The organism is Bradyrhizobium sp. 142 (assembly GCF_023074015.1).
GTDB lineage: Bacteria > Pseudomonadota > Alphaproteobacteria > Rhizobiales > Xanthobacteraceae > Bradyrhizobium.
The window spans coordinates 1-44721 of the sequence record NZ_JADPKQ010000216.1 but is presented as its reverse complement, the minus strand read 5'-3'; the positions used below and the strand labels follow the sequence as shown (position 1 = coordinate 44721).

Annotated in this window: 35 protein-coding genes and 9 pseudogenes; 20 read left to right on the top strand and 24 right to left on the bottom strand. The window is 60.5% G+C overall.

The window, feature by feature from the left end:
• Window positions 1-169: 169 nt before the first annotated feature.
• The 3 genes and pseudogenes from IVA82_RS19965 to IVA82_RS19955 all read right to left on the bottom strand — a co-directional run.
• Complete coding sequence (locus IVA82_RS19965) at window positions 170-454, bottom strand: conjugal transfer protein TrbD (protein WP_247493479.1); 285 nt, start codon at window positions 452-454, stop codon at window positions 170-172.
• A pseudogene (locus IVA82_RS19960) lies at window positions 447-807 on the bottom strand (TrbC/VirB2 family protein). Before IVA82_RS19960 ends, IVA82_RS19965 begins: the two are co-directional and overlap by 8 nt.
• 7 nt (window positions 808-814) lie before the next feature.
• Window positions 815-1463: pseudogene (locus IVA82_RS19955) on the bottom strand (ATPase, T2SS/T4P/T4SS family); the annotation flags it as partial.
• An 87-nt stretch (window positions 1464-1550) separates the two neighbouring features.
• On the opposite strand from IVA82_RS19955, the gene IVA82_RS19950 reads away from it, so the two are divergent.
• From IVA82_RS19950 to IVA82_RS19915, 8 genes are all read left to right on the top strand, one after another.
• Window positions 1551-2492 (top strand): DUF1403 family protein, encoded by a 942-nt coding sequence (locus IVA82_RS19950; protein ID WP_247493478.1) that lies wholly within the window; start codon window positions 1551-1553, stop codon window positions 2490-2492.
• Window position 2493: 1 nt separating this feature from the next.
• Window positions 2494-3195, top strand: coding sequence for an SMC-Scp complex subunit ScpB (locus IVA82_RS19945; RefSeq protein ID WP_247493477.1), 702 nt, complete (start codon window positions 2494-2496; stop codon window positions 3193-3195).
• Entirely contained in the window at window positions 3149-4087 is a 939-nt protein-coding gene (locus IVA82_RS19940; RefSeq protein WP_247493476.1) for a hypothetical protein, read from the top strand. The genes IVA82_RS19945 and IVA82_RS19940 overlap by 47 nt, the downstream gene beginning before the upstream one ends.
• A 206-nt stretch (window positions 4088-4293) precedes the next feature.
• Complete coding sequence (locus tag IVA82_RS19935; RefSeq protein WP_247493475.1) at window positions 4294-4884, top strand: DUF6088 family protein; 591 nt, start codon at window positions 4294-4296, stop codon at window positions 4882-4884.
• Window positions 4877-5929: a nucleotidyl transferase AbiEii/AbiGii toxin family protein gene (locus tag IVA82_RS19930; protein ID WP_247493474.1), complete on the top strand. Its 1053-nt coding sequence runs from the start codon at window positions 4877-4879 to the stop codon at window positions 5927-5929. The genes IVA82_RS19935 and IVA82_RS19930 overlap by 8 nt, the downstream gene beginning before the upstream one ends.
• 168 nt (window positions 5930-6097) lie before the next feature.
• On the top strand, window positions 6098-10045 hold the full coding sequence (locus tag IVA82_RS19925; RefSeq protein ID WP_247493473.1) for an AAA family ATPase: 3948 nt from the start codon (window positions 6098-6100) through the stop codon (window positions 10043-10045).
• A gap of 122 nt (window positions 10046-10167) precedes the next feature.
• The gene (locus tag IVA82_RS19920) at window positions 10168-11400 is read left to right on the top strand and encodes an exonuclease SbcCD subunit D (RefSeq protein ID WP_247493483.1); all 1233 of its coding nucleotides are present in this window, start codon (window positions 10168-10170) and stop codon (window positions 11398-11400) included.
• A 3-nt stretch (window positions 11401-11403) separates the two neighbouring features.
• On the top strand, window positions 11404-15189 hold the full coding sequence (locus IVA82_RS19915) for an AAA family ATPase (protein WP_247493472.1): 3786 nt from the start codon (window positions 11404-11406) through the stop codon (window positions 15187-15189).
• 90 nt (window positions 15190-15279) lie between these two features.
• Here the strand turns inward: IVA82_RS19915 and IVA82_RS19910 are convergent.
• The 4 genes and pseudogenes from IVA82_RS19910 to IVA82_RS19895 all read right to left on the bottom strand — a co-directional run.
• A pseudogene (locus tag IVA82_RS19910) lies at window positions 15280-15390 on the bottom strand (aminodeoxychorismate/anthranilate synthase component II); the annotation flags it as partial.
• Complete coding sequence (gene pabB, locus IVA82_RS19905) at window positions 15387-16775, bottom strand: aminodeoxychorismate synthase component I (RefSeq protein WP_247493471.1); 1389 nt, start codon at window positions 16773-16775, stop codon at window positions 15387-15389. The gene pabB and the pseudogene IVA82_RS19910, both read right to left, overlap by 4 nt.
• Window positions 16776-16890: 115 nt before the next feature.
• Window positions 16891-17250, bottom strand: coding sequence for a Dabb family protein (locus tag IVA82_RS19900; protein ID WP_247493470.1), 360 nt, complete (start codon window positions 17248-17250; stop codon window positions 16891-16893).
• A gap of 155 nt (window positions 17251-17405) precedes the next feature.
• Window positions 17406-18041: a GntR family transcriptional regulator gene (locus IVA82_RS19895; RefSeq protein WP_247493469.1), complete on the bottom strand. Its 636-nt coding sequence runs from the start codon at window positions 18039-18041 to the stop codon at window positions 17406-17408.
• A 125-nt stretch (window positions 18042-18166) separates the two neighbouring features.
• Here IVA82_RS19895 and bioB point away from each other — a divergent pair, with 125 nt between their 5' ends.
• From bioB to IVA82_RS19870, 5 genes are all read left to right on the top strand, one after another.
• Window positions 18167-19162, top strand: a complete 996-nt coding sequence (gene bioB / locus IVA82_RS19890) for a biotin synthase BioB (RefSeq protein WP_247493468.1) — start codon at window positions 18167-18169, stop codon at window positions 19160-19162.
• A gap of 52 nt (window positions 19163-19214) precedes the next feature.
• On the top strand, window positions 19215-19568 hold the full coding sequence (gene panD / locus IVA82_RS19885; RefSeq protein WP_247493467.1) for an aspartate 1-decarboxylase: 354 nt from the start codon (window positions 19215-19217) through the stop codon (window positions 19566-19568).
• 88 nt (window positions 19569-19656) lie between these two features.
• The gene (locus IVA82_RS19880) at window positions 19657-20817 is read left to right on the top strand and encodes an 8-amino-7-oxononanoate synthase (RefSeq protein ID WP_247493466.1); all 1161 of its coding nucleotides are present in this window, start codon (window positions 19657-19659) and stop codon (window positions 20815-20817) included.
• Window positions 20810-21442, top strand: a complete 633-nt coding sequence (bioD, locus tag IVA82_RS19875; protein ID WP_247493465.1) for a dethiobiotin synthase — start codon at window positions 20810-20812, stop codon at window positions 21440-21442. The genes IVA82_RS19880 and bioD overlap by 8 nt, the downstream gene beginning before the upstream one ends.
• A complete protein-coding gene (locus IVA82_RS19870) occupies window positions 21439-22704 on the top strand; it encodes an adenosylmethionine--8-amino-7-oxononanoate transaminase (RefSeq protein WP_247493482.1) in 1266 nt (421 codons plus the stop codon). Before bioD ends, IVA82_RS19870 begins: the two co-directional genes overlap by 4 nt.
• Window positions 22705-23652: 948 nt before the next feature.
• Here IVA82_RS19870 and IVA82_RS19865 read toward each other — a convergent pair.
• On the bottom strand, window positions 23653-25413 hold the full coding sequence (locus IVA82_RS19865; protein WP_247493464.1) for an MFS transporter: 1761 nt from the start codon (window positions 25411-25413) through the stop codon (window positions 23653-23655).
• A 1632-nt stretch (window positions 25414-27045) separates the two neighbouring features.
• Between IVA82_RS19865 and IVA82_RS19860 the strand changes: the two genes are divergently transcribed.
• A complete protein-coding gene (locus IVA82_RS19860) occupies window positions 27046-28305 on the top strand; it encodes a Glu/Leu/Phe/Val dehydrogenase (RefSeq protein WP_247493463.1) in 1260 nt (419 codons plus the stop codon).
• Window positions 28306-28641: 336 nt separating this feature from the next.
• On the opposite strand, the gene IVA82_RS19855 is transcribed toward IVA82_RS19860, so the two are convergent.
• Window positions 28642-28941 carry a hypothetical protein gene (locus tag IVA82_RS19855; RefSeq protein WP_247493462.1) on the bottom strand — a complete coding sequence of 100 codons (300 nt, stop codon included), beginning with the start codon at window positions 28939-28941 and terminating at the stop codon, window positions 28642-28644.
• 97 nt (window positions 28942-29038) lie between these two features.
• Between IVA82_RS19855 and IVA82_RS19850 the strand changes: the two are divergent.
• Window positions 29039-29257 (top strand): annotated as a pseudogene (locus tag IVA82_RS19850) (hypothetical protein); the annotation flags it as partial.
• A 38-nt stretch (window positions 29258-29295) separates the two neighbouring features.
• Here IVA82_RS19850 and IVA82_RS19845 read toward each other — a convergent pair.
• Window positions 29296-29577: pseudogene (locus IVA82_RS19845) on the bottom strand (transposase); the annotation flags it as partial.
• 156 nt (window positions 29578-29733) lie between these two features.
• Here IVA82_RS19845 and IVA82_RS19840 point away from each other — a divergent pair.
• Window positions 29734-29916: a hypothetical protein gene (locus tag IVA82_RS19840; protein WP_247493461.1), complete on the top strand. Its 183-nt coding sequence runs from the start codon at window positions 29734-29736 to the stop codon at window positions 29914-29916.
• Between the two features lie 82 nt (window positions 29917-29998).
• On the opposite strand, the gene IVA82_RS19835 is transcribed toward IVA82_RS19840, so the two are convergent.
• From IVA82_RS19835 to IVA82_RS19825, 3 genes and pseudogenes are all read right to left on the bottom strand, one after another.
• Complete coding sequence (locus IVA82_RS19835; RefSeq protein ID WP_247493460.1) at window positions 29999-30394, bottom strand: helix-turn-helix transcriptional regulator; 396 nt, start codon at window positions 30392-30394, stop codon at window positions 29999-30001.
• Between the two features lie 347 nt (window positions 30395-30741).
• A pseudogene (locus IVA82_RS19830) lies at window positions 30742-30933 on the bottom strand (DegT/DnrJ/EryC1/StrS family aminotransferase); the annotation flags it as partial.
• A gap of 133 nt (window positions 30934-31066) precedes the next feature.
• Window positions 31067-31543, bottom strand: a complete 477-nt coding sequence (locus IVA82_RS19825; protein ID WP_247493481.1) for an Lrp/AsnC family transcriptional regulator — start codon at window positions 31541-31543, stop codon at window positions 31067-31069.
• Here IVA82_RS19825 and IVA82_RS19820 point away from each other — a divergent pair.
• Window positions 31499-31921, top strand: a complete 423-nt coding sequence (locus tag IVA82_RS19820; RefSeq protein WP_247493484.1) for a CotH kinase family protein — start codon at window positions 31499-31501, stop codon at window positions 31919-31921. The two genes, IVA82_RS19825 and IVA82_RS19820, sit on opposite strands and share 45 nt — an antisense overlap.
• Here IVA82_RS19820 and IVA82_RS19815 read toward each other — a convergent pair.
• Window positions 31867-33180 (bottom strand): IS701 family transposase, encoded by a 1314-nt coding sequence (locus IVA82_RS19815; protein ID WP_247493459.1) that lies wholly within the window; start codon window positions 33178-33180, stop codon window positions 31867-31869. The two genes, IVA82_RS19820 and IVA82_RS19815, sit on opposite strands and share 55 nt — an antisense overlap.
• A gap of 1023 nt (window positions 33181-34203) precedes the next feature.
• Here IVA82_RS19815 and IVA82_RS19810 point away from each other — a divergent pair.
• Window positions 34204-34623, top strand: a complete 420-nt coding sequence (locus IVA82_RS19810) for a hypothetical protein (protein WP_247493458.1) — start codon at window positions 34204-34206, stop codon at window positions 34621-34623.
• Window positions 34624-35154: 531 nt separating this feature from the next.
• Here the strand turns inward: IVA82_RS19810 and IVA82_RS19805 are convergent.
• The 9 genes and pseudogenes from IVA82_RS19805 to IVA82_RS19765 form a co-directional block, all read right to left on the bottom strand.
• Window positions 35155-36255 carry a hypothetical protein gene (locus IVA82_RS19805; RefSeq protein WP_247493457.1) on the bottom strand — a complete coding sequence of 367 codons (1101 nt, stop codon included), beginning with the start codon at window positions 36253-36255 and terminating at the stop codon, window positions 35155-35157.
• A gap of 60 nt (window positions 36256-36315) precedes the next feature.
• Window positions 36316-37415: pseudogene (locus tag IVA82_RS19800) on the bottom strand (nucleotidyl transferase AbiEii/AbiGii toxin family protein).
• Window positions 37396-38139 (bottom strand): DUF6088 family protein, encoded by a 744-nt coding sequence (locus tag IVA82_RS19795; protein WP_247493456.1) that lies wholly within the window; start codon window positions 38137-38139, stop codon window positions 37396-37398. The pseudogene IVA82_RS19800 and the gene IVA82_RS19795 overlap by 20 nt, the downstream one beginning before the upstream one ends.
• Window positions 38140-38465: 326 nt before the next feature.
• Window positions 38466-38891, bottom strand: coding sequence for a hypothetical protein (locus IVA82_RS19790; RefSeq protein ID WP_247493455.1), 426 nt, complete (start codon window positions 38889-38891; stop codon window positions 38466-38468).
• Window positions 38870-39517 (bottom strand): hypothetical protein, encoded by a 648-nt coding sequence (locus IVA82_RS19785; protein WP_247493454.1) that lies wholly within the window; start codon window positions 39515-39517, stop codon window positions 38870-38872. Before IVA82_RS19785 ends, IVA82_RS19790 begins: the two co-directional genes overlap by 22 nt.
• 254 nt (window positions 39518-39771) lie before the next feature.
• On the bottom strand, window positions 39772-39999 hold the full coding sequence (locus IVA82_RS49005) for an aminoglycoside adenylyltransferase domain-containing protein (protein ID WP_346659677.1): 228 nt from the start codon (window positions 39997-39999) through the stop codon (window positions 39772-39774).
• A gap of 370 nt (window positions 40000-40369) precedes the next feature.
• A pseudogene (locus IVA82_RS49000) lies at window positions 40370-40540 on the bottom strand (nucleotidyltransferase domain-containing protein); the annotation flags it as partial.
• A gap of 112 nt (window positions 40541-40652) precedes the next feature.
• Complete coding sequence (locus tag IVA82_RS48565) at window positions 40653-40937, bottom strand: LysR family transcriptional regulator (RefSeq protein WP_276578787.1); 285 nt, start codon at window positions 40935-40937, stop codon at window positions 40653-40655.
• 84 nt (window positions 40938-41021) lie between these two features.
• Window positions 41022-41750, bottom strand: coding sequence for a class I SAM-dependent methyltransferase (locus IVA82_RS19765; protein WP_247493453.1), 729 nt, complete (start codon window positions 41748-41750; stop codon window positions 41022-41024).
• Window positions 41751-42681: 931 nt separating this feature from the next.
• On the opposite strand from IVA82_RS19765, the gene IVA82_RS19760 reads away from it, so the two are divergent.
• Window positions 42682-43485, top strand: a complete 804-nt coding sequence (locus IVA82_RS19760; RefSeq protein WP_247493452.1) for a polysaccharide deacetylase family protein — start codon at window positions 42682-42684, stop codon at window positions 43483-43485.
• 575 nt (window positions 43486-44060) lie between these two features.
• The gene (locus IVA82_RS19755) at window positions 44061-44180 is read left to right on the top strand and encodes a DUF2235 domain-containing protein (protein ID WP_247493451.1); all 120 of its coding nucleotides are present in this window, start codon (window positions 44061-44063) and stop codon (window positions 44178-44180) included.
• On the opposite strand, the pseudogene IVA82_RS19750 reads toward IVA82_RS19755, so the two are convergent.
• A pseudogene (locus IVA82_RS19750) lies at window positions 44156-44398 on the bottom strand (IS256 family transposase); the annotation flags it as partial. The gene IVA82_RS19755 and the pseudogene IVA82_RS19750 sit on opposite strands and share 25 nt — an antisense overlap.
• Window positions 44399-44721 lie beyond the last annotated feature (323 nt).

Sequence of the window (44721 nt, the reverse complement as noted above, 5' to 3'; positions counted from 1 at the left end):
TCGCCGGTATCCTGCAAGCCGATTGCTACAACGGCTTCGAGCCGCTGTTCGACCCGCAAAAGAAAGCGATGCCGATCACACCGGCGTTTTGCCTGGCCCCATACGGCACGAGATCGGCGAAGGATGGGCCAGAGTGACGGAAGGAGCGCAGCGCGATCATGAGCGGACCTCAGTGACGGCGCCAGGGCGTCGAGGTCGCCCGGTAGAGAGGCCGATAGGAGATGTGACGCGCATAGACCCGCCGCATCATCGGGTCAGCCTTCGCCACCATCCGCAGAGCTGAGATCAGCGCGCCGAGGATCCCCGCGTACCAGGTAAGCACGACCAAGATCAGGATGACGGCGGCAAGCCCCGTTAGCAGCACGAGCTCGCGATCTGCGCCGAAGAGAAGGTTCGGCCGCGACAGCGCGCGACGGATCCGGTTGCGTCGAAGATTGGTGCCGACCTCAGTCATGGCCGAGGTCCCCTGCCCTTCCGGCGATCGGCATCGTGCTCGTGACATCGCCGATTGACGCGCCGCTTGCACCGAACAGTGCGACCATCTGCGTGGCGCCCAGGAGATTACCTGGGACGAGTACGACATACATGAGGCGCCGCGCGAAATCGTTGAACTCGCCACCGGGGATCAGCATGCCGCCTGCAACCGCCACAGCCGCAAGCGCGATGAAGCCGGCGAGGGGACCGGTGATGGATTTGGATCTGCCGAAGCGGACTCTCCCAGGGAAGATTGCCGCCGCCGCTGGTCGACGCAAAAACTGGATCCAACACCACGAGTGCGAGCAGCAGGCCGCCGGCACCCACCATCATCATGCGCTTAAGCGACATGGCGCTCCTCCTTCGGGGTATAGGATTGGGTTCGGTATTGGCCCGCCGAGAAGCTCTCGATATGGAGCACGTCGCGGGCCTGGCGGCCGCGATGCGTTCGTTCGATCGAGACGATGAGAGCGACCGCCTCGCCGATGACCTCGCGCAGGGGCTGTTGACTGGCTTCGGCTGTGAGCTGTTCCAGACGGCGCAACGCCGACATGGCGCTATTGGCGTGAATGGTGGCGATGCCGCCCGGATGGCTGGTATTCCACGCCTTGAGCAGCGTGAGCGGGGCGCCGTCGCGCACCTCTCCCACAATGATGCGGTCAGGGCGCAGACGCATCGTGCTCTTGAGCAGGCGCGCCATATCGACCGTGTCGCTGGTGTGAAGCGAGACGGCGTTTTCGGCCGCGCACTGGATCTCGGCGGTGTCTTCGAGAATGACCAGACGGTGTTCTGGCGCGTGCGCGACGATCGCCGCGATCGCGGCATTGGCGCGTGCCGCCCGACACCACGATGTTCAGGCGCGATGCGATGGCCTTGCGGATGACCGCGAGGTGGTCGGCCGTCATCACGCCCTGCGTCATGTAATCCTCGAGATCGAAGAGACGCGAAGCCCGCTTTCGAATTGTGAATGTGGGGGCGCCGACGACGGGGTCATCGATCGTTGTTATTTGGGGACAAGTGCGGCGGTTTGGTGCGCCCTACATGGCACAAAGCGCCGCCGCGTGGCACACTGCGGCATGGCCTCGCGTGCGCGCATGATCCCCGAGACCCCGCCGACCTTCCCGCCGTTTCCAGGATGGGCACGACAGGTCGTGTCAGCGGAAGTAGCTGACGATGCGATGTTTTTCGCCGGCGCGGCGCTCGCCGCCATCCATCCGATCGCCCGCAGCGAGCACCGGCTCGGCCTGCTCTGGCGGCATCGATTATCGCTGGCCAATGCCGCCGTCCTCGCCCGGACCGGCGGGCGCACCGAAGGCGAGGCGGCGCTGCGCGACGCCTGGTATCTGCGCCGCGCCGGTGACGATCCCGGGCCCGGCGGGCGCATCCTCAGGGCTTGGCGGTCTCTCGGCGAGCGGGCCGCGATGGCGCCGGAGGACTGGCTGATCACGCTGCCCGTGCTATTTGAGCTGCGCTGCGATGACGCGCTCGTGGACGTCGTCACTGCCGCGGCGAAGCTGGCGGCAGGACAGGGAAGCGCCGTCGCGGCCGCCGCCGAGGTCGCGGCGATGAGCATGCGCTTCGTGCCCGCTTGCGAGCCCTTTGCCCTGTGGCTGGCGGACATCGTGCTCGCACATCGCCTGAAATGGCCGATGGCCGTGCCGCTGATCGCCGGCCAGGTTCGACGCGGTGATCTGCGTGCCGCTGGCAAGGCGGGCGGCCCGGACGAATCCTGGTTGATGGCTTGTGCGCTGGCCTATGCACGCGCCGCGGCAGCAGCGTCGGATCTCTATGCCGACCTCGTGCGCCGGGCCAATCGGCTGCTCGCCGCCGCACCGAAGCTGCGCGGCAAGGACGCCGGCATGATGGTTACGATCCTCCTAATGGAAGATGCCCAGCCCGCCGGGGCCGGCAAGACGGCGAGCGATCGCAGCACGCGTCGGCTGTTCGAGCGGCTGGTGTCGCTCGGGGCGGTGCGCGAGCTCACCGGCCGGCCGACCTTCCGATTGTACGGGCTCTGAGATGGGGCGGCGCGCGCGACCGAAAGCGAATCTCGACACTGAACTGGCCGACCTGCCGCCGGAGCTGCGCTGGCGCGAGTGGATGGGCCGGGTCGAAGCGGTGATTTTTGCCTCATCCGAGCCGGTGCCGCGTGAGGTGCTTGCCAAGGTGGTCGGGCGCGACTGCAACCTCGATCTGCTCATCGACGCGATTCGCGACGAGCTGCGCGGCCGGCCTTACGATCTGGTGTCGGTTGCCGGCGGCCTTCAACATCGCACCAGAACGGGTTTTGCCGATGCGATCCGCGCCGCCACCGGGCTCGGCGCCACCGCGCCAAAACCGCTGTCGCAGTCCGAGGCGCTCGTCCTGATGTGCATCGCCTATTTCCAGCCGATCACCCGAGGCGAGCTCGGCCGGGTGTTCGGCAAGGAGATCAGTCGGGATGTGATCGGTCACCTTCGCGGGCTCGGCTTCATCGCGGCCGGGCCGCGCTGCCCAACCCCTGGCGCGCCGTATACCAACGTGACCACGAAAACCTTCCTGTCGCACTTCGGCTTCGAATCCTTGCGCGATCTGCCTGACATCGACCTGCTCGAGGACGCCGGGCTGCTCAGCAAGGACATACTGTTGGCGGACGGCTTTCCCGTCGGCTTGGGCGCCGACGCGACCGCCGTCGATGGTGATGATGAGCCTTTCGAGCGCGACGAACCGCTGGCCGGCTGATGGCCAATCCGGCCCCTCGTTTGACGCTCGAGGGAGAAGCTCCCGCTACCCGGCCCGATGTGTACATGCAGCTGGAGGGGCGAGGACCACGACGATGGCGAAGAAATTGCAGATAGGGCAGAGACAGGCTAACCGAATTTGTCAGATGTCGGCGGCCGATCGGCTCGCCTTCATCGCCGAGGGGCTGCCGATCATCCATGCTAGCGCGAAAGGGTTTTGGTCGGCGTCACTTGAACTGAACGCGATGCCGCGGGAAGCCGAAGTGCTCGAGGGTTTCGCCAAGGAGGAGGCGGCGAAAATTCTCATCCTCTTGGATGTGGTGCGCTGCCCCGAGAAACACGTAGCCGGCAAGCTCAGCACGCTGATCGAGCGCTTCTACGGTCACCTGGAGCGGTTGATTTACGCCCAGCTTGCCGAGTGGTGGAGCGAGGACATCGCGCGCTTGCGGAAAGTGGTCGAGCCCTTGCGAACCACCCACGATCTCGAGGGGAGTATGGGCGAGTTCATTGTGCCGAATTCGACGCTCTATCGGCGGGAGAGCAAGCTCTATGCGGACGTTGAAGCTTATGAGGACGGCACGCCGCTCTGGAATGCACCCGCCGGCCATCAAAACCCCTTTGGACGGAGGATGCCCGCGGTCGTGGCGGTGATCAAGGCGATGGCTGCATGCGGCATGTTCACGCTCGCAGGGCTGCAGGCGAGCTCCCAAGTTTGGGGGGAACTGGAATTCAAGGAGCGCGAGACGCTGTGGGATGCCGAGCGACTGACGCGCGAACTCCTCGAGCGCCTGATTGCCGAGGGCCTGCCGCAGGAATCGGCGACGCAAGACCATGTCGACACGCTGTACCGGCATTGGCCGCTGCCAATGTTGACCTCAGCCCTGTCCCCGTGACCTCGATGCGCTCAAGGCCGAGCAGGATCGTCTTTGTTGGGCCGAGGTGGGCGACCCTTAACGAACGCCGGCCGGGGCTCTGGCACACGCCTTTACTGTCTGCGAGGCATCCGAAGGGAAGGCCCGAACGAGGCCTTGAATGTCAGAAAAAGATATATTATTTTCTGACAATGAAAACCCCCGTCGCATCAGTTCCGGACCGGATCATGAAGCGCGCCCGCGCCGGCGGGCGCGGCGGCGTCTTCACGCCCAGCGATTTCCTGGACGTGGCCGGCCGCGCGGCCGTTGACCAGGCGCTGTCCCGGCTGGTCAGGGGTGGCAAGTTGCGACGTCTGGCGCGCGGCCTCTACGACTTCCCTAAGCTTCATCCGAAGCTCGGCCTGCTCTCGCCGGCGCCCGATGACGTCGCGCAGGCGCTCGCCCGGGAGACCGGCTCGCAGGTGCAGATCGCCGGCGCCCGCGCCGCGAACGCGCTCGGCCTGTCCACCCAGGTTCCGGCCAAGAACAGCTACCTGACCGATGGTCCCTCCCGCCGTGTCGTGCTTGGCAAGCGGGTCGTTGATCTGCGTCACGCCTCGCCAAAACACCTGATCGCTCCGGGCAGCTTCGCCGGCACCGTCGTTCAGGCTCTGCGGCATCTCGGCCCTGTGCGGGCGACCGATGTCGCACGCGTCGCCGGGCGCCGGCTGTCGGCAAGCGACAAGAAGACGCTCGCGACGGGCGCCGTCCGGGCGCCGGCATGGATGCGACCGACACTCGTCTCCATCGCCGCCATCTCCGGTGGGGCCGATGGATAAGGTCGCCCGTATCGACGGCGCCGAGCGCGCGGCTCTGTTCGGTGAGACGGGCGCGGCGCGTGGCGTCGCCAACACCATCATCGAGAAGGACTTCTGGGTCTGCTGGACCTTGAAACGCCTCTTCGAGCTGCAGAAAGAAGACGCGCCGACCCTGGTCTTCAAGGGTGGGACGTCCTTGTCCAAGGCCTTCGGCGCGATCCGCCGCTTTTCCGAGGACATCGACCTGTCGTTCGACCGCGCCGATCTTGGCTACACCGGCGACCGCGATCCGGGAAGGGATGGGATCAGCAAAAAGCAGGCGGGCAAGCTGATCGAGGATCTTGTCGGTGACGTCGAAAAGCACATTGCCGAGAAGCTGCTGCCCGCCTTGCGCGCGGCGATCGCCAAGCAGCTCGGCGAGCCGACAAACGGCCAATGGTCCTTGGAGATCGATCCGAGCGATCCGCAGAGCGTGAACTTCCACTACCCGACCGCGCTGCCCAAGGAGGCGTATGAAGGCATGGCCTACATCACGCCGAGGGTGAAGCTGGAATTCGGCGCGCGCGGCGATCCATGGCCGACCGAAGAGAAGAGCATCCGCCCGTATGCAGCGGATGAGTTTCCCGGCTTCTTCGAGGAAGCGGATTGCACCGTGACTGTGCTGTCGGTGCGGCGCACCTTCTGGGAAAAGGCCACGGCGCTGCACGCGGAGGCGCACCGTCCGAAGGACGCCCCGACGCCGCAATATTTCTCCCGACACTATTACGACATCGCGATGCTGCTCGACACTGAAGACGGAAAGGCGGCCGCCGCCGACTTCGCGCTGCTCGAGCAGGTCGCCAACCACAAGGCGGTGTTTTTCCGCTCCGCCTGGGCGAGCTACGACACCGCGCGGCCAGGCACGTTGCAGCTTGTGCCGTTGGAGACGCGGCTTAAGGATCTGCGCGCTGATTATCGCGATATGGCGCCGATGATGTTCGATGAGAAACCGCTATCGTTCGACGAGATCATTGCTCGCATCCAGAAACTACAGGACACCATCAATGCTTCGCCGGCTTCGCAGTAATCACGTCTGGCTGCGGTGTTTCTACGGACGAGAGCTGCGCATCTTGGCCGAAGTCTGCAGTAAACCTGCGTCGTGCCGCACAAAAGATCTGGGCGCCCGCTTCTTCGTTTCCGCCGCTGATATGAAAGTAGCGCCAGTTGTGATCAAAGAATAATTTTAGGAGTGGAGATGGAACATAATATTGCAGACATGACCCTCGATGAAGTCGTATCTCACCTCATCGCGGGAGAGGTTCTGCACGTTGCTAGCGGAGAGACATTTTCCCTGCCGTTGAGTGATAGCCGCGCTGTTCTCGCGTTCTACAATCAAGACCGTCGAGCGTACTGGAATCCGGATAAAGACACTGCCATTCAGGATGGGGAGGTGGATCGCGTCCTCGCCGCGCTTGACAATGTACCTAAAGCCTTGTCCGCACCGGCTAAGGCGCCGCCGGAATTTCAGAAATGGCAACTCAGCAAGATCGAGGCGCATCGCTTCCGGGGGCTGCATCGTCATTGCGCCGAGGGAGGTTCAGACCCCAAGCCGTTCGAGCTTGAGCTCGCGGCACCGGCCACACTGTTTCGGGGGTTCAACGGGGCGGGCAAGACCTCGCTGGTCAGCGCCGTTTGCTGGTGCCTGACGGGGTATGGATACCGTTCGCAGGGGCTGCCGGCACCGTTGCATGAGTGCATTTCGGTGCAAGTCGCCAGCGCTGAGGCGGAAAAGAGCGGATTTGACATCCCAGCGATTGTGCCAATTCCCACCGAGCAGGAGCTGGTAGCGGTCGATGGCGCGCCGAAGGTCGACACATGGGTTCGGCTCTCGTTTCGCTCGTTGATCGACAGGAGGGAGGTCGTGGTTGAGCGCCACCTCCAGCGGGAGGGTAAGAAGGGATTCAAGACCGGCGTGATTGGTCTGGAAAAATTGGGGCTATCCGAGCTGGCGCTTCAGGTTGGCATCCTGATGCCCGGCATCGCCGCCGCGACCCGCTTCGATGACAAGACCACGCTGTCCCAAGCCGTGTCGACACTGACTGGCCTGCGGCCGTTGGCGCATTTTGGCGTGCGGAGTGGGCGTCTGTACGATCGGCTGGCCGAGAAGTATCCGAAGCTGGCCAAGCAAGAGAAGGAAGCTTGCGAAACGACGGCGGGCGCCCAGAAGCAAACCCTCGACGACCTTCTGAAGGACGGGAAGGATCTGCCGAACCTCGATTGCGTCGTCGTTCCCGCCGACGGAGATCGCGAGGGATGGGTGGCTGGCCTCACGGATGCCGAGAAGCGCCTCAAGGCGGTCGAGGACCAGGCGGCCGAGGAAGCGACGTTGATTCTGGGCGCCCTGCCGCCCCTGACGTCGGATATCGAGATTAAGCGGTTCAGAGACGCGCTGACGGCCGCTCAAAACTGTTTCAGCGGCGCCGCCTTGAGGGGACTGCCGTCCATGCAACTCGCCGCGAACCTCGGCGAACTGCATGAGACGGACTTGGAATGTGCCGAAAAGGTCCTCGAAGGCATCGAGGCCGAGGCCAAGAGCCTGGTCAATCGCCTGTCGGATGCCAGTCGTTCGGATCGGCTGCGCCTCTACGGCCTGGTTGCTAGATGGCATGAGGCTGCTCATCCGGGGCAGCCTTTCTCGACATGTCCAGTTTGCGATCGCGATCTCACGCAACCCGGGGCGATCCCTCGGGACGCGTTGCTGGATCAGGCCGTGGCCGACGCGCTAGAGGAGGCCCGCAAAGCGGATTCAGCACTGTTGAAGACCGGCGCCGAATGGGAACGCGACGCCATGCGTGGGCTGCGCGGACAGTTGCCGGCGAGTTTGCAGCCCTTTGTATCTAACGATGTGCCGGATGACCTTGCGACGGTCTATAAGGCAGCGTTGTCCAAGGAAGTCTTCGAGCAACCGGATTTTCCGCCGGTCCTTCGCAAGATGGCACCTGGCGTCGCCGAACTGTGCCGCATGGCTTGGGCGAACGCACCCGTCCGCGCGCCGTTGCCGAGCATGGCCATCCCGCAACAGATTCCCGACGCCGAAGGCCTGCGCGGCGCGATTCAGAAGGTGCGGCGTGCGATTCGTCTCGCCAGGTATCGCGCCGCGAACACGGAATTCGCGAGGTCCGCCGTGGCGCGCGTGTTGCGCTCCGCGGTGGAAACCGATGTCCCAGCCAATCAGCGCGCGGTTGCCGGGCAACTGAGCGTCCTTAACACCTACCTCGAGGCGGCGACGGCATTCGCCGGCGTGCGTCGCCAACTGGGCCAGTTCAAGCTGACCTGCGAGAAGTGGAAGGCCGCGTGTGAGCGGATCGAAAAGCTTGATCGTGCGGCGAAGGCAGTTGAGCCGTTCACGCGCTTTCCAGCCCTTGTTCACGATCAGGTCGCCGGTCTGATTCTAGATCTCGACTCGCAGGCAACGGCCTGGTCGCAGCGCATGTACAAGGCGCAGTTCCTGCAAGCACCTGCCTACGCGGGGTTGGACCCGGCCAACAGCGACGGCTTTACGTTCCTGGCGGCACAAGGCAAGCATCTGGTCGAGGCGCATCATGTCATGAACGCTTCGGCCTTGCGGGCCTACTTGTCGGCGTTTGTCCTTGCGCTATGGCAGCAGGTCTGGGCGAGATCCGGAGGGATTTCGACGATTCTGATGGATGATCCGCAGGATTTGCTCGATCCGGGCAACGTCGCCAATCTGGCAGCGACGGTTCCGCATCTGATCGCGGCGGACATGAGCCCGCTGATCGTCAGCAACGACTTTGGCTTCATCCCCACCATCGAGGCGTTCGTCGCCGCGCACAATACCACCACGCCCGGCCGGCGCACCGAGGTGTGGGAGTTTTCGGCGATCTCGACGTCGAAATGCACCGTCAGTCTGGCGCCCGTCGCCGATGAAGCAAGGCTGCGCGGCGAACACTGGCAAAAGACCGATCCGAATGATGTCACGCTCGCGCGGGCATTCGTTCATCCCGTCCGCGTCCGCATCGAGATTAAGCTTTGGGATCTGCTGGCGTCCGATCCCGCGGTCCTGAAAGACCCGACGCTGAATGATCTCCTCGGCAAGATCGCCAACGCGCGAAACAGAGGCGAGCGGCCGTTCAACGAAGAGCCGTTCCGCAAGCTGAGCGAGCTGCCTGCCCTGAAGGCCGGTGCGCCATTCCGGGACGCGATCAACAAGGCGCACCACGGCAAGGCCGATCAGCTCACGCCCGTCGATGCGGATATCGTCCGCCAAGATTATGAGGATGTCTTCGCCGCGATCGACGCCTGTTGGCTCGCCTATGCCAGGTTCATGGGCCGATTGCCGCCGGAACAAGCCCTGGCGGAGGCCACGAAGGCTCCAGCCGAACCGAACGTCGTTCCCTTGCCGGCCAAGCCGATATCGGTCCTCGGGCGGCTTGCCGCCCATGAGGTCGGCGCTCCCCTTACCAGCATCGAAGATGCAAAGGACCAATTCGAGCTTGGGTCGCTAGGCGACATCTCGCTCTTCACGCTGCGCGCGCCGACATTGGGATTGGTGGCCTTTCCCGGCCAGACCCTGATCGTCTCGCTGACCGCCGAGGTTCGCAACGGTGACCTCGCTATCGTGCAAACGCCGGGGAAAACCTACGCACGCCGCATCGGCATCGATAAGGCTGATCTGTCGCGGATTGTCTTGGAGAGCATGCCATCGGCGAGTTCGCGCGTACCACCGACGCACTTCGTTCAGCGCAGCAGCGCCACGTTGAGCAAGATCGTCGGTGTCTTGTTTGACGAGACGGTGCCGGCGAAATCTCATGACGAGGCGATTCCCGCAACCGGTTCGGCTATCCTCTCCCAGGTGGTCGCGGCGGCCGTCGTCGCTGGCGATAGCGCCTTTCCGGTGGCGCCGGACAAGGGCCATGTGCTGCTTGGACGAGCGACCGACCTATCCCATTTGGCGGGGCGGATCCTGGCCGTTGTGGCACGGCCGGACGTTCATTCGTCAGACCACTTCGCCTACCTGAAGCGACTTGGCAAACAGATGCCCGGCAACGCTTCCGTCTACTACCTGGAAAATGTGGGCCAAGCTGGAGAGGGGGAATATGTGCAATTTCCCGGTGCGGGCGGCGCGATCCCCGGCATCTCGGTCGTCGATGATGTGTGGAAGGTGCATGGCACGATCTTCTAAACATCCGGTCTTCGTGTGACGATCAGCCAGAATGTCCTCAGCCTGTGGTCCTTGATGGATTCCTGATGACCGCACTGCTCGTTCGTTGGGCGGACCGCAGGCAGGAACGAGCCGGAGGAAGAATGATCCGCATCTTGCACACAGCCGATTGGCACATCGGTCAAACATTGCGTGGATTCTCTCGAGAGCACGAGCACCGCACGGTTTTTAAACGCCTCGAAGAGATCGTCGTCGAGCGGAATGTCGACGCGCTCGTGGTCGCCGGCGATGTGTTCGACAGTCAGAATCCGTCAGGAGAGGCGCAGCAACTCCTTTACAACGCGCTTGTACGGTTGAGCCGCGCGCAACCACGAATGACCGTAGTGATCGTTGCCGGCAATCATGACGCCGCCGGACGGTTGGAAGCGCCGCGGCCTTTGTTAGAAGCCTTTAATATTCACGTCGTTGGAAATGTGCGGCGGCGCGATAGGCGGATCGAGGCGGCGCAACACCTCGTGCCGATTTTCGACGCCAGCGGTGCAATGGCCGCTCACGTGCTGGCGGTCTCCTACCCAACTGCCGCCTGCCTCCCGAATTTGACGCGGCTGGATGGCGAGTCTGGCTCTCCCGTCGTCGCCGGAGTACGCAGTCTTTACGCGGAATTGCTCGACACGTTACGGGGACAGATGGATGGTTTGCCGTTTGTCCTTACGGGTCATCTCCACGTCGCGGGTGGCATCGAGTCGGAAGGCGCCGAGCGTCGGATCTTGGTCGGCGGTCAACATGCCGTGCCGCATGATGTGTTCCCGACAGAAGCAAGTTACGTCGCGCTTGGTCATCTGCATAAGGCCCAGGCCATCGGTCGCGATAGCGTTCGCTATTCTGGATCATTGATCCCCTTGTCGGCAACCGAGCAGCCTTACGCTCATGGAGTGACGCTTGTGAGCGTCGACGGTGCGCAGGTCACGTCAGAGCATATCCCCATCGATCGGCCGGTTCCTTTCCTGCGGCTGCCGGAGTCCGATGATATGCGTTTGACTGAACTTGGCGATCACCTGACGGCATTGGATCTTGAGCCAGATCTGCCGATCAACGAGCGGCCGTTCGTCCAGATCAGACTTGCTCGTCACGGGCTGCCTTCTGGATTCAGAGAGGAGATCGACCGCATCACCGAGAACTTTCCTGTACGCGTTGTCGATACTCGCGTCGCCACTCTACCCGGTACGCTGAACGAGACGGTCCTGACGGATCCTCTGCTTCGGTTGGCGGAACGAGATCCAGAGGACATGTTTAAGCTCGCGTTCGAGCGTGAGTTTGGCGCGGCGCCGGGTGTTGCCCATCTGGATGTCTTCCACCGCGCACGGGCGGAGGCTTGACCCATGCGAATTCTGGCGATCCGCGGCGAAAATCTGGCCAGTCTTGCGGCACCTTTCGAAATCGATCTTGCAGCAGAACCGTTCGCGGGTTCCGGTCTCTTCGCCATCACGGGCGAGACTGGCGCCGGAAAGTCGACCATTCTCGATGCACTGTGCCTCGCGCTCTACGGCGAATACCCCCGCGTCTCTGTCGGCCGGCGCGAGAATGCTCCCGACCCTAGTGGAGAGCCGATCTCGATTCATGACGGCCGGGCGATCCTGCGCCGAGGTGCCGGCGGCGGTTATGCCGAGGTAGATTTCGTCGGGCAGGACGGTGAGCGATACCGTGCCCGCTGGGAAGCCAACCGCGCGCGCGGGCGGGCAAATGGCCGGCTTCAGAATGAGCAGCGCGTGCTGTATCGCCTTGACGACGGCAGCGCCGTGGCGACCGGCAAGACTCAGGTTCGCGAGGCGGTAGAAGCGAGGACCGAGCTTACGTTCGATCAGTTCCGACGAACGGTACTCCTCGCTCAGGGCGAATTCGACGCCTTCCTACTCGCCGCTGACGGCGAGCGCGCAGAATTGCTTGAGAAAATCACAGGCACTGAAATCTACGCGACGATCTCGATCCGCGTCCGTGAGGGCACGGAGGCTCGACGAAGGGCCGTCGAGCAGCTGGAGCAGCGTCGTGGTGACATCGGCCTTCTCGATGCTGCTGCCAGGCAAGCATTGCTGGACGAGCAAAGTCGGCTTGCGTCGGCTATTGCCCAGAAAGCCGCGGAGCGTGATCAACACGACGGGCGGCTCGATCATTTCAAGCGCGTCGCTGCCGCCAGAAGCGATCTTGCTCAAGCAGTGGATCGAGCCGGAACGGCGCGTTCAGCGCGTGAGGCGGCCGCCAATGAATATCGGTCGCTTGCCGAATTTGATCGCGTCGAGCCGCTTCGCCCGCTTTCGGTAGAAATGGACAATGCACGGCGAACGGCGACGGAGGCTGAATCACGCCTCGACGATTTGCTCGTTGCCCGCGAAGAAGCGCGAACGCGCGACGATGCCGCTGCAGGTCAACTCTCCGACGCTGCAACGGCCGACGAGGCCGCAGAAGACCTCTTCAAGCGCTTTGGTCCCCTCTGGAGCGAAGCCGAGAAGCTCGACGCCGAACTGACCGCGGCCAGGATCGAGCTTACTGATGCGGCAGCGAAGTCCCAGCAGGCGGAAACGACGCTGCGATCCAACGTAGACGCGCTGGCAGCGCTTGATCAGGCTATTGGCCAATGCACAGACTCGCTGGGCATAACAATGGTCCAATTGAGGGAGCAATCAGCCCGCGTTTTCCTTGCTGATCGCGTCAGTGACGCGACGGTTCTGCTGGAGAGGCGTGCCATTCTCAAACAGAGTCGCAGCCTGACGTCGTCCCGGGCGGATGAATCTGCGGCAATAATCGCACGTTTGGAAGGTGAGATAGGCGAGCTGTCGGAGATGCTCGCGGCAGATCGTGAGCGGAAAGACCGCCTCAGTCGCGATATCGCTCAGTGTCGCAATAGCCTTGCCGCAATTGACGAGCCGACGCTCCATCAACGTGACAGCGATCTTAAAGGCGCGATTGAGGCGCTGCGCGAGGCAAGCACCATTTGCGAGCAGCATATTCGTGCGTCTGGAGATCTAGCGCGCGGAGAATCGGCGCTCGCCATTGCGGCGCAGGATGTGAGCGCAGCAAGCAGACAAATCGCTGACGCCGAATCCGAGCAACTCCGCAGTCGGACCGCGCGCGTCGAAATCGTGCCGCTCGCGGAACTGGCCGACGAGGCTGTCTCCTCTGAAGCCATCCATCTGCGCAGCCTGCTAACTCCGAATGTTGCGTGTCCGGTATGCGGCAGCACAGACCATCCCCATCTTGCGCACCCCAGCGCGTTGAACGAGATGGTCGCAACCGTTCGCCGTCGTCGCGAAGAGCTGGATACGGCGCTGGCTACAATAGGCCAGCGTCTCAGCACCGCGACACGCGCACTTGCCGCTACAGAAGGGCGCCGAGCAGAGGCGAACCGCGTGATTGATATCGCGCGCGGTCAGGTTTCGGCAGCCGAGAGCGCTTATATCGAACTAAGGCCAATGGTGAGCGATCTTTGCTCCAAGGCGAGAGTGAAGGGGAGTGCGCCTCGCGCGCTCGACAGTCAAGCCACGAGCGAATTGGCGGCGCTCGCCTCGGCCGCGAAGGCGGAACGGATCTCGATTGCTGCTCCACTCGCAGACGCCCAGCGCCTTCGGGCCGAGAGCGACGGTTTGCAGAGGGAGCATGACGCACTCGTTCGGTCCATCGAATCGACAGTTCGAAGCGTCGACCAACGACGTTCTGAACTTCATGCTGGACAACTGAAAGCCGCGGAATCCACAATCCGGGAAGCGGCGCTCGCAGAGAGCCTCGCTACCATCGATCGCGAGATATGGCCATTCCTCGTTGCAGCCGATCTAACCATCGAGCTGCTTGACGCCGACCCGGTGGGCTGCGCCGACAGACTTTCAGCAGTTGCGCAAGAGTACGGTGCACTGCGTAAGCGGGCTGGTGAGCTCGAGATGACGCTGCAACGGTTGGCGCCGGACCGCGCGGCGGCGGCCGTTTCGCTTGAGCACGCACGGTCGCAAATGACGGTGAGCGCGGCCCAACTCAATCAACGTCGACTGGTCGTGGAAGAGAAGGCGACCGCCCGAGCTGAACTTCTTGGCGGTGAGGCGACTGCCAGTCATCGGACCCGGATCAACGAAGCTCGTCGAACGGCTCGCGAAACTCTCGCCAAGGCGCGGGAGGCGAAATCCGCTGCTGCCGGCGCGTTCCAGTCGGCCAGTGCTCGCTGTGAGGAGGCTGCCGCGGGATTGGAGGCCGCGAAGAATCGCCGCGCGTCAGCCGAAGGGGCCTTCGATATGGCCTGTCAGGATATCGCCCGATCGCCGGGTCAGGTGTTCACGCTGATTGCCACCGACCCAGCTGTGTGCAAAGCTCTACGGAGACGAATTCAAGAGATCGACCGAACCGTAAACGATGCGGACGCCGCCGTCCTGATGCGTCGGGAAGACCTTGAGAGATCGCTGGAAGGGTTCGACGAGACAACTGATGCGGAGGCATCGACTGCCGCCGTTGCAACCCTGACAACGGAAATCGGCGATTTGCATCAACGAACCGGCACACTTTGCGCATCGCTCGCGCGCGACGATGACGCACGCCGCATAGCTGCAAGCCTATCGGCGGAGATAGAAACCGCACAGGCGGAACTTGCCATTTGGCAGGCGGTCGATGATGCCATCGGCTCAGCCAATGGCGATCGCTTTCGTCGCTTCGTACAGGGCATCACACTCGATCACATGGTGCAACTCGCGAATGATCATCTCAATGCACTGAGCCCCCGCTACAGGCTCGCGCCGGGAAAGGTGTCAGATCTCGCACTCTATATCATCGACCGCGACATGGACGATGAGATTCGCGGGACGCGGAGTCTTTCCGGCGGCGAGCGATTTCTGGTCTCGTTGGCGCTTGCGTTAGCTCTATCAGGCCTCGAGGGCCGCTCGTCCTTTGTCGATACGCTGTTCATCGACGAAGGCTTCGGATCGCTGGACGCCGACACGCTCGAGTTGGCAGTGGATGCATTGGAAACCTTGCAGGGGCGAGGACGAAAAGTTGGCGTCATCACTCATGTCGCCGCCATGATCGAGCGGATCGCCGTGCAGGTTCGCGTTGAAAAGTGCGGCGCGGGGCGCTCTGAGATTCGGGTTTCTACCGGAATGGGAACGGTGTGGCCTGCTGTCGAGGCCGTGCAATAGACGGCGGCGCGGTCAAGAGTGGCGGCATCGCGGAAGCGCTGATCACGGCCAAGGCCCCTGCCGCGGATTCGCAGTACCCGCTATTTGAGCGGCAAGGCTGACTGCATCGTTCCGAACCACCTCCGTTGCTTCACCAAGCTTCCGAAAATACCGCGCAATATTGAAAACGAAGGAGTCATAGTTGTCGATGATGACAATCAAGGTGCACCGGATGTGTGAAATGCTGCAAAAAGTCGCTGCGCCTTGGCGAGCGTCTCCTCGTATTCGGCCTCTGGATCCGACATCGCCGTGATCCCGCTGCCGGCATGAAATACGGCCAGGTCGTCGTCGATCGTGACAGTGCGAATCGCAATGTTCGTGTCCATATGCCCATTGAAACCGATAAAGCCGATCGCCCCGCAATAGACCTCTCGCGCCACACGCTCGATTTCCGCAATAACCTCCATCGATCGCACCTTTGGCGCCCCGGTAATGGAGCCGCCAGGAAAGCAGGCGCGAAGCAGCGTGACAGCGTCCTGGTGTTCTGCAAGTTCACCCGTAACGATCGACACGAGATGGTGCACTGAGGCATAGCTTTCGAGGTTGCACAGCGCAGGAACATCGACCGAATGCGCAGTGCAGACGCGCGACAAATCATTGCGCAGGAGGTCGACGATCATCGTATTCTCGGCACGGTCTTTTTCAGATGCGAGAAGAGTTTCAGCACGACGGTGGTCTTCGTTAGGATCGGCGGAACGCGCGATCGTGCCCTTGATGGGTCGCGTTTCAACATATCGTCCGTCAAGCCTTAGGAATCGTTCCGGTGAGCTCGATGCAATGGTCAGCGTGCCGTAGCGCAGCAAGGCCGCAAAGGGGGCTGGGTTCAATGACCGCAGCTGGCAATAGAAGGTGAGCGGATCGAACAGAGGCGACAGCCTGGCGCTGAAGCGCTGCGCAATGTTGGCTTGGAACATGTCTCCGGCCAGAATCAACTCGATGACGCGCCGCACCGCGGCAATATAGTCCTCACGGCTGAAGTTCGAATGCCATGTGCCGGCTGTGCTAGGGAACACAATCCGGGGCGACTTTGGGTTGGCAAGCAGTGCGGCAAACTCGTCGGCTCGCCGGCGTGCACGCTCGATTCGTCGAGCGGGATCCTGCTCCGGCCATCCGGTCGAGACGATCCAGCATCTGTTGTCACGGTGGTCGAAGCTGACGACCACGTCATAGAAGTGCAGGATGGCTTGGGGTAAACGCTGACCGAGATTTTCGGGCGCCGGCAAACGCTCCAATGTCCTGTTCAGATCGTAAGCAAAAAAACCGGCCGCGCCTCCCTGGAACGGCGGGAGATCGGGGCGATGCTCTTGCGGATAGCTGGCGAGCAGGGTGCGAAGAACTTCCCATGGATCGCCCTTGAGAGCTGCTCCGTTGCAACTCGCCTGTCCGTCCGCGACCACGTAGGTGCTGAACGGCTCGCAGCTCAGATATGAACAGCGCCCGCGCGACTCGTGCCTGGCTGCGCTGTCGAGAAACGTAAGGTGCGGCCGATGCGCGAGACGTCGCATCGCGGCGACTGGGTCAATCCACTGCAGTTCGCGGACGTGCATGCTCTGCCAATTGCCGATGACTGGCGTGCGGTGAGGCGCGCTGCGATCGCGATTCCTCTCCCAACAAGAGGGATGCTCGTCTGGGATCGGCAAGCTCCTGAGACCGATTCTCAAATCAATCCCGGCCAGTCGGCAAGGTACGCCGAGCAACTTGGGTTATTCCTGCCGTTGAGACGAAATGCGTATCTGTTGAGAGACTGTAGTCGGCCGCGAAGCGCAGCTCCCGTAGCGGTCGAACCCGCCTGATCGATTCCTGGTACAGATCGTGCGCTTTGTAAGCCGCAAGTTCTGTCTCGCTATCGAACTCACCATAGACCACGACGTCAATGTCGTTGCCAAGCTGGTCCGTCTTGCCATTGCGAGCAATCTCGAGCCGACGTGCATGTGGGATTGTCGTGAGGACTGAGAGACCTTCGATGATCTGGTCGATATGAGCCCTATCCTTGGCGGTGAACAAGACGATGTGACGTATCATGGCTGGCCGTAGGGTGATGTCGCACGCCCGCGCATCACTATCTTGGGATCGAGCCCGCTGCAATGGCGGCAGTCGCCTGCCGCGTCGTGCAGCAGGACGGTCGACGATCACCCCGGCGACGGCTTCGGTTTCGCAACGGAACTGGCCAGATCTCGTCAGGACGCGGGAAGGGCAAGGCGCTCAATCGTTTGGATGTGGCGCGCGAGCAGGTTACAGGCTTGATCGACATTGCGCGCTCGCAACGTTTGCAGAATCAGGCGGTGATCCTGATTGGACCGCGGTCGCCAGCCGCTACTTCGCGCCATCGCGAACACCAACCGCGAATTTGCAAGCTGTAGCCCGCCGAGGCTCGCGAGCAGGCGCGGCATCGCGCAGGGCGCCACCAGCGCGTGGTGAAACGCGCGGTTGGCCATCTCAAACTCCTGGATTGTCTGGGCATTGTCTCCTTCAATCAGGGCGAGCTCGATCCGCGCCAAATGGGCCGATGTAATCTTCGGAGCCGCATTGCGCAACGCGACCACTTCGAGCGCGGCACGCATCTCTGCGATCTCCTTGACTGACTTGGTATCGAGCGGGGCAACCCGCACACCCCGGCGCGGCACCGCGACGACAAGATGTTGCGCCTCCAGCTGGCGAAAGGCCTCGCGCACCGGGACATGGCTGGAATTGAACTCCCGCGCGACATGATCCTGTCGGAGTGGGGCGTCGGGCTGCAGCGCACCGCTGATAATGCGATCACCGATGACCTCTGCAATACGTGTCGTAATGGTCGCGTTTTCGTCGTTTGTCATAGATTATCTATCACAAAAGAGGGTGCGTCCGCGTGCAGCATCAGTTATCATCCAGCGCGAAATCGATGATCATAGATAAATATAGATATTATCTATGATCTGGCGCGGGCGGGAATGCAAGTCTTATGGTTGCTGCAGCGGCAGTTGAACGGAGCGACAGCGGCGACCGCGTGCCGGTCCGCGACAACTGGAAACGCGCCGAGGCGGAAGCGCTCTACGGTCTGCCGTTTGCCGACCTCATGATTCAGGCGCAGGGCATTCATCGCGAGAACTTCGACCCAAACCACGTCGAAACAGCAAGTCTGCTCAGCATCAAGACCGGCGGCTGTTCGGAAGACTGCGGCTACTGCTCGCAGAGCGCGCACTATGACACCGGCCTGAAAGCCACCCGCCTGATGGATTACGCCGACGTGGTTGCCACCGCGCAGCGCGCCAAGGACGCTGGTGCTACCCGCTTCTGCATGGCCGCGGCCTGGCGCAGTCCAAAAGACCGCGATCTCGATTCTGTCTGCGACATGGTCAGAGCAGTCAAGGATCTCGGCATGGAAACCTGCGTCACGCTCGGCATGCTGACATCGACGCAGGCCGCACAGCTCGCGGACGCCGGGCTCGACTTCTACAATCACAACGTCGATACCTCACCGGACTTCTACAGCAAGATCATCACCACCCGCACCTTGCAGGACCGCATCGACACACTTGCGCATGTGCGCGAGGCCGGCATCAAGGTCTGCTGCGGCGGCATCATCGGCATGGGCGAGCGAATCGAGGATCGCCTGGGCATGCTCGTGCTGCTCGCGAATCTTCCCAATCATCCTGAAAGCGTGCCGATCAACCTTTGGAACGAGGTCAAGGGCGTGCCGGTCAATGACGTCGCCGAGCGGCCCGATCCGATCGCGCTGGTGCGCCTGATCGCGACGGCCCGCATCATGATGCCCACGAGCGTCGTGCGGTTGTCCGCCGGACGGCAATATATGAGCGATGAACTGCAGGCGCTGTGTTTTTTGGCTGGCGCGAATTCGATCTTCATCGGCGACGTGCTGTTGACCACCAAAAACCCGCAAGTCGAGCGCGACGCTCATTTGCTGAACCGCCTTGGCATCAGGTCCGGCCTTGCCTGACTAAGTAGGCGGGAAGCGGGCACCCTGCGGCAAATTTCAATATAGGTGAAAAATGCAGATTACCTTGATGAAAGGCAAAATCCATCGCGCCTCGGTGACCGAAGCCGATCTGCACTATGAAGGCTCGATATCGATTGATCGTACGCTGCTCGATGCCGCAGGCTTCCTGATCAACGAACGTGTCGAGATCTACAACATCGACACCGGAGCGCGGTTCGCCACCTATGCGATCGAGGCGCCCCAGCGGTCGGGCATCATAGGCCTGAATGGTGCGGCCGCGCGGCTCGCGATGCCCGGAGACAAAATCATTATCGTTGCATATGCCTCCTTTGATGAGGCGGAAGCAAAGACTTTCAGACCGCGCGTGGTGCTGGTTGACCGCGAAAATCGCATTTTGCCAGGTTGAAAGCCCGCGACGGCCAAGGTTGGAGCTTGTCTCCTTAGCGGGCAACGGAATTTTTTGCACGATTTTATGGCGCGCCACGGAGTGAAGAATGCGGCCAATCCATACGGCCAAAGTTGCCCACTATGCCGCGGCCTTGCAGGCCCTGAGCGAGGACAACCGGCTGCGCGGCCTTAAGGCCAGCGCTGGTGTCGATTTTACCTCGAACGATTATCTGGCGCTCGCCAGCGCGCCGCGTATGAAGAAGGCTGTTTCTGCCGCGCTTCATACGGGCACACCGATCGGAGCCGGCGGCTCGCGGCTTCTGCGCGGCAATTGCGAGGAGCACGAACGTCTCGAAGCAGAAGCGGCTCAGTTCTTCGGCGCAGAAACGGCGCTGTTCTTTGGCGGCGGTTATGTGGCAAACTTTGCTATTCTGACAACGCTGCCGCAGCGGGGCGATCTGCTTGTTCTCGATTCTCTCGTGCACGCGAGCATTCATGAAGGCGCGCGGGCTGGCCGGGCCGACTTTCGGATAAGCGCCCATAACGACCCCGAGTCGGTCGAAAGCACAATTCGCGACTGGCGCGCGAACGGCGGGACCGGCCGGATCTGGATCGTGATCGAAAGTCTCTACAGCATGGACGGCGATTTCGCGCCGGTTAAAGAGCTGGTCGCCATCGCCGACCGGCACGACGCGTTCCTGATGGTGGATGAGGCTCATGCCACGGGCGTCTACGGCGAGGGGGGACGCGGGCTCACCGCGCCCTATGAGGGACGCGAAAATCTCCTGGTGGTTCATACCTGCGGCAAGGCGCTGGGCGCTGCCGGCGCGCTCGTCACTGCTTCCGGAGTGCTGCGCGATTTCATGGTCAATCGCTGCCGTCCATTTATCTTCGCCACCGCGCCCTCGCCGTTGATGGCCGTCGCGGTGCGGGAAGCCCTCTTGATACTGCAGGAGGAGCCCGAGCGTCAACAGCGTCTGGCCAACCTCGTCGCATTCGTGCATCGAGAGATCGGTGTGCGCGGTCTCCGGAGTCCTTCGGACTCCCAGATCGTGCCCTACATCGTCGGCGACAATGGCCGTGCAATGCGGCTCGCCTCTGCATTGCAGGCCTGCGGCTTCGATATCCGCGGAATCAGGCCGCCAACCGTGCCGGCGGGCACGGCCCGCTTGCGAATTTCGCTGACACTCAACGTCGGGGAGGATGACGTGCGTGCAATGCTCGACGCGCTGAGCGAGGAGACGAGAGGTGAAACGTTCGATGAGTAAGCCGATCGTGGTGACCGGTACGGATACCGGGATCGGGAAGACGGTGTTTTCCGCAGGCCTCGCTCATCTCCTCGGGGCGAGCTACTGGAAACCGATTCAGGCCGGCCTCGAAAGCGAGACCGATACGGAGCTCGTCGCACGCTTGGGCGGCCTCTCAGCTGATCGCATCGTTCCGGAGCTTTACCGTCTTCGAACGCCCGCTTCGCCGCATCATTCCGCCGAAATCGATGGCGTACGCATCGACGCCGATTCGCTTCGTGTGCCGGACGCAGGGGAGCGACCGCTGGTGATCGAGGGCGCCGGCGGGCTGATGGTGCCGCTGAATGGCGGCACACTCTACATTGACATCTTCGAACGATGGCGACTTCCCGTCGTGCTTTGCGCGAGCACGCTCCTCGGCACCATCAATCACTCACTGCTGTCGATAGAGGCGCTGCGGAAGCGTCAGATCCGCATTCTCGGGATTGCATTCATCGGCGAGAGAAATGCGGAGACTGAGAGCGCAGTTTGCGACATCGGGCGGGTGCGTTGGCTGGGGCGATTGCCATGGCTTTCTCCTCTCACGCCAGACAGACTGCAGGCTGTCTTCAAGGGTTCGTTTATCTCTGGCGATTTCAAGCCATGATGCCAAAGACGACGTCGCCGATCTGGCATCCATTCACGCAACACGCGCTTCAAGACGAGATGACAAAGGTTGTGCGTGGTGATGGTGCTTATCTCCACGCCGCAGATGGCCGTCGCATCATAGATGCAATCTCATCCTGGTGGGTCGTGACGCACGGTCATTGTCATCCACATATCGTAAGCGCGATTCAAGAACAGGCAGGCAAGCTCAACCAGATCATCTTCGCCGGCTACACCCACGATCCGGCCGAGGAAGTTGCTTCGCAACTTTTGGAACTCGCACCCCGTGGCCTCGACCATGTCTTCTTCTCCGACAGCGGTTCGACCTGCGTGGAAGTGGCGCTGAAAATGGCGCTCGGCTATTGGCACAACATCGGCAAGCCGCGGACGCGCTTCATCGTCATGCAGCACTCCTATCATGGCGACACAGTGGGGACGATGTCGGTCGGCGCGCGAAGCGTATTCAATGCAGCCTACGAGCCGCTGCTGTTCGACGTTGCTTCAGTCCCGTTTCCCGCGCTTGGCCATGAACAGGCAACGCTCGATGCGCTCGAAGCTGCGTGCCGAAAGGAAAAGCCGGCAGCGTTCATTGTCGAGCCGCTAGTCTTAGGCGCGGGTGGGATGCTGATGTATCCCAGCTGGGTGTTGGAAGAAATGAAGCGGATCTGTGAGGCCTCGGACGTCCTGTTCATCGCCGACGAGGTCATGACCGGCTGGGGCCGGACCGGAACATTGTTCGCTTGCGAGCAGGCAGATATCACGCCGGATATCGTCTGCTATTCCAAGGGTCTCACCGGCGGATCGCTCCCGCTTGCGGTGACACTCTGCCGCGCCGATATTTTCGATTCCCATTGTTCGAAGGATCGTACGCGTACCTTCTTTCATTCGAGTTCATATACCGCAAATCCGATTGCCTGTGCCGCCGCAAAAGCCAACCTGGATCTCTGGCAAGATCCGGAATCGCGCCGTCGCGTCGCGGCACTGGCCACGATGCAAGAGGAGGCAATTGCGCCATTCCACACCGACCCGCGCTTTGCAAACGTCCGTCGAACCGGAACCATCGCAGCGCTAGATCTGAAAACGAGCGATGCGGGCTATCTCGCGGACATCGGCCCGAAGCTTCAGCAATTCTTCAAGGACCGAAATCTGCTGCTGCGCCCGCTCGGTAATACGATCTACGTGATGCCGCCTTACTGCGTCACGGCGGCAGACCTTGATGAGATCTACGCCGGCATCCGTGACGCTGCTGATGCGCTGAGCTGAAGGCGCGCTTTGCTCAGCCGGAACTCAACCTTCGACGATTCCGGTGGCGGCGCCGTCCATTGCTCTACGCGAATTCGAGCCTTTGGGTGGGCCTTTGGCGACGGATCCGAGACATGCGCGGCGTAGATGGTCCAAATTCGGCGGGTGTGCTCAAGGTGGTGGAGCTTCGACGGCAAGCCTCGGCGAGGCCGACGCCGGCGTAGGTTGCGCTATGGAGGCAGGAAGCGCAGAGTAGGGCTGGGAGGTCATGGGTTGAGGGGCCGATGCCATGTCGGATCGTTTCCAATCTACGAGGTCTTCTTGAAACGGCGCGGGCGAAGGTGGTTGTGGTCGGTCTGCACGACCGAAGGCTCACTGGTCATGACAGGGTCAAGAAGCAGCCGATCCGCCGCCAGGTATGACGCCAAAAGGGCGCTTCTTCTAGTGCTGCTGAGCGCGCCATATCGTTCGCGACTTCCGTTGGGCTCGAGCGAACAAACTGACTATCTCGGAAGTTCTTAGCTGATGATCGCGCGATCATTAGGCGTATTTTTGTCAAACTCGGGCCCGGAGAAGTAAGTTTCGTTTTCCTCACCATTGACAGGTTTCTCCTGCCTTCCCTAGGAAGCGCGGACCCTAGCGATGTGCGGTCGGTCGAGGGGACCCGGAGCCACCCTCGATTCCACGGTAGGGGAGTGGGCAGCAAATCGCTGCCTTCGCTATGTGACCTGCAACTAAATCATTAAGCGAATCTGACGCATTATTCCTGCTGCACAGACATCATGCATTTTTCCAGCGTCATCACGGCGCGCTTCGTCGAAGTGCGGCGCGATGAAGAACCAATCGAGTTTCGAGAATTCCTCAGAAATCTACTGGTCGGCGTAAATGCAGTAGCGGTTGCGATCGGCGTTAGATCAACTGTCGCGCGATTACCGATCGGCGCCGAACGTGCCGGAAACTCGGGCTTTGTCATTTCGAACCGCTTGCAGCTTTCCGGTGCCTCTCGGCACGCTGGGTCACCTGGTCAACCGGAGCGGCCGGCTGCGTACGGCCCTTGCCGCTTGGGATCTCCGGCAGCATTTCGGCGGTCGCGTGGTCTGGCGTGTCATCCTTCCAGCGTACTGAGCCGAACGGTCTCTCCAGCATCCGGCGGACGCGTATCGGCGCGGGGCCGATATGGAAGTCAATTGCCAGCTGCTCCAGTGCACGTTCCGACTGGGTCGAACGATTGCGCCAGCGCAAGTAGTCGAACCAGGTAGGGCAGTGGTAGCGCTCGGTCCACAATTCGGGATCGGCAATGTCGCGCGCGATCGACCAGCCATAGGCGCCGTTGCGCTGGCGCGACAGTTGCACGTCCTGCATGACATTATGGAACGCCCGCGCATTCTCCTGTGCAACCCGATACTCGATCTCGACGACGAGCGGCCCGCTGCGTCCGGTCAACGCGAGCCGTACCTCGGGATCGGCGAGCAACTCGGTCTCCTCGCCCCGCGCGCCGACGCGAGGCATGGGCAGCCAAAGGCCGATGAGTGGTGAGGCAACCATCAAGGCGGCCGAGACCAGCAGCGCAGCTTCGACCCCGGCCGCGTCGGTCAGGTGGCCCCAGCCCCAACTGCCGATGGCAATCCCGCCTGAGCTCGCCGCCTGATAGGTCGCAAGCGAGCGTCCGGCCACCCAGCGAGGCGCTGACAATTGCACGCCAATGTTGAACACCGCCCAGGCCATCATCCACACGGCCCCCGCTAGGACCAGTGCTGCCGCGGTCAACACCGGTTCGCGGCTGAGCGCGACCGCGGCGATCGCCGCGCCCATGGATAGCGCGCAGGCGCGGATCGCGGCCTCGCCACTCATCCGCTTGCGGACCTCGGTGATGTTCAGCGCGCCAACCACCGCACCCAGGCCAAAGGCGCCGAGCATGATGCCGTAGGTCTGGGCGTCGCCCTGCAAAAGATCGCGCGCCACCAGCGGCATCAGCGCAGTGATCGCGCCGCCAACGACGCCGGTTACCAGGGTGCGTGCCAGCACGATCTTGATCGATGGCGAATTGGTGATGTAGCGCACGCCTGACACCATGGCGCGGCTCAGTCTTTCAGGCGGCAGACGCGAGGGTGCGCGGATGCGGTTCCAAAGGAACAACGCGACCATCAGCGGCAGATAGAGCAATGTGTTGAGCGCGAATGCGGCCACTGCGCCCGCGGTCGCCACCACGACCCCACCGAGCGCGGGCCCTACGCTGCGCGCGATATTGTAGCTGATGCCGTTCAGCGCAACGGCCGCAGGCAGCTGCGCTTCTGACGGCACTTGTTCGCTGACCGACGATTGCCAAGCCGGTCCCATCAGCGCCATGCCGCTTCCGACGACGAAGCAAAGCATGAGCAAGAGGTTCGGTGTGGCCAGACCAAGCCAGGCGACCACCGTCAGGGCGGTTGCGCCGGCGAGCGCGATGCCAAGCGAGATTAGCGCCACGATGCGGCGGTCATACATATCAGCGATCGCGCCGGCAGGCATCGAAATCAGCATCACTGGCAGCACCAGCGCGGTCTGCACCAGCGCGACCTTGTCGGCCGAGGACGTCATCTGTGTCATCGCCCAAGCCGCCCCAACACCTTGAATCAAGATACCGAGATTGGAGAGGAGGCTCGCAAGCCAAATGCGCCGGAAGGTCGCGTGCCGCAGCGGCGCCGTGATGCCGTCGGCGCTACGCGTTTGGACTTTGGCTGGATCGGTCATATCGGCTCGGTATGATCTACCATGATTCGATTCTGGTACGGATCACAAGGATGTTCCCGGCGCGCGCGCTATCGCGTCCAGACGTTAGCGTGCGCGTGAAATGCGATGCCTCGATCGCTTTTGATGCGGGCGATGATCCTACTGCGTCGCCATCATGCGGCTCATAACAAACGCGACGTAGAGGAGTGAGTGCCCAAAAACGGTCACCATCCCAACCTGATACCTGCACGCTCCTAGAGCATAGAATGCTCGAATATGCCGTACCAATTCTGCAATGCTTGGTCGACTGGACGAGGGCCCAGCGGTTGACCGTTGCAATTTCGACGACATGCCAGCGCGGGGCCGCTCCAAAACTTGGCGAACTGACCTTGGGGGGCCGGCGGCAGCTGCCACAGATTTGAAAAGCATCCGCAGCGCAAGCTACTGCTCGAACTGAACCTTCGTCATGGCACGTTCACCGGTGGCAGGGACGCGGTCGGATGCGACACAAAGCCAGATTGGTGCTGGCCGCGTGCGGCTAACATAATAACAACAGCCACAAAGAGTATTAGGAGTCCACGCATTTCAAAAGATTGCCCCAGAAACTGTATTCCAATTCTGGAATGGCTCGCATCCCGGTGCGCTTCTTCTAAGGCATCGGCGCGCGAGCATCCTGCACAAAATGAGACCAGCCTGTCACACTTACAAACGAAGGCCTAGAACCCCTCCGTCCTAGACGTCTCAGACGATATGCTTCGCCGCAACGCGGCGTATTGTCGCTTAACATACAGAAAAAATGCGCGCCTCCCAAGAAACGGCAGGAATAGTGCGCTGGATTCGAACAATGATCGACAGGATTATACAGCGTAAGGCAACGACTGCTCTCTCTCTCTCTCTCTCTCTCTCTCTCTCTCTCTCTCAGACTTGACGCGGTTCGTATGCAATCATGATCGTTCTCCAGTAGACGAGCAGCTCGCCGTCATATTTGACGAGGCGATCGACGTCTCGAACCGGCGGAAGCTAGGCAGCACAAGCCAAAAAGCGCGTCGCAACCGCGCAAGGAGCTCAGTGCGCATCTCGATCGGGTCGAGATCATCGTCGGCACCGAGGTCCCACAGAGGGCAATCTCACCGATTGTGAGTACATATCACATGGCGAAAGCTTGTCGTCCGCCGTCGGATACAAGAGGAGAATGCTGGGAAGGTATCGACGCCGCGCAGATTGGTCCGTTCCGTACGAAGTCTGCACCAGGGTAGCGAGCGTAATCTATCAACATAACCTGCAGGCGGAATGGCCTGTACCGCGGTGCGCTCTCACGTCGATGGCCCGTGACGCCAAATCACGAACCTTATCAATTATAAACTCACCCAAGTGTGCGGTGATTGACGAAGATTGTCATCGCCTATCGAGTGATTCGGCGTCAGTCTGCGGTAGCTGGACTCTATCCCAATCTCGGGCGACGGGGGTGGGAAGCGAAGGAACTCCATTGAGGGCGCAACGTAGTGCAAGCGATTGGACCAACTTGCCGCCGTGGCCAACGACTGCTGCTGCCGCAGAGAGTGGAGTTGTCGCAGAATAGAACCACAGCATTCGGAAACTGCAATACAGACGCCGCCTCTTCACTGACATGTAACTTCACGCTAAGGAGCGAACGTGACCGTATACGGTGGGCCGGTCTTTGACATGGCCGTGAAGCAATTCGAAGTAATCGCAGATTATCTAAGCATACCGGAAAACGCGAGAGCTCGGCTATTGATGCCGAAGCGCGCGGTCACGGTCTCCTGTCCGATTCACCGCGATGACGGCACGACGGCTGTCTTTGAGGGCTATCGTGTGCAGCATCACCTAACGCTTGGTCCCACGAAAGGTGGCACGCGGTTCGCCGCGAGCGTTGATCTCGGCGAAGTCGCGGCGCTAGCCATCTGGATGAGCTGGAAGTGTGCGCTGGTCGGATTGCCGTATGGCGGCGCGAAAGGTGGAATCAACGTCGATCCCTCAAGCTTGTCGAAGCGCGAACTTGAAGCGCTTTCGCGTCGATACATGCAGGAAATGATCCCGTTTGTTGGCCCGCATACAGATGTGATGGCGCCCGACATGGGGACCAACGAGCAGATTATGGCGTGGTTCATGGATACGTACTCAATGTATCAGGGACAAACAGTCACAGAAATCGTGACCGGCAAGCCTGTCAGCGCCGGCGGGACATTGGGACGTCGTGAAGCCACGGGGAGGGGTGTCGCTCATTTGGTCCGTCGTGCTGCGGATGAGCTTAAGATCCGACTCGATGGCGCAACTGCGGTTGTACAAGGGTTCGGAAATGTCGGTTCGATCGCCGCACTCGAGCTGCACAATATGGGCGTCAAAGTGATCGCGGTCAGCGATCATACCGGCGCGGTCTATCGGCCCGCGGGCCTCGACATTCCCCAATTGGTCCGACATGCAGTGTCGCGAGGCAGCTTAGACGGCTACTCCAACGAACGCTATTTCGAGCCAACGGAGATGCTGACGTTGCCTTGCGACATACTCGTTCCGGCCGCCGTCGAACGAGTCATCGATGGCAAGATCGCCGGTAGTCTGCGCTGCCGCATACTTGCCGAAGGAGCTAACGGCCCGACCACACCGGAAGCTGATCGAATCCTAGAAAAGCGTCAGGACGAAATCTTCCTGATCCCGGACATTTTGTGCAACTCGGGAGGTGTGGTGGTTAGCTACTTCGAATGGGTGCAGGATCTTCAGCAATTGTTCTGGGAGGAGGAGGAGGTCATGCAGCGGGAGTATCAGGTTCTGGATCGTGCGTTTGAGCGCGTCTTATCGCGAAGTAAGCGGGACAAGGTGTTCAACCGCACCGCCGCTATGGCCATCGGTGTGGAGCGGGTACGCGGCGCAAAGGAGACGCGTGGACTGTTCCCGTAGCCTGCGCAAGGAGCAAAGAGCAGACATAGCGGCGTCGGAACATTCTGTTCGCGCAAGCTACCCGCGCTTTCATGGAGGCGCTGCTCGCGGACGTGCCAACACCTGCACCGTCGATCAGCCAAGCGTTATCCGGCTGGTGGCACGGTTATGTGACGAAGCTGGAGACCTTGGGCTAAGGCCCTTGACGGAGACCTGTATGGTCTGTTCATATCGGGCAGCGTCCTGGAATACGAGTTTGCCAGCTTGCTGTCCGGCGTCGCTCCTTGAAGGAGTCTTGGCTCAGGTCCGCGTCAGCGAGACGTCGGGCCGGGACGCACCAGCGATACGTCGCTGCGATCACCGCGTTGTCATTTGATCACGCTCACCGGGCCAATATTTTGCTTTGGTGGAAATCCAAAGCTCGGCATCCGCTTCGGTTGCGAAGTCTCCAACGTGAGAATCCGGCCCGTTTCCCGTTGTGATCGCCACAAACCACCGACCTCTTTTCGTCGCTTCAGGTCTGAATTGAGTGAGCTTTTGCATCATGACTCCAATATGCGGCGTAGGAAAGCAGAGGAGCTGAGAACTCGCGTCGCCTTCCCGCAGCCACGGAAGTGGAATTGATTTCAAAGAGGCGCTTTCAAGATAAGCAAACACTCGAATTCTCCTTCGGTCAATGCGTCCGGCTCGGAAATCCGTTAGCCGAAGGGTTCAGTCGAGCGCCGATCTGATGCTGCTTCAAGAGGATGGACCAATGTCAAAAGATGTCCGGATCGTGCCCGAGACTGAGCGAGGTAAGGAACAGGCCATTACTTTCGTTTTGGCGATTGGCGCGGTTCGGCAGGTATGCCGTCTCCAGACGACGTTTCGAACACAAAGCTAAGCCTTCAGCTATTTCCACAAAAACCGGAACGCGTTCGAGCGTGTCGCTCGCGCGAGACTCGCACGTGGCGAAATTGAAGACGGTGTGATTGAGCATGACGATGCTTTAAGGTGTCGTGAGGACAATTCTCGGAGCGATAGCACGATAGCAGCGATCGTGACGATGGCGAGGTAGTTGCGGGCGATCCTTTCGCAGCGTGTCACCCGGTGAAAATTGCTTCAGCTTGCTGCAGCAGCACTCGATGAGGTGACGCTGCGTCGTAGAGATGCTTGTCGAGCGGGATATTTCGGCGATCGGGAAGGGTTGCTCGCAATAACGGCTTGGACACCTTTGTCGGCAGCAGCCTTGCGGATGCGGTCGGCGTCGTAAACGGCATCGACGATGACAAACTCAGCAGGCGCGCCCTCCAGCCGGCGCTGTAGCAGACCCGCGAAGGCAAGATGGTGCTCGGCGTCACGATCTCGAAGCGGGTCGTCGGGGCGGGTCCCGACGTTCCGACCCTTGCCGAACGTGGCTTCGAGCTGGATGCGTGGTATGGCGTTGGTGGCGTCCGCGGGCACGCCCACGTGACATCGTCAATCAGCTCAGGCCAGATCGCCAAACTGACGTGGGATCTCTCGACCCTCGACAGGCTGGTCGCGCTCTCGCGCGAACCGTTGCCGTCATCGACGCCCGACGGCTTCACCAATCCCATCAAGGCCGAAATTGACCGCGCGATCTTGAAGAACTTCGGCGCCGAGATCGAATAACACGCGGAGCCCGCCTACCGGCCGATCCGCTCGGGGTTGGTCGATCGCGTGTGCGGCGGCGCGATCTGAGTGCCGCCAGCGCTCAATCTTCGTTGGCGGCAATCGACTCCATCAAGGACACGAGCTGACGTTGCACGGTCTGGTCGCTGATCTTGCTGTAGGCGCGCAGCAATCGCAGGCTGAAGGCACTGTCCAGGAACAGAAGACTCTCGACCTCGCGGGCCTTGTTGTCGCCGTCGTAGAAGAAGGTAACAGGCACGTCGAGGGCGGTGGCGATCTGCTGAAGGCGGGCAGCTCCGACGCGGTTGACGCCCTTCTCGTACTTCTGGACCTGCTGGAAGCTGACGCCGAGCTTATCGCCGAGTTCGGCCTGGGAGATGTTCTGCTCCACACGCCGCAAGCGAATCCGCTTGCCCAACTCAATGTCGGGCTTGCCGGCACTGCGCTGCTTCATCTTCTTTGCTGCTGATCTGTTCATTCTGGTGACCCGTCGTTCAAATCAAGAAGACCGCAGGATGGTATCCAGACGCATGTGCGGGCTGGAAGCACCCTTATACTAACGCTGCCGACTACCTGAAGTCGATCGCGCCGAGGCGTCTGTCGACACTTCGCCCTCCACATTTGGCAGAATATTGACCGAACTACAACTACCACGGGTTTGGATCGTCACAGATTTTGCGCGCATGCTTACCATTGGTCCATTGGCACAGCCTGGTTCCCGTATTCCTACGGGAGCTTCGACATATCAACGGCGTTGCCGTCAGTACAACCTTTGCCAGTGTTCGTTGGGTGGTGAGGGCAGGCTGTTTCGTGTCGTTCCTGCGGGAAGATCGCCAGCTTCTCGATGAGGGTCGCAGCTTGGAGTCTATCGAGACGACTGTTTACGTCGATGCGCACATTGTCGTTGCCCTTGCCATGCACGGCGAGCGAGCGCAGGAGAGCCGGCTTCTCGTCATCGTCCGTAAAGACAGCGTCCCCGTCTCCATAGCATCCCAAGGGCATCGCCGGAAGAAAGGCTCGTCGTCGTGTAGTCGCCGAGCGTCCCCGCCATGCGAGTTGAGGGTGGCTTTTCGCGTTCTATGCGGATTAAGCGACGAAAAAGAACGCGCGAACGCATCGATCTACGGTGTAGAACTGCATCAGCGTTTGGTCACCCCTCGCACGGAGTCTCAACTGGAACAGCAAAGCCCGCTTTTACGCGATCCAATACGACCATCGTCCTGAAGCCCTTGATGTCCGGGTTCACGTAGAAGAATCGTCGAGTGAACTCCTCATATTCTTCCATGCTACTGGCGGTAACGTACAGGACGAAGTCCGCGTCTCCCGTGACGTAGAATCCGTTGACGACCTCGGCTGACGATTTGATGGCCTTCTTGAATCTATCGATGATATCTGAACGCTCCCGCTCCATAGTCACTAACACAAGCATTTGAATAGGCCGTCCCACCGCCTTCGGCGAAACGATCGAGACATCGCTCTCGATGATACCTTCCGAACGGAGCCTCTTCAGGCGCCGTTGACACGCCGTGGCAGAAAGCCCGGCGAGTTCGCCGATTACCTCGGAAGTCAGACGATTATTCTTTTGCACGATCTCAAGGATGCGGGCGTCGATTCGGTCGTATGGCATTTCGATTCCAGTTTCGGTGACTTTCATCGCGAAATGGCTGCACGACGCAGGAAAGCGTCCAGAAAACTATCCCAAAATGCATGGCATGGGGTGATTTCAACAATGGCGAATCCCGTAAAAGACCGGATTCGGGCTGAACTACTTGAGATCGCCGAAGTGCTGCTTGATGATCGTCTACCTGAAGAGGATCGAGCAGCGCTCCAGGGTGCCGAGCAAGCGCTGCGGAACCTCCTGGAACCAGACGCCTGGGAGCCGGCGTCCGAGATATTCTACCGGATCGGTGCTAGCACTACTTTGGCAGAATGTGTTTTCGCCGCTGTTTTTCAAGGACTTGCTTTCGGCAATATGGGCACTGCTGGGGCGGCGGCCGAAGGATGAGATCGACGATGGCGTGACGTACGGCGGGCATAGTCGGTTGAGGCGGAGGCCCGTTGATTCTTTTTTTTCCGCCCCGCGTTTGCGAGGCGACGATGTTGCAGGAAGGCGTAGGCAATCATTGTCATAAGGGCGTGGCGATGAAGACCTTGCCATGATCGCCCTTCGAAGTGATCAAGTCCAAGTTCCTCCTTCAACTGTTGATGCGCCTGCTCACAAATCCACCGTGCCTTGATGGTGGCGGCCAGCGTGCGCAGATCCGTCGTCGCCGGAAGATTGGCGAGATAGTATTTCTTCTCCCCGGAGGCACGTTGCTCGCCAATGAGCCAGGCTTCGTCGCCTGGGAGATGCTGCTGACCTTTATCCCATATCCGCTGCGGAGGGCCGTCGGCGGTGCGGACACGGAGAGCAGCAAATCGGGCTTTGAGCCGACCTTTCGTCCCGCTGCGCCAACTCACGGTTTTCCATTTGGCGCTGGCCAGCATTTGTTCTGCCGCAATCGATAAGATATCTGGCACGTGGTGCTTTCGTGGTTTGCCACGGGCTTTGGTGATCGGCCAAATGAGCTTCACATCGACCGGATACACTTTCTGGTGCCGAGGGATACCGACCGCCCAGGTCAGCCCGCGCTCTGTTAGCCCTTGTCGAAACGGCGCGCTGAGGCCGTATCCTGCATCCGCCAGCACACATCCAAAGCGTATGTTGGCTGCCATCGCGCGGTCAATCTCGGCTAAAGCGATCTCCGGCTTGGACCGTGGCGTTCGGTGTTCGACTGGCACGCGAGCGCGCTTCAAACGAGGCATGTCGCTTGTCCAGCTGTCAGGCAGAAAGAGACGTAACGCGACCATCACGGGCACTTCGCCGCGCGCAAGCGTTAAAGACACCAGCGTTTGGCAATTTGCAGTTTTACCGAGAGCCGACGCGTATTGAGCCGCAACACCGACCGATCGCTCACCCTTTTTCGGCAGTGAGGTGTCATCAATAACCAGCACCGCATCCCTGCCGCCGACAAGTCGGTCCGCCTGGTTGAGCAGCTCTGTCTCCAGCGGCGTGGCGTCCCAGACACCGTCCGCAATGAAATGGTGCAGCTGGTCGTAGTTGCCCGTGGCAAGGCGCTCCGCCATCGGCTGAACGCTCTTGCGATCGCCAGGACCGATCAATCCTGCAACATACAGAGGACACATCCGCTGCCGAGTCTTATGACCCAACCGGTCCAAGAACGGCATCAGCCAGCGTTCGAGCTCGTCTTCCCATCCCGCCATGGTCAGCCCTCCAAGAGCCGACCACCCAGAATCATTGAAAAATTGATTCGGGAATCCTATAAATCGCGGCAAAATCAACAATCTGCCAAAGTAGTGCTAGGGCGAAGACTCCTGGCACTTCTCAGCACTGAAGCGCTCCTTGACGTGTAAGGCCCAAGCGTCCTCGATCAACTCCTCCCACCGATCATCCGTGCATAGGAGAGTCGCGAAGACCGCGCTAAGAACGAGAGCAAGGACGAATAGAGGCTCTGGATCAGCACCAGCATGATCAGGGTCATGGACGGGCTCCGAACGCCGCTATGACCTTTGCGTAGACCTCTCAGGGTCTGCCTGAAAACTGCTGCCGCTGTCGGGGCAATGAGGAAGTCTACCACATCTGGACCTTTGGCGTCACTCAGTAAAGGATCACGCAGGAGGAATGGGACAAGGTGAGCGGCCTCACCACGAAGAAGCGGCCCGATTAATCTCCCGCATCGACAAGGCCTTCGCGGCGCTCGCCGATCGCCATCGCCGGCACGCAGTCGAAACTACTTTGCAAGCGGCCGCGCAGGGCGGGTGAGCTCGCGGCTGCGCTCGGTCTGCCGGCGCCTGCGATGAGCCGGCATTCGCACCAATTGAAGCGGAGCGGGCTTGTTGAGGAGCATCCCGAGTTCGATGCACGCGTCGCAGCTGCCCGAATCCCTACGCTTGGCCAGGATGAAGTGAGGGCGCCTAGTTTAACTGCTGCTCCGTTCTTGGTGCGGATAACCTGACGCACGATCCAGGAGCGCCTAAGCGGGCTGACATTGTCTTCTGAGCATTTGGGCTCAGTGACGCCGGAGAAATTGGGCGATGCAATCGGTTAGCGCGTTAGAATAAATTATCCGCCAGGGCGATGAGTGGGAGAACGAACTGTTAATCCGAGGGCAGCCGACAGCTGCTCCCACAATTTGCATTTTTCGCGTGATCCAGCGTATCCGGCACCGGCCCTGATACTGCCATGTACTGATGCAACTGGTACTTGAGCCTGTTGGAGAGATTGTCATGGCAAAACCCCCTCAAATCATCCTCACGCCGTTCTTCCGTCCTCGCGATGAAGACGCTGAGGAGCAACAGATGTACGTGGCGGGATTCGTCGATGAGGAGGACGAGGTGTGGGGTACGCTAATCCCACTGGACGCAGAGATGGTCGAGCAAGCCGTTATGGGCCATCAGACATTCGGGGTTTGGTGCAACTCCGACGGCCGCATCCAACCGCAGCCCGGTAGCGACGGGTTATTCGAACACCTTCTCGAGAAAGGTCAATTGAAGGAAACGCCTCTCGACGAACTTGTTGCCAAGGCTATCGAGGAGGGCAGGAATGAACCCAATGATGAGATTCTCGACATGTTCGAGACCCTGCATGAGCGGCTCGTACGCGCCACGGGCGCAGTCGCTAACGAGATTGCCCGGCGCAGGCGATGAAATCCCGGCGCGTGAGCGCACAGTGAAAGAGGATCTTGGCCACCTTTGATAGTTGGCCGAGAAGGATGTCCCTGGCATAGCAGAACACGCATCGACGGCCGCAATCCTCGTCGGATTGATCACGGCTCGTGGCGGCCTGCGCCGGCGTTCCGACAGGATAATAACATCCGCTCGCTAACGCCTAGTGCGTTCGAAGCTGCCGTTGATCCACCCGCGCCCGCGAGCCCACCCGAGCTGTTTCGCAGGAAGCGCAGAATTGGTTGCTGACGTTCGCTCGTGCCTTTGATCTACAGTCATATTTCCTCAGAGCCGCCGACGGCCACACACCTGTCCATTGTGGCAGGGGGCACGGAAAGTAACGAAAGCGCTGTAGTGAAGGACGTGAGCTGCTTAATCAGCGAGTATCCCTTGCCCTGCTCACTTACCCACTTGCGCCTGGGAGAGCCGGGCTCTGACCAATCTACCGCAAGATCCTGCTAATTGCCGATACCCTCGACCTTCCGGATCAGGCCTCGCGCCACCGATGTCCGTTCAGAATCCGTAAGATCGTTCGGCCCAGCGCAGCAGCACGCGCGTGTCCCGATCAGGTAAGACCACGCGCTGGTCACGCAGGCCTTTGGCGATCGCATGACCAACCTCCGGTTCAACGCGATTGCCGTGTGTCATCAGAAAAAACCAGCCGAATGGAACGCCGACTTCACGGTCGATCGCCTCGACGCGGTCCATCAGGATATGGACCGAGGCGTCGCCAGCGATGAGCCTCTCTTCCGGCAGATGCAGCGGGCGCGGCACGAATCCGATCTCGCGCGTGCCTTTATCGTCGTAGTCGTAAATGTCGAGCGCCCAGTGCGCGTAGACGCGCTCGGCCGAAGCGCTTGATTCGTCCCAATCCTGGAAGAAGCGATTCTCCCGTGGCACGAACTCGAACCAGTCCGGCACCAATTCCAGGAACGGGGTCTCGGTCGTGCCCTCCCGCGTCACTTCCCGCACGACACGGCGTTCCATCTCCGGCCGCTGCGCCTCGCGCTTCTCGCGCTCGAGGCGGGCGCGACGGGTCAGGAAACTCCGGACATGCACGACGCTGCTGCCCGCGCGCCCAAGCATCCGATAGAGCGGGCCGGCGATTACCTTGTCGTCGGACATATCTTCGTGCGTGATCCATGACGGATCGAGTAACTCGTCCTTGCCCCAAGGGCGGTACATCGGATTGACGATCGGCCCCACACGCCATTCGACTTCCCGGCCGAGACGGATTTGCACATAGTCCGCCGCGCCCGGTCCAGTTGGTGCAAAGGCGTACACGCTGTTGCCGTGCCATTCCGAGATCTGAAGGTCGCTCTCGCGCAATCGAGTCCAAACGGCGCCAATGTCGCCGTTGTCCTTGGCTAGCTCGGCTTCCATCCACGGCCGGTATTCTGCGATCCGTGTCCCGTCCGCGGCGATCACTGAGCGCGTGTCGCGGCAATATTGATCGTCGACGTTCGCCGTCGAAAACGGAAATCCCGGAAACGCCTCTGTGAGCGCGGCCGCCAGCGTCGCTTCGTCAGCTACGGTCGGAAGACGTGCGAGAACCGCCTCGATCGAGGCGGGATCTGGCAATCGCACTGGGATGTTCTCTGGAACTTCACCCATGCCTTGATCCTATCATTGTAGCCTGCTGAGTCCTGTTCGCTTTTCCCGGGGCGGACCCCGCTATGGGTTGGGCGGTCCAGCATTCAGGTGCTGCTCGAGCGCTTCGATGCTCGCCATGACGTCCGCGAAGGTGGGCGGCGTGCCGAAGATCATCGCCGACATCCGTTCATAGTCGGCGGCGAGCCTGGCTCGCATCTCCGCGGTCGGGACGAGGCGATAGCTGCCGGGCACGGCGCGATCGTATCGGTGATCCGGCGCGCGAAACATCAACTCCTTGTGCTGCCGGCAGGCTTCAGCAAGATCGCGCATCGACGCCGTGGCGACGCCATAGTCCGGATGGGTCCAGATTTGATGGACGTCGTAATAGTGGCGCGAGTAGCGATTGAGATCGGGCACCGGACGGTCTGGCTTGCCTTCCGTCCCTCGCTTCTCGGTCATTTCGGTCATGGCATGCAGGATCAGCACCTTCTCCCAGAAGGTCCGCTCGGGCTTGACCGTCGTCACGTTCGGGACTGTCAGATTGAGCCCCTCCGGCATTTCCGACGCAATGTAGGGAACGATCTCTCGCGACTCGGCCGGCTCGGGATCGGGGCGCGCACCACCTTCGATGCGGACCGCCGCCTGCACATAGGCGTTGCCGGTATCGAAGACGCTCTTGTGACCGACCACAAGGATATCGAGCGCTTCCGTATTGCGATGAGTATCGAAGCCGAAGCCGAGTGAGAAATGTCCGGGCTGTTCGGCGGCGCCTTCGACGGCTGCGGTCTCTGTCGTCAGCTCCTTCTTGAGTGGATCCGAGATATATTGCCGCGCGGCCTCGTCGACTTTCTCGGCGAGCGCGCGCTGCTGCTGATTCACGGAAGGGAGGGCGCCGATCTCGGCTTCTATCGGGACGTGCAGATCGGCCTTGTAGATGCCGATTCTATATCCTCGGAGAAGCGACGGATCAGTCCATACGCCTTGCTGAGGCTTGTGCCGCCCTTGAAATAAAGTCCGATGGGATTACCCCGCCGGTTGAAGAGGAAGTCGAGCACCCAGCAGACATAGAGGTCCTTCTCGATGTTCTGCGCCTCTGTCTCCAGATAAGCGGCAACCGTCGAGAAGAGTGTGCGCCGATCGTCGACGCTCGAGCGCAGGATTTCAATGAAGGTTTTCTGCATTGCCGCCTTTTGCGCCCTCAGGATTAGGCTCGCCGTCGCTGTGCTTCTCCGCGAAGAGCCTACGTGTGATCGTTTCGACCAGCGGGTACATCCACGCCGGGACCGCTTGGATGTTGTCGCGTAGATCTAGTGCGATTATTTCGCGGTTCGGATCGTGCGACAAATGCCGGACGATACCGTTCACGGCCGGATCGAGGCTCGATCGCTCATCCCGAAACCATGTCAGCGCCTGGACTACGCGCATGGCGGGCCGGCCGGCCCAGAATGCGGTCTTGGCCGAAATGCGCTTGAAGTCGAGCTTGTAGATGACGGGCTTGGTCACCTGCGAATCGCCGGCGCTCGCCTCGATCTCGATCGTCCGCGGATAGGTATCGGCATAGATCGTCGATCGCGCCGGAACGGCCGTGGTCAGGCCGAGGTCGTTCGCGGCCGTCATGCCATCGACCAGTACACGCAGCTTGTCGCGCCGGGCGATGGCATCGATGAACGAGGCGCGCGGCGGAAACACCATCTTGCCGGTCAGCTTGCTGAGGCCCGGCTTGTCATAGAGGCCGCGATGAGGCCGGCGGATGTCGCCCCTCAGGGTCAGCCGCTGTAGCGCCTTCTCGACAGCGTTCGGGGTTCCGATGTCGAGAAAATCGGCGCGCGACCACACACCGGCCGGCGCCGCCTGGGCGATCCGATCATGGATGCGATCGAGGGTGTCGGACGTTGGGTCTGGCATTAAGAACAATCATATTCTGTCCGAATATTGTATATAAAAATTGGTCAGTAGCAAGGCGAACTGCTTTACTGACCAGAATTTGTATTCAAGATCTGGTCAGTAAAGCCCAAAAAGCCGTCCTTGTTCCTTCGGGACCCCTCGCCCAACTGTCCGCCGAACATGGATTCTCGACATGCAAGTCGAGCTTTTCGAAAGGCGCGAGACGAACTGAAGGCCGACGCCGATCTGGTGAACCAGGTGCTGGAAATCACCTCGGAGGACGAGGCCCTCCACGTTCGACGTTATCGGCTTCCCGATATCGATTAGGCTTGCGGCGCGCGCGACAGTTATTTTGGATCCGGCGGAAACCGGTCGAGCCAGTCGAGCACACTCCGCACGACTAGCTCGGCCGTCGGCTTGGCATCGCGTGCTTCTTCCGGTCGAAGATCGGGCACGCCCGCAGGGTGATCGGACAACATCCGCCCGGCGTGTATGCGTTGGCGCGTTTGAATTAGGCCGTCTGCCCGGCTTCGCGTGGCCTGATCCAGGATGCTCGATCGTCCTCCGGACGCCGCGCTCGAGACAAGATCGTCGATCCGCCAGGTACGCGGATCACGTTCGAAGTTGTTGGATCCGAATGGGCCTACCTGCTTGGATCGCGCGTGCTTGACCACGAACGTTAGCGCGCCTTCCACGAGAGCCGCCGCCAGCACGCATACGGAGACGGATGCCGACTGGATATCCGAGCGTTTCAACTCCGAAACGATCTGCACCCACCACGTATGAAACCAGCGTAGTCGAGCGAGTTCAGCCTCGCAGCGAATGCATCGAATGGTTCCGCGTGTCGGGGCCACCCATCGGCTCTTCTCGAGATGACATCCTTCACGATCGGCATCAGTTGGGAACGCGTGTCGCGAGGCATCGCGACACGTTGCGCTTTCATCTGTTCGCTTGGGAGGGGACCATTCCCATTGACCGGCATCGCGAAGCGCAGCACGCCGTCCTTTTCCGCCATGTACTCGGCGAATATCAAGATGGTTATTGCGGCTTCGATGCCGGTCTCGGAAATTCCACGTGAGACGGCGCGCGAAACCAAAGTGTCCCGCTCCATCTGAGCTTTCGCTTGTCCCAGATTCCGCGCAAGTTCGCCGAACTCGGTATAAACGAAGTCGAAAGCTTCGAGATCGCGGTACTCCGGCGTTTCAGGCAGAAAGACCTTCCAAGTGATGAGCGTCTGCTGTTCGGGACCGAGAAGCTTCGATCCCGTCCCATCGAGTGCAGACCCATCGTCACAAACGCGTCCCCGATCTCGCCCTCTCGGTATCCCGCGCGATCGCCGATTTCTTTGATTTCCGCGAAGGTCAATCCCGGTTCGCGCGGACGTATGAAGACGCTGCATTCGAGAGCCTCCGCGATGAACTTTTTCACCTTCTGCAGATGCATCATTTTCGCGATACTCCAGGGCGGGCCTGTTGCCCTAACCTCAGTTTGTTACTGTTCGATCGGCGAATCGTCTCGCCGGCTCCCTTCTATGGCAGCGCGATAGTACCCGTTCGTCGTCGTAGTCACAAAGGTCGTCGGGGAGCATCTTTGGGGCGGGCTGTCGTGGCGGCCCTTTCGGACGCGACGGCGTGTCGTCCGTGGTTCGTTGCCTCAAACGCGCCAACGGCGTTCATAACAGCTCAATAACCCGCTCGCGCAGATGCCCGGCCAATATCTTCGCATCGTTACACCGGCTGCCCCATTCGTCGATATTCTCGCCAAATAAGCCCTGCGCGCATAGTCGAGTATCGCGGCATACCGATCGGGCATTTGCGGGATTGCCCAGGCAGCGGCTACGTCCTTGGTGACGAACTCTCCCGTCTTGGCGGTACGCGACATTCTGGCAAGTGTGAGCAAGACGTTCCGCTCGTCCCTTAGCTAGCAGCCCATGAAGCAATGCGGGAAGGGCATCGTACATGGCCTGACGGACGCGTCCCAAGGATATCTCGGGCAGAAGATCCGAGGCGCATTGCCCGAGCAGGAGGATCGCGTGCTGACTCGCCTGCGCGAGAACCAGCGTGTATTCTGGGCCGCGCGTGGGCATGGGCAGTTCGCCTGCCTCGAACGCATCACGCAACCAATCGTCATAGGTAAACTCGGCGCGCGTTGGGAAGCGGTTTTCGGACAGGTCCGACAGGCAGAATATGATGACCTCGATGCAGCGCGGGCCGCCCGGCGCGGCGGGATGGCGACCGGAAATCCGCATCAGCGCCGTCAGAAGATCGTTGCGCTGATCGTTAGTTATGCCACGGTCGATAACTGCCAGCAGATCAATATCGCTCTGTGGCCGAAGTTTTCCTGAAACCGCCGATCCATGCAGATACACGACAAGAAACGCATCCCCGAGGATACCCCTCAAGGCCGCAGTTGTTGCCCGCATTTGGTCGGCCTGTTCCGCTGTTCTTCTCTGCATCGCTCTTTAATTCGTCTGTGAAGGACTATCACATGGCCGGCGGCTTGGTCCTCCAAAAATTGGTCATGAGGTATCGCCTTTATTTTCGCCGGGCTTTGGCGAAGCCGCGTTCCGTGGCGATGAAGCGTTCCAGCATGGGCACGATCAGACGCACCGGATCGGAGATAGGCTGGCCTGTCTCACCGGCTAGGATTTCGGTCAACCGGACGCCCCGCGCATTGCGTTCGTACAGGAGAATGCCAAGGTCTTCTTCCAGCGTCTTCGCGCGGGCGCTGACGTTCGACAGGCTGACGCCCAGCGCGTTGGCGGCGTGACGGAAGTTCAGATGTTCGGCTACCGCCATGACCTGGATCAGCGACGCCATAGATATCCGAGAACCGAGCAATGCTCGGTCCCCGCTATTGGTCTTAATGGGCCTTCTCAGACCCGCGCACCGTATATCTATGCACTACCGCGATGCGGATATGAGAAGCATCATCGGCCTCTCGATCTCGTCCTCCAGTTCCGGATTGGCTCTAATCTGCTCTGCGGACGGAGCAAACTCCTCAATTGTGCGAATCGTAAACCCAACTCGCATCAGCGTATTGAGCGTTGTGCTGATGGTCCTATGATATTTAAGTACCCCTTTTGCAAACCAATCAGTTTGACGTTCACCCTCGATGGAATAGCGATTCACCGGCCACGTCTTTCGACCATCCTCATCTGCGATCCAGTGAGGATGAACAGCAGCCATGAAAACTGGATGCTCGATTGTGAAGACAATGCTTCCGCCGGGCACAAGCGCCCGATAGATCATCTGGGTAAGGCGGTCGAAATCCCGAATATAGTGGAAAGTTAGTGCGCTGTAGGCCAAATCAAATGCCGCCCCCGGTAGCTCCAATGTCTCGATATCCGCGATTTGGTATGTGATTTGTGAGTCACTCGTATCGGCCTTCGCTCGGTGAATCATATTCTCGGACAAATCGAGGCCGAGCACTGTAGCCGCGCCGTGTTCGCGCATCCAGCGCGACGCCCAGCCAAAGCCGCATCCGAGATCGACGATATGTTTTCCGCTCAGATCAGGTAACACGGTCCTGATGGCGGGCCACTCGGGAGCACCGTCAAGGCCGTGCACTTGGCGAGGCAACTGGCTGTAGCCAGCAAAGAAATCGGGATTGTCGTAGATGTTCTGTGCCATGATAAAACTCCATCAAGCGTGATGGACGAGGCACGGTACAAACGCGGAAAGCCTCATCCACGGGGGGCGAGGCCAAGGTATCGTCCGCTAGCGATAGTTTAGTGCGGCCGATATCCCAGCATCCCGCCTACTGGGATGCCGGCCAACCGGGCGACTATGTGGGTATCCTTCTCAACCATGCTGAAGGGATATTCTTTAGTGCTTGGGGCGTCAACACTGTCTTGCATCCCCTTGCAATGCAACTTGCAACTCGAACTTGGTTTGCTCGATCGCGAGCCAGGCGCACTGCGAGGTATGAGCGCCGATCATCCGTCGATCGAAACGCCTTCCCTACGTAAAGCTCGCTGGACGGCCCGGCGCTTTGCAACTTGTTGCAAATTGGCCGTCCGGAATGGACGGCTATCCTGCATTGGCAATCCAATGCGATGGCCACCGGTGGAGAACCAGAAAAAAGGCATCCACGATCGAGAACCGCTCACCGAGCGCCCAGGTGCGCCCGTCCGCGAAGCTCTTTTCTATGTCTGAATAGCCGGCTTCTACGATTTGACGTCCTTGCGCGGCCAACACGTCGCGGCGATTCGCCAGCAACAGCAGGGCGCGAAGGAACGAGCATGAGAGAGCTTATGGCTTATTCCCGCGAGCTATCGAGATTGCGACATGACAGATCGCAGCTGGGATTAGGCGGGCGGGCGCGTTGCCGATCGGATGAACTTGAGTTGGCGGGAGGAGCGGTCGAGCGTTCATGGCGGTCGCCGAGTGCGCGCTTAGAATGTACGTTCGGCCCAAACGTTCGACTTCCAAGAATCATGTTTGCTCACGCTGGACGATGTTTTTACGCACGATAGGGCATCGATGCGCAGCAATTCGGCTTCCAAGTTCCGTTAACGTGCGGCTCAGGGACCCAATCAACCTGGCGCCAAACGCAATGACAATGATGCGCCTGCACGGATCGACTTCCCGGCTCGCGGGCGCTGCGACGGTGGTCATCGCCAGCATCGCCGTGACAAATGCGGCTGGTTGTCCGCGACAGGACGCGCTCGGCACGTCGCGGGTGCTCGCTGTCGATGCGAAGGGCTATTTGCGCGTTGGATTAAAGAACTTTTCAGGGACCCTTCCTCTGGCCGATCATGAGGTCGTCCTCACATTCGACGATGGTCCGCGACCGCCCAACACGCAAAAGGTGCTGGCGGCACTCGCCAAGGAATGCGTGCGAGCCACATTCTTCCTGGTCGGCAGGTCCTCCGCGGAATTTCCCGGGCTCGTCCGGCGCATCGCCTCCCAGGGCCACACCGTTGCGCACCATAGCTGGTCGCATCCGATGATGTCGAGATTGCCTTTCGAACAGGCAATGGAAGATATCGATCGTGGCATTGCGGCCGATGAAATGGCGCTCAACGGTGTGTCGACCACAATTCCGTCGACACCTTTCTTCCGCTTCCCTTACTTCGACTCGACCCCCGCGATGCTCGAGTCTCTGCAGTCGCGCGAGGTCGTCGTCTTCGGAGCTGACCTTTGGGCGAGCGACTGGGAGGACATAGGACCAGACCAAGAGCTAAGGAACGTGATCGAGCAACTGGAAATTACCAGGAGGGGCATCATTCTGCTGCACGATGCCCAGGCCCGCACCGCCGCGATGATGCCGGCCTTCCTGCGATATCTGCACGAGAACGGCTACCGGATTGTGCACTTGGAGCCGGCTGCCTCGGGTGGGAGGAATGCTGAGACGACCCGCTGATATTGTGAGCTTCAGTCCGCGCGGAGCAACCTCTGGAAGTGGACGTTGCTCCCAAGTTTCCGCTTTGTCCCTCGCGTACCCCAGGGATATTCAGGGCGCCATACTCAAACAGAACTGCGCCGCCGCTTTGAGCGAGGCGGGGCCCTAATCGCGCATAGCTCTGACAGATGGCTCGATTGTAAGGCGTAGCGATCAGCTTAGTGCCGTCGAAAACCTCCAGCAAGCTATTGCAGGCCGGACAGCAGTACTCGCCTTTTCCCATGCTGGGACCATAATTCGAGACGACGAAAACCAGCGCCGCACTCAGAACAAGTCACATCGCTCATTCTCATGTCTTCGCCTCACGCTGCACGCTGTCAAGATTCCTTAACATAGTTTAGTTCCAGCACGAACGGTTCTCAAAATGCCGGACACTTTAATCTATTGTCTGGTCCGAACGGTGGCGGTTCATATGGTATCGGTGTGTCTTGCGCTAAAATGGTGCAACCTATGTAGAACGGTTGTCTTCGGCGCCGTTTATCTTCGGCGCGACGTCGGCGCCGGAAGTTGGGGAACTACCGATCTCGGGGGCGGATATGAAGCGTCTTGCGATCTTTCTGGACGGTACCTGGAACACGCTGAACAACAACACGAAGAGCTATCGCCAAATTTTGGTGACGGCCGGAGCCGGTCAGGCGGCGGCGGTTATGGGCTGACGGTCGGTCGGCTTGGCGATGACCTCGATCCCATCGTTGAATGTCACACCGAGAACGAGTTTTGGCAACTGGTTGTGGCCATCGAGACGACGCCAGCTTCTCTGCGCGGCCTCAAGCAGTTTGAAGACCATCGCGAGTGCCGTCTTGTTGGACAGGCAGCCCTTCGATCGGATGGTGCGGTGGCGCACGGTGGCGAAGGTGCTTTCGATGGGGTTGGTAACCGGTATGAGATGTCTCGGTGCCAACGTTCCGCTGCGGTTTTCTACATCGTGGCGTATGGTGCGACCATCGGGACAGAGGCACCGGGAGCACGATGTGCGGGCAGGCCGATGCATACGATGAGCTGAGAGCTCGAGTTAGTAGCTGGCCGCCTCTGCGACTCGCCCGGTTGCGCTGGGAGCGCGAATCCGTAGTTGTCGTGTCGCCCGCAGCTCCCGTCATATGTTCAGGCAGGAGGTGCAAATGCGACGGGTGATTGGCATCGACGTCCACCGAACTTTTGGGGAGGTGGTGTTTTGGGAAGACGGCAGGCTCCGACATG

What these genes read in the sequence shown, in the direction of transcription:
- IVA82_RS19785 (WP_247493454.1), bottom strand. Translation starts at nt 39,517, where the DNA reads ATGCAGCGTCTTCATACGTCCGCGCGAACCGGGATTGACCTTCGCGGA.
- IVA82_RS19795 (WP_247493456.1), bottom strand. Translation starts at nt 38,139, where the DNA reads ATGCCAGACCCAACGTCCGACACCCTCGATCGCATCCATGATCGGATC.
- bioB (WP_247493468.1), top strand. Translation starts at nt 18,167, where the DNA reads ATGGTTGCTGCAGCGGCAGTTGAACGGAGCGACAGCGGCGACCGCGTG.
- IVA82_RS19760 (WP_247493452.1), top strand. Translation starts at nt 42,682, where the DNA reads ATGATGCGCCTGCACGGATCGACTTCCCGGCTCGCGGGCGCTGCGACG.
- IVA82_RS19900 (WP_247493470.1), bottom strand. Translation starts at nt 17,250, where the DNA reads ATGATACGTCACATCGTCTTGTTCACCGCCAAGGATAGGGCTCATATC.
- IVA82_RS19930 (WP_247493474.1), top strand. Translation starts at nt 4,877, where the DNA reads ATGGATAAGGTCGCCCGTATCGACGGCGCCGAGCGCGCGGCTCTGTTC.
- IVA82_RS19870 (WP_247493482.1), top strand. Translation starts at nt 21,439, where the DNA reads ATGATGCCAAAGACGACGTCGCCGATCTGGCATCCATTCACGCAACAC.
- IVA82_RS19765 (WP_247493453.1), bottom strand. Translation starts at nt 41,750, where the DNA reads ATGGCACAGAACATCTACGACAATCCCGATTTCTTTGCTGGCTACAGC.
- IVA82_RS19805 (WP_247493457.1), bottom strand. Translation starts at nt 36,255, where the DNA reads ATGGGTGAAGTTCCAGAGAACATCCCAGTGCGATTGCCAGATCCCGCC.
- IVA82_RS19865 (WP_247493464.1), bottom strand. Translation starts at nt 25,413, where the DNA reads ATGACCGATCCAGCCAAAGTCCAAACGCGTAGCGCCGACGGCATCACG.
- IVA82_RS49005 (WP_346659677.1), bottom strand. Translation starts at nt 39,999, where the DNA reads ATGTCGCGTACCGCCAAGACGGGAGAGTTCGTCACCAAGGACGTAGCC.
- pabB (WP_247493471.1), bottom strand. Translation starts at nt 16,775, where the DNA reads ATGCACGTCCGCGAACTGCAGTGGATTGACCCAGTCGCCGCGATGCGA.
- IVA82_RS19880 (WP_247493466.1), top strand. Translation starts at nt 19,657, where the DNA reads ATGCGGCCAATCCATACGGCCAAAGTTGCCCACTATGCCGCGGCCTTG.
- IVA82_RS19940 (WP_247493476.1), top strand. Translation starts at nt 3,149, where the DNA reads ATGGTGATGATGAGCCTTTCGAGCGCGACGAACCGCTGGCCGGCTGAT.
- IVA82_RS48565 (WP_276578787.1), bottom strand. Translation starts at nt 40,937, where the DNA reads ATGGCGTCGCTGATCCAGGTCATGGCGGTAGCCGAACATCTGAACTTC.
- IVA82_RS19965 (WP_247493479.1), bottom strand. Translation starts at nt 454, where the DNA reads ATGACTGAGGTCGGCACCAATCTTCGACGCAACCGGATCCGTCGCGCG.
- IVA82_RS19935 (WP_247493475.1), top strand. Translation starts at nt 4,294, where the DNA reads ATGAAGCGCGCCCGCGCCGGCGGGCGCGGCGGCGTCTTCACGCCCAGC.
- IVA82_RS19945 (WP_247493477.1), top strand. Translation starts at nt 2,494, where the DNA reads ATGGGGCGGCGCGCGCGACCGAAAGCGAATCTCGACACTGAACTGGCC.
- bioD (WP_247493465.1), top strand. Translation starts at nt 20,810, where the DNA reads ATGAGTAAGCCGATCGTGGTGACCGGTACGGATACCGGGATCGGGAAG.
- IVA82_RS19925 (WP_247493473.1), top strand. Translation starts at nt 6,098, where the DNA reads ATGGAACATAATATTGCAGACATGACCCTCGATGAAGTCGTATCTCAC.
- IVA82_RS19920 (WP_247493483.1), top strand. Translation starts at nt 10,168, where the DNA reads ATGATCCGCATCTTGCACACAGCCGATTGGCACATCGGTCAAACATTG.
- IVA82_RS19755 (WP_247493451.1), top strand. Translation starts at nt 44,061, where the DNA reads ATGAAGCGTCTTGCGATCTTTCTGGACGGTACCTGGAACACGCTGAAC.
- IVA82_RS19825 (WP_247493481.1), bottom strand. Translation starts at nt 31,543, where the DNA reads ATGCCATACGACCGAATCGACGCCCGCATCCTTGAGATCGTGCAAAAG.
- panD (WP_247493467.1), top strand. Translation starts at nt 19,215, where the DNA reads ATGCAGATTACCTTGATGAAAGGCAAAATCCATCGCGCCTCGGTGACC.
- IVA82_RS19950 (WP_247493478.1), top strand. Translation starts at nt 1,551, where the DNA reads ATGGCCTCGCGTGCGCGCATGATCCCCGAGACCCCGCCGACCTTCCCG.
- IVA82_RS19895 (WP_247493469.1), bottom strand. Translation starts at nt 18,041, where the DNA reads ATGACAAACGACGAAAACGCGACCATTACGACACGTATTGCAGAGGTC.
- IVA82_RS19810 (WP_247493458.1), top strand. Translation starts at nt 34,204, where the DNA reads ATGGCAAAACCCCCTCAAATCATCCTCACGCCGTTCTTCCGTCCTCGC.
- IVA82_RS19835 (WP_247493460.1), bottom strand. Translation starts at nt 30,394, where the DNA reads ATGAACAGATCAGCAGCAAAGAAGATGAAGCAGCGCAGTGCCGGCAAG.
- IVA82_RS19915 (WP_247493472.1), top strand. Translation starts at nt 11,404, where the DNA reads ATGCGAATTCTGGCGATCCGCGGCGAAAATCTGGCCAGTCTTGCGGCA.
- IVA82_RS19815 (WP_247493459.1), bottom strand. Translation starts at nt 33,180, where the DNA reads ATGGCGGGATGGGAAGACGAGCTCGAACGCTGGCTGATGCCGTTCTTG.